The organism is Lysinibacillus sp. K60, from assembly GCF_019731275.1.
GTDB classification, from domain to species: domain Bacteria; phylum Bacillota; class Bacilli; order Bacillales_A; family Planococcaceae; genus Lysinibacillus; species Lysinibacillus capsici.
In genome coordinates this window covers 1-57671 of sequence record NZ_JAASJR010000018.1, presented here as the reverse complement: position 1 = coordinate 57671, position 57671 = coordinate 1, and the positions used below count along the sequence as shown (strand labels likewise).

53 protein-coding genes, 15 tRNA genes, 1 pseudogene and 3 riboswitches (1 of these 72 running past the window's edge) are annotated in these 57671 nt (G+C 37.4%); of the genes and pseudogenes, 16 read left to right on the top strand and 53 right to left on the bottom strand.

All coding sequences use genetic code 11. The features are described from left to right. Positions 1-519, top strand: a pseudogene (locus HCH28_RS23780) (amino acid degradation protein); its annotated part reaches 159 nt to the left of the window's first position; the annotation flags it as partial. 100 nt (positions 520-619) lie between these two features. Further along, positions 620-2116, top strand: coding sequence for an alanine/glycine:cation symporter family protein (locus HCH28_RS23775; RefSeq protein WP_221683387.1), 1497 nt, complete (start codon positions 620-622; stop codon positions 2114-2116). A 96-nt stretch (positions 2117-2212) separates the two neighbouring features. On the opposite strand, the gene HCH28_RS23770 is transcribed toward HCH28_RS23775, so the two are convergent. The 7 genes from HCH28_RS23770 to HCH28_RS23745 all read right to left on the bottom strand — a co-directional run bounded on the left by HCH28_RS23770 (position 2213) and on the right by HCH28_RS23745 (position 6820). Next, positions 2213-3172, bottom strand: a complete 960-nt coding sequence (locus HCH28_RS23770; protein ID WP_255601754.1) for a methyl-accepting chemotaxis protein — start codon at positions 3170-3172, stop codon at positions 2213-2215. 131 nt (positions 3173-3303) lie between these two features. Beyond that, complete coding sequence (locus tag HCH28_RS23765) at positions 3304-4488, bottom strand: NAD(P)/FAD-dependent oxidoreductase (RefSeq protein WP_221683385.1); 1185 nt, start codon at positions 4486-4488, stop codon at positions 3304-3306. Between the two features lie 45 nt (positions 4489-4533). Continuing rightward, complete coding sequence (locus tag HCH28_RS23760) at positions 4534-4962, bottom strand: helical membrane plugin domain-containing protein (RefSeq protein WP_004227758.1); 429 nt, start codon at positions 4960-4962, stop codon at positions 4534-4536. 83 nt (positions 4963-5045) lie between these two features. Next, a complete protein-coding gene (locus tag HCH28_RS25245; RefSeq protein WP_255349861.1) occupies positions 5046-5177 on the bottom strand; it encodes a hypothetical protein in 132 nt (43 codons plus the stop codon). A 106-nt stretch (positions 5178-5283) separates the two neighbouring features. Then, complete coding sequence (locus HCH28_RS25525; RefSeq protein WP_370635401.1) at positions 5284-5439, bottom strand: helix-turn-helix domain-containing protein; 156 nt, start codon at positions 5437-5439, stop codon at positions 5284-5286. A gap of 272 nt (positions 5440-5711) precedes the next feature. Then, positions 5712-6008 (bottom strand): cupin domain-containing protein, encoded by a 297-nt coding sequence (locus tag HCH28_RS23750; protein ID WP_221683383.1) that lies wholly within the window; start codon positions 6006-6008, stop codon positions 5712-5714. A gap of 191 nt (positions 6009-6199) precedes the next feature. Continuing rightward, positions 6200-6820: a TetR/AcrR family transcriptional regulator gene (locus tag HCH28_RS23745; protein WP_221683382.1), complete on the bottom strand. Its 621-nt coding sequence runs from the start codon at positions 6818-6820 to the stop codon at positions 6200-6202. A gap of 124 nt (positions 6821-6944) precedes the next feature. On the opposite strand from HCH28_RS23745, the gene HCH28_RS23740 reads away from it, so the two are divergent. The 3 genes from HCH28_RS23740 to HCH28_RS23730 all read left to right on the top strand — a co-directional run bounded on the left by HCH28_RS23740 (position 6945) and on the right by HCH28_RS23730 (position 11324). After that, complete coding sequence (locus HCH28_RS23740; RefSeq protein ID WP_221683381.1) at positions 6945-9131, top strand: MMPL family transporter; 2187 nt, start codon at positions 6945-6947, stop codon at positions 9129-9131. A gap of 143 nt (positions 9132-9274) precedes the next feature. Further along, positions 9275-10135 carry a PucR family transcriptional regulator gene (locus HCH28_RS23735; protein ID WP_221683380.1) on the top strand — a complete coding sequence of 287 codons (861 nt, stop codon included), beginning with the start codon at positions 9275-9277 and terminating at the stop codon, positions 10133-10135. Between the two features lie 106 nt (positions 10136-10241). Continuing rightward, positions 10242-11324 (top strand): ABC transporter ATP-binding protein, encoded by a 1083-nt coding sequence (locus HCH28_RS23730; protein WP_221683379.1) that lies wholly within the window; start codon positions 10242-10244, stop codon positions 11322-11324. A 119-nt stretch (positions 11325-11443) separates the two neighbouring features. Here the strand turns inward: HCH28_RS23730 and HCH28_RS23725 are convergent, their stop codons facing one another. The 8 genes from HCH28_RS23725 to HCH28_RS23690 form a co-directional block, all read right to left on the bottom strand. After that, positions 11444-12325, bottom strand: a complete 882-nt coding sequence (locus HCH28_RS23725) for a MurR/RpiR family transcriptional regulator (RefSeq protein ID WP_221683378.1) — start codon at positions 12323-12325, stop codon at positions 11444-11446. Positions 12326-12376: 51 nt separating this feature from the next. Beyond that, complete coding sequence (gene murQ, locus HCH28_RS23720) at positions 12377-13282, bottom strand: N-acetylmuramic acid 6-phosphate etherase (protein ID WP_221683377.1); 906 nt, start codon at positions 13280-13282, stop codon at positions 12377-12379. Between the two features lie 20 nt (positions 13283-13302). Then, a complete protein-coding gene (locus HCH28_RS23715) occupies positions 13303-14301 on the bottom strand; it encodes an N-acetylglucosamine kinase (protein ID WP_221683376.1) in 999 nt (332 codons plus the stop codon). After that, positions 14288-15115 (bottom strand): carbohydrate ABC transporter permease, encoded by an 828-nt coding sequence (locus HCH28_RS23710; protein ID WP_004227733.1) that lies wholly within the window; start codon positions 15113-15115, stop codon positions 14288-14290. Before HCH28_RS23710 ends, HCH28_RS23715 begins: the two co-directional genes overlap by 14 nt. Before the next feature lie 12 nt (positions 15116-15127). After that, entirely contained in the window at positions 15128-16075 is a 948-nt protein-coding gene (locus HCH28_RS23705) for a carbohydrate ABC transporter permease (RefSeq protein WP_221683375.1), read from the bottom strand. Positions 16076-16161: 86 nt separating this feature from the next. Continuing rightward, the gene (locus HCH28_RS23700) at positions 16162-17475 is read right to left on the bottom strand and encodes an ABC transporter substrate-binding protein (protein ID WP_221683374.1); all 1314 of its coding nucleotides are present in this window, start codon (positions 17473-17475) and stop codon (positions 16162-16164) included. After that, the gene (locus HCH28_RS23695; RefSeq protein WP_221683373.1) at positions 17472-18491 is read right to left on the bottom strand and encodes a serine hydrolase domain-containing protein; all 1020 of its coding nucleotides are present in this window, start codon (positions 18489-18491) and stop codon (positions 17472-17474) included. The genes HCH28_RS23700 and HCH28_RS23695 overlap by 4 nt, the downstream gene beginning before the upstream one ends. A gap of 162 nt (positions 18492-18653) precedes the next feature. Next, a complete protein-coding gene (locus tag HCH28_RS23690; RefSeq protein ID WP_221683372.1) occupies positions 18654-20168 on the bottom strand; it encodes a DHA2 family efflux MFS transporter permease subunit in 1515 nt (504 codons plus the stop codon). 157 nt (positions 20169-20325) lie between these two features. Between HCH28_RS23690 and HCH28_RS23685 the strand changes: the two genes are divergently transcribed. Then, positions 20326-21237 carry a TetR/AcrR family transcriptional regulator gene (locus tag HCH28_RS23685; protein WP_009373341.1) on the top strand — a complete coding sequence of 304 codons (912 nt, stop codon included), beginning with the start codon at positions 20326-20328 and terminating at the stop codon, positions 21235-21237. Positions 21238-21343: 106 nt separating this feature from the next. Here HCH28_RS23685 and HCH28_RS23680 read toward each other — a convergent pair whose 3' ends face one another. Both HCH28_RS23680 and HCH28_RS23675 read right to left on the bottom strand, forming a co-directional pair. Beyond that, positions 21344-22987: a sensor histidine kinase gene (locus tag HCH28_RS23680; RefSeq protein ID WP_202342935.1), complete on the bottom strand. Its 1644-nt coding sequence runs from the start codon at positions 22985-22987 to the stop codon at positions 21344-21346. Further along, entirely contained in the window at positions 22984-23685 is a 702-nt protein-coding gene (locus tag HCH28_RS23675; RefSeq protein ID WP_221683371.1) for a response regulator transcription factor, read from the bottom strand. The genes HCH28_RS23680 and HCH28_RS23675 overlap by 4 nt, the downstream gene beginning before the upstream one ends. A 103-nt stretch (positions 23686-23788) precedes the next feature. Between HCH28_RS23675 and HCH28_RS23670 the strand changes: the two genes are divergently transcribed. The 3 genes from HCH28_RS23670 (at position 23789) to HCH28_RS23660 (ending at position 26111) form a co-directional block, all read left to right on the top strand. Further along, the gene (locus HCH28_RS23670) at positions 23789-24934 is read left to right on the top strand and encodes a DUF418 domain-containing protein (RefSeq protein ID WP_221683370.1); all 1146 of its coding nucleotides are present in this window, start codon (positions 23789-23791) and stop codon (positions 24932-24934) included. Positions 24935-25141: 207 nt separating this feature from the next. Beyond that, on the top strand, positions 25142-25696 hold the full coding sequence (locus HCH28_RS23665; RefSeq protein WP_221683369.1) for an SLOG family protein: 555 nt from the start codon (positions 25142-25144) through the stop codon (positions 25694-25696). Positions 25697-25796: 100 nt separating this feature from the next. Then, a complete protein-coding gene (locus HCH28_RS23660) occupies positions 25797-26111 on the top strand; it encodes a hypothetical protein (RefSeq protein ID WP_004227712.1) in 315 nt (104 codons plus the stop codon). A gap of 41 nt (positions 26112-26152) precedes the next feature. On the opposite strand, the gene HCH28_RS23655 is transcribed toward HCH28_RS23660, so the two are convergent. The 4 genes from HCH28_RS23655 to HCH28_RS23640 form a co-directional block, all read right to left on the bottom strand. Next, positions 26153-27547: an L-cystine transporter gene (locus HCH28_RS23655; protein WP_221683368.1), complete on the bottom strand. Its 1395-nt coding sequence runs from the start codon at positions 27545-27547 to the stop codon at positions 26153-26155. Positions 27548-27848: 301 nt separating this feature from the next. After that, entirely contained in the window at positions 27849-28286 is a 438-nt protein-coding gene (locus HCH28_RS23650) for a hypothetical protein (protein WP_221683367.1), read from the bottom strand. Positions 28287-28374: 88 nt separating this feature from the next. Continuing rightward, entirely contained in the window at positions 28375-29325 is a 951-nt protein-coding gene (locus tag HCH28_RS23645; RefSeq protein ID WP_221683366.1) for a GGDEF domain-containing protein, read from the bottom strand. Then, on the bottom strand, positions 29303-30184 hold the full coding sequence (locus tag HCH28_RS23640; protein WP_221683365.1) for an EAL domain-containing protein: 882 nt from the start codon (positions 30182-30184) through the stop codon (positions 29303-29305). Before HCH28_RS23640 ends, HCH28_RS23645 begins: the two co-directional genes overlap by 23 nt. Before the next feature lie 296 nt (positions 30185-30480). On the opposite strand from HCH28_RS23640, the gene HCH28_RS23635 reads away from it, so the two are divergent. From HCH28_RS23635 to HCH28_RS23620, 4 genes are all read left to right on the top strand, one after another. Next, positions 30481-30666 carry a hypothetical protein gene (locus tag HCH28_RS23635; RefSeq protein WP_009373346.1) on the top strand — a complete coding sequence of 62 codons (186 nt, stop codon included), beginning with the start codon at positions 30481-30483 and terminating at the stop codon, positions 30664-30666. Next, positions 30656-32074 carry an amidase gene (locus tag HCH28_RS23630; RefSeq protein WP_221683364.1) on the top strand — a complete coding sequence of 473 codons (1419 nt, stop codon included), beginning with the start codon at positions 30656-30658 and terminating at the stop codon, positions 32072-32074. Before HCH28_RS23635 ends, HCH28_RS23630 begins: the two co-directional genes overlap by 11 nt. 161 nt (positions 32075-32235) lie before the next feature. Then, positions 32236-33396: a PucR family transcriptional regulator gene (locus HCH28_RS23625; RefSeq protein ID WP_221683363.1), complete on the top strand. Its 1161-nt coding sequence runs from the start codon at positions 32236-32238 to the stop codon at positions 33394-33396. A 103-nt stretch (positions 33397-33499) separates the two neighbouring features. Further along, positions 33500-34396, top strand: a complete 897-nt coding sequence (locus HCH28_RS23620; protein ID WP_221683362.1) for a DMT family transporter — start codon at positions 33500-33502, stop codon at positions 34394-34396. Between the two features lie 33 nt (positions 34397-34429). Here HCH28_RS23620 and HCH28_RS23615 read toward each other — a convergent pair whose 3' ends face one another. After that, entirely contained in the window at positions 34430-34999 is a 570-nt protein-coding gene (locus HCH28_RS23615; RefSeq protein WP_221683361.1) for a YitT family protein, read from the bottom strand. Positions 35000-35180: 181 nt separating this feature from the next. Between HCH28_RS23615 and HCH28_RS23610 the strand changes: the two genes are divergently transcribed. Then, complete coding sequence (locus tag HCH28_RS23610) at positions 35181-36470, top strand: DUF2252 domain-containing protein (protein ID WP_221683360.1); 1290 nt, start codon at positions 35181-35183, stop codon at positions 36468-36470. Between the two features lie 567 nt (positions 36471-37037). Here the strand turns inward: HCH28_RS23610 and HCH28_RS23605 are convergent. The 8 genes from HCH28_RS23605 to HCH28_RS23570 all read right to left on the bottom strand — a co-directional run bounded on the left by HCH28_RS23605 (position 37038) and on the right by HCH28_RS23570 (position 45695). After that, positions 37038-37559, bottom strand: coding sequence for a DUF2179 domain-containing protein (locus HCH28_RS23605; RefSeq protein WP_004227692.1), 522 nt, complete (start codon positions 37557-37559; stop codon positions 37038-37040). A 308-nt stretch (positions 37560-37867) separates the two neighbouring features. After that, on the bottom strand, positions 37868-39166 hold the full coding sequence (locus HCH28_RS23600) for a nucleobase:cation symporter-2 family protein (RefSeq protein ID WP_221683359.1): 1299 nt from the start codon (positions 39164-39166) through the stop codon (positions 37868-37870). Continuing rightward, positions 39166-39750 carry a xanthine phosphoribosyltransferase gene (locus HCH28_RS23595; protein WP_221683358.1) on the bottom strand — a complete coding sequence of 195 codons (585 nt, stop codon included), beginning with the start codon at positions 39748-39750 and terminating at the stop codon, positions 39166-39168. The genes HCH28_RS23600 and HCH28_RS23595 overlap by 1 nt, the downstream gene beginning before the upstream one ends. A gap of 135 nt (positions 39751-39885) precedes the next feature. Beyond that, positions 39886-39987, bottom strand: a riboswitch (purine riboswitch). Positions 39988-40151: 164 nt separating this feature from the next. Next, entirely contained in the window at positions 40152-41975 is a 1824-nt protein-coding gene (locus HCH28_RS23590; RefSeq protein ID WP_221683357.1) for an APC family permease, read from the bottom strand. A 118-nt stretch (positions 41976-42093) separates the two neighbouring features. Beyond that, a riboswitch (cyclic di-AMP (ydaO/yuaA leader) is annotated at positions 42094-42243 on the bottom strand. A gap of 188 nt (positions 42244-42431) precedes the next feature. Beyond that, positions 42432-42956: a PepSY domain-containing protein gene (locus tag HCH28_RS23585; RefSeq protein WP_221683356.1), complete on the bottom strand. Its 525-nt coding sequence runs from the start codon at positions 42954-42956 to the stop codon at positions 42432-42434. 90 nt (positions 42957-43046) lie between these two features. Further along, the gene (locus HCH28_RS23580) at positions 43047-43718 is read right to left on the bottom strand and encodes a PepSY domain-containing protein (RefSeq protein WP_221683355.1); all 672 of its coding nucleotides are present in this window, start codon (positions 43716-43718) and stop codon (positions 43047-43049) included. Next, a complete protein-coding gene (locus tag HCH28_RS23575) occupies positions 43715-45010 on the bottom strand; it encodes a HAMP domain-containing sensor histidine kinase (RefSeq protein ID WP_221683354.1) in 1296 nt (431 codons plus the stop codon). Before HCH28_RS23575 ends, HCH28_RS23580 begins: the two co-directional genes overlap by 4 nt. Continuing rightward, positions 45000-45695 (bottom strand): response regulator transcription factor, encoded by a 696-nt coding sequence (locus HCH28_RS23570; RefSeq protein WP_009373358.1) that lies wholly within the window; start codon positions 45693-45695, stop codon positions 45000-45002. The genes HCH28_RS23575 and HCH28_RS23570 overlap by 11 nt, the downstream gene beginning before the upstream one ends. Positions 45696-45903: 208 nt before the next feature. On the opposite strand from HCH28_RS23570, the gene HCH28_RS23565 reads away from it, so the two are divergent. Then, the gene (locus HCH28_RS23565) at positions 45904-47169 is read left to right on the top strand and encodes an Nramp family divalent metal transporter (RefSeq protein WP_221683353.1); all 1266 of its coding nucleotides are present in this window, start codon (positions 45904-45906) and stop codon (positions 47167-47169) included. A 45-nt stretch (positions 47170-47214) separates the two neighbouring features. On the opposite strand, the gene HCH28_RS23560 is transcribed toward HCH28_RS23565, so the two are convergent. The 5 genes from HCH28_RS23560 to HCH28_RS23540 form a co-directional block, all read right to left on the bottom strand. Then, complete coding sequence (locus HCH28_RS23560) at positions 47215-47904, bottom strand: ABC transporter permease (RefSeq protein ID WP_221683352.1); 690 nt, start codon at positions 47902-47904, stop codon at positions 47215-47217. Continuing rightward, positions 47897-48820, bottom strand: a complete 924-nt coding sequence (locus HCH28_RS23555; protein WP_221683351.1) for an ABC transporter ATP-binding protein — start codon at positions 48818-48820, stop codon at positions 47897-47899. The genes HCH28_RS23560 and HCH28_RS23555 overlap by 8 nt, the downstream gene beginning before the upstream one ends. 131 nt (positions 48821-48951) lie before the next feature. Next, positions 48952-49887 carry a sensor histidine kinase gene (locus HCH28_RS23550; RefSeq protein WP_221683350.1) on the bottom strand — a complete coding sequence of 312 codons (936 nt, stop codon included), beginning with the start codon at positions 49885-49887 and terminating at the stop codon, positions 48952-48954. A gap of 4 nt (positions 49888-49891) precedes the next feature. Beyond that, complete coding sequence (locus tag HCH28_RS23545; protein ID WP_312130939.1) at positions 49892-50584, bottom strand: response regulator transcription factor; 693 nt, start codon at positions 50582-50584, stop codon at positions 49892-49894. Between the two features lie 153 nt (positions 50585-50737). Beyond that, the gene (locus tag HCH28_RS23540; RefSeq protein WP_221683348.1) at positions 50738-52201 is read right to left on the bottom strand and encodes an amino acid permease; all 1464 of its coding nucleotides are present in this window, start codon (positions 52199-52201) and stop codon (positions 50738-50740) included. Between the two features lie 82 nt (positions 52202-52283). Then, positions 52284-52460, bottom strand: a riboswitch (Lysine riboswitch). 177 nt (positions 52461-52637) lie between these two features. Between HCH28_RS23540 and HCH28_RS23535 the strand changes: the two genes are divergently transcribed. Next, complete coding sequence (locus tag HCH28_RS23535; protein ID WP_221683347.1) at positions 52638-53846, top strand: CynX/NimT family MFS transporter; 1209 nt, start codon at positions 52638-52640, stop codon at positions 53844-53846. Between the two features lie 67 nt (positions 53847-53913). On the opposite strand, the gene HCH28_RS23530 is transcribed toward HCH28_RS23535, so the two are convergent. From HCH28_RS23530 to HCH28_RS23445, 18 genes are all read right to left on the bottom strand, one after another. Continuing rightward, positions 53914-54444 (bottom strand): hypothetical protein, encoded by a 531-nt coding sequence (locus tag HCH28_RS23530; RefSeq protein WP_221683346.1) that lies wholly within the window; start codon positions 54442-54444, stop codon positions 53914-53916. A 49-nt stretch (positions 54445-54493) separates the two neighbouring features. After that, a complete protein-coding gene (locus HCH28_RS23525) occupies positions 54494-55540 on the bottom strand; it encodes a nitric oxide synthase oxygenase (RefSeq protein ID WP_221683345.1) in 1047 nt (348 codons plus the stop codon). Positions 55541-55699: 159 nt separating this feature from the next. Further along, positions 55700-55870 carry a hypothetical protein gene (locus HCH28_RS23520; RefSeq protein ID WP_221683344.1) on the bottom strand — a complete coding sequence of 57 codons (171 nt, stop codon included), beginning with the start codon at positions 55868-55870 and terminating at the stop codon, positions 55700-55702. A 399-nt stretch (positions 55871-56269) separates the two neighbouring features. After that, positions 56270-56341: transfer RNA gene (locus HCH28_RS23515), tRNA-Glu, on the bottom strand. Between the two features lies 1 nt (position 56342). After that, a tRNA-Asn gene (locus tag HCH28_RS23510) sits at positions 56343-56419 on the bottom strand. A 7-nt stretch (positions 56420-56426) separates the two neighbouring features. Beyond that, positions 56427-56500, bottom strand: a tRNA-Ile gene (locus tag HCH28_RS23505). 4 nt (positions 56501-56504) lie between these two features. Next, positions 56505-56578 (bottom strand) — tRNA-Gly (locus HCH28_RS23500). Between the two features lie 5 nt (positions 56579-56583). Next, positions 56584-56659, bottom strand: a tRNA-Phe gene (locus HCH28_RS23495). 6 nt (positions 56660-56665) lie between these two features. Then, a tRNA-Ser gene (locus HCH28_RS23490) sits at positions 56666-56758 on the bottom strand. A 13-nt stretch (positions 56759-56771) separates the two neighbouring features. Next, a tRNA-Ala gene (locus tag HCH28_RS23485) sits at positions 56772-56847 on the bottom strand. Between the two features lie 15 nt (positions 56848-56862). Continuing rightward, positions 56863-56939, bottom strand: a tRNA-Pro gene (locus HCH28_RS23480). Positions 56940-56954: 15 nt separating this feature from the next. After that, positions 56955-57031: transfer RNA gene (locus HCH28_RS23475), tRNA-Arg, on the bottom strand. Between the two features lie 18 nt (positions 57032-57049). Continuing rightward, positions 57050-57122: transfer RNA gene (locus HCH28_RS23470), tRNA-Lys, on the bottom strand. Between the two features lie 13 nt (positions 57123-57135). Further along, positions 57136-57210, bottom strand: a tRNA-Gln gene (locus HCH28_RS23465). A 9-nt stretch (positions 57211-57219) separates the two neighbouring features. Then, positions 57220-57295: transfer RNA gene (locus HCH28_RS23460), tRNA-His, on the bottom strand. Between the two features lie 48 nt (positions 57296-57343). Continuing rightward, a tRNA-Trp gene (locus tag HCH28_RS23455) sits at positions 57344-57417 on the bottom strand. Between the two features lie 4 nt (positions 57418-57421). Then, positions 57422-57505, bottom strand: a tRNA-Tyr gene (locus tag HCH28_RS23450). 7 nt (positions 57506-57512) lie between these two features. Beyond that, positions 57513-57588: transfer RNA gene (locus HCH28_RS23445), tRNA-Thr, on the bottom strand. Positions 57589-57671: the final 83 nt, after the last annotated feature.

Here is a 57671-nt window from a genome sequence, read left to right as displayed (position 1 = left end):
AAGTTAGGAGCTGAGGAAGTACAAGCGATTAAGCTGCAGGTTCAGCAGCATCCTGCATGGGATGATCGTGAAAAATCGATTCGTATTGTGGATCAGCTCATGATTCGCTGTCAGGAATTAGCACCTGCCACAGTCCTGTTATATGCACCACCTTACTATCCAGCCATTAATTCATCCAACCATCCATTAGTGAAACAGTCGATTGAATTAATGAAGCAAACAGCTCAAACATTTGATATTGAGGTGGAGCAGATCCACTACTTTAACGGAATTTGTGATTTAAGCTATGTCAACTATTCAGATGCATCTAATGAGTGGCTAGCATTTGAGCGGAACACACCCGTATGGGGCGATACGTATCATATTCCATTCAAAGAGATGGCGGCATTACAAGGTCCTGTCTTAAATGTCGGCCCATTTGGTAAGGATGCCCATCAAAAAACAGAGCGATTACATGTGGATAGTGCGTTTAAAGAGATGCCTATTATGATTGATACATTGATTAAAAGTTTATTTTAAGTAAAAGAAACTTCATTCAAAATAGCTTTCATATCCTCTCATTTAAATTGTTACCTAATAATCTAAGATGACACAGTACAAAATAGAAAGAGGTTGTTATATGGATTTTGCCGCTTTAACAGGTAAAATAGCAGGGATTATCTGGAGTAATGCATTAGTTTATCTTTGCTTAGGAGCTGGCGTTTACTTTTCGCTTATTATGAAGTTTCCACAGCTACGTCTCTTCAAAGATATGATTAAACAATTATTTAATAGAAAAACTTCGGCAAATGGCGTTTCATCTTTTCAAAGCTTTGCAATGGCATTAGGTGGACGTGTCGGTATTGGGAATATCGCTGGTGTAGCTACAGCAATTTATTTTGGAGGACCAGGGGCTATCTTTTGGATGTGGGTCATAGCCTTTTTAGGAGCTGGTGCTGCCTATATTGAGTCCTCGTTAGCCCAGGTTTGGAAACAAGAAATCGCAGGAGAGTATCGTGGAGGACCCGCATACTATATTGAAAAGGGTTTGAAAAATAAGCCATTTGCTATATTATTTGCTATCGCTACTATTATAGCAACTGGTTTCACTGGTTCAGGTGTTCAAGCCTTTAATATTGCTGATTCTACAAAAAATGCCTTCGGGATTTCACCAATAATTACAGGTATTATTGTTTCCGCAATATTTGGATTTGCTATTTTTGGCGGTATTAAAAGGGTTGGAAAAGTTGCTGAATATGCTGTACCGTTTATGGCAACTGCTTACATACTTCTTGCATTCATTATTTTATTTATCAATATAAAAGATGTACCTGCAATATTTGCTTTAATTTTCAGCTCTGCCTTTAATTTAAATGCTGCATTCGGTGCTGTTTTTGGAAATGCAATTATGTGGGGTGTAAAAAGAGGGGCTTATTCAAATGAAGCAGGTCAAGGTACTGGAGCACAGGCAGCTGGTACCGCAGAAGTATCTCATCCTGCTAAACAAGGACTTGTCCAAGCATTCTCGGTCTATGTTGATACACTACTTGTATGTACAGCTACAGCCATTATGATCATCTCCACAGGCAGTTACAATATTGCCCATCCTAATGGGGGATTTTTGGTTGAGAATCTACCAGGAGTTGAAGCAGGTACGGCATTCGCACAAGAAGCAATTAACTCATTCATTCCTGGTTTAGGAAGTCCTTTTGTGGCTGTCGCTGTATTTTTCTTTGCAATAACTACTATGCTTGCTTTTGGGGTATACACGGAAAGTAATGTTGCTTACTTATTTAGAAACAATAAAAACTTTGCTACTATTGCTATTGTCGTAAAAGTACTACTAGTTATCTCAATCTTTTTTGGAACAATTCGTTCCTCATCAACTGCTTGGAATCTTGCTGATATCGGTGTAGGTACACTTGCATGGTTAAACCTAATTGCTATTATCTTATTAACAAAGCCAGGTTTAGCTACATTAAGAGACTATGAAGAGCAGAAGAAGTTGGGTCTTGACCCAGTCTTTATTCCCGAAAGATGTGGAATTAAAGATGCAGAATTGTGGAATGAAATCACTGAAAAAAACTATCCAGATCAATTAGCCGCATTAAAAGAAAAAGTTGGCGACTTGAAATAATTAAATGAACCCTGTAGTAGTCACTAAGAAGTTGAAAAGTTGCCGCTATGCAGGGTTCTTGCTTTTTAAATTTCCATAGAATTTAAGTTAGATTATCTATCTTTCAGTTGGGAAATGCTTTACTTGATCAACTGCCTCTAATAATTTTTTTGTTACCATTTCTGATTCATCAATATGGCTTGTTAGAACGCGATTTGTTTCATCAAATAAGGCTGTCGTCCTATTAAATTTATGCATAACGTCTTCGTTTGATAGCTTCTGCTCTTTAATTGAAGCTAATAGCTCATTTATTCCCGTTTGAACATTTGTCATAATATGCAGCAATTGATCAATTTTTACTGATGTTTTAGCACTTTTATCAATGCCTTCCGTTACTAGCTGCATATTATTTTTATTATCCTCGTAAGCAAGTCCAATTTGTTCTTCTATTTTCTTTGTTAAATTAGCAATATCTTCTGTGCTTGTTTTCGTATTTTCAGCTAATTTGCGAACTTCCTCGGCAACAACCGAAAAGCCTTTACCATGCTCCCCTGCTCTTGCTGCCTCAATAGATGCATTCAAAGCTAGTAAATTGGTTTGATTTGATATTTCTCCAATAACATTAACAATTTCCGCTATTTGCTTTGAGCGCTCACTTAAATTACTCATGCTTAAAGATGTTTTTTGAGACTGCTCTCCTAACGCATCAATCAAATGCTCTACCTCCTGAACAGCCTGCTTACTTTCAACCGATAATGTCATCATTTGATCCGAGGAAGAGATTAATAAATCGCCTTTATCTAGGGCATTTTCAGAAATTTTATTGGATTGAATTGTGCTATCCTCCACTTTATTAAACTCTCCTACAATATTTGCGACCATTTCTCCTAAAATAGTATGCTGGTCATTTACCTTGTTATGTTGTTCAATAGTTTCAATGATTTCCTTATGTAACTCATTTAAAAAAATTTGAAATTCATGATCTTTCTTATCCAGCTTTGCATTCAGTTCATCAATTTTAGCCTTAAATTGCTCTATATCTACTTTTTTTGATTGAAACATTGTTAACACAGCCATCACCTCAGAAAATAGAATATGAATATGTATTTATTTTACTGGATTTAAAGTAATTAATATACATTTTAAGAAAAAAACAAACACTCACTACTAACAACGACATAGCGTGATAGTAGTGAGTGTTTTGTTTTTTAATAGGCTAAACCAAATAAAGCTTTAATATGTGTTAAGTAACGAATATTAGAAGCTTCTTTCATTAATGTTGCAGGAAGGCCTTTAAGCTCTGTGTTGCTCGCACCAATTGTAGCAACAGCATCTTTACGACCTAAGCTTGCAAGTGTGCCAGAGTTTACAGCTGAGAATGCTTTCATGTCTTGGTTTTTGTATTGTGCAAATACATTATAACCAGCACATTCACCCATTTGCCATGCAACTTGTGCTGTTGGAGCGTATAGTGGACGACCTCCATCAGCTGGTAGGGCAACCGATGCATCACCAATAACAAAGACATCTTCGTGAGATGTAGATTGTAAGAATTCATTAATCGTTGCTTTGCCACGATCAGCAGCTAGACCTGATTCGCCTACGATTGGAAGTGGAGCTACCCCACCTGTCCAAACAAGTGTATTTGCAACAATTGGTTCACGATCTTTTAAAGAAATAACGTTGCCGTCAACACCTGTTACTGGTGTACCTGTAATAAATTCTACGCCACGTTTAGTTAAGCTTTCAGTAGCACGATGGATAAGTGTATCTGGAAGAACTGGCAAGATTTTCGGACCAGCTTCAACAAGTTTAATTTTAAGATCAGCAAAATTAACACCATGCTTTGCAGCGATTTTCGGGAAGTTGTCCACGATTTCACCAACAAGCTCAACACCTGTTAAACCGCCACCACCAATAACGATTGTTGCATCTGCTTCATCTTTAGATTGTGCATATGCTTCAATGCGGTCTTCAATATGTTTGTTGATTTTATTGGCATCATTTACTGATTTAAGAACCATAGAGTTTTCTTCTAATCCTGGGATACCAAAGAATCCTGTTTGGCTACCTAAAGATACTACAAGTGTGTCGTAAGTTAATGTATAACCATTATCTAGATCAACTTTTTTAGTATCAACATTAAATTTGGATACTTTCGCAATGTGTAGGTCAATATCTAAACCTTTAAAGATTTTTTTAAGTGGTAATGCAACAGCACCTTCTGCAATTGTACCACCAGCTAAACGGTGAAGCTCAGTGATAATTTGGTGTGTTGGGAATTGGTTTACTACAGTGATTTTAGCTTCATCAGCTGATAGATACTTACGTGCTGTTAATGCAGTTAAAACGCCAGCGTAACCTGCACCTAAGATGACGATTTCTTTTGACATGATTAATTAATCCTCCGTCCTTACGAATTGAATTTACCTTGAGTCTTATTTGGCTTTGCGTTCTGAGCTTACTTGTAAGAAAGCATTAACAAAACGGAAAACATTTTGAACTTGAGGGTCTTTTAACATTTTCACAAGACCGAATAAACCAATTACTTCATGGCTTTCAGATGCACGGTCTTTCGCTTCAATTGCAGTTGCTGCAAGGTTTTTCGCAGAGCCAACTACAGGACCAGCGATTTCTGTTACTGCTCCAACAGTATCGTTTTTAAGCACTTCGTCTGTTGCAACAGCTTGAGCAAACTCATATGATTTCGTTAATAATGTCATCATTTCAGTTAACTTCGGTAATTGCTCAACTAAAGTTGTAAGTGATTCTTGAACTTCAGGCTTTAATAATTGATCTAGTACATCTAATTGCTCTTTACTCACAGTTACTTGTTCAGCCTGTGTTTGGTTATTCGTTTCTGACATTTTGAACTCTCCTTTGCCATCACTAGTACTATTTTTTATTGCTTACATGTAAAAAAGACCATTAAGGTAAAACTTAACAGTCGTTACAGCGTATATCTTACACAATCACCAGTCACAAGGGCTGGATAGCGATTCGTATGACTTGTTATTACAATGTTTACTTTAAATCGCAAAAAGCGCATCATAATACCATCCTTATCTTGTCTTGGTGACATTACAACCTTCATTATAAGACTGTTTGTACATTATTTCAATGAGCTATATCACAATTTCGACAATCTTTTCAAAATTCATTGATTTCATCAACTATTAACTGTCTTGCTATAATAAATTTTCCAACGCATCATAATTTTTATTGACAATTCTTTTTCCTGTCATCTCTATATACCCTTCTTTTTGGAAAGCAGATAATCGACGGCTTAAGGTTTCTCTAGTAGTATTCATTAAGGAAGTTAAATCTTTTTTGTTAGTGTCAATAGAAATGTATCATTCTTGGCTAACGAAGCAGATTTTAGAATAAAGGAAGCAAGTCTTTCACTCACTTCTTTAGAAACAGCTTTACTCTAATGATTTTTCGTCTCCTCTATACGAGCAGAAAGCTGGGCTTGTGCAACTGTTGTATCAAACGTTTATGAAGCATAAACAGCTTCTACAAGGCATCTCTATCGTTGCACGTCTGTCACCACATAAAATTATAGTTCTTCAAAAATGAGCATATAAAAAGCTCCATATAAAGTAGGAGCTCTTCTTTATTTTAATTTAATTACAATAACACGAACGTCTGTAATTGCTTCTAAGCTGTGCTTTTCAGATGGTTTTAAAGCTAAAATTGTATCTGGTGTCAAAATTTCCTCCACACCTTCAACGATAAAGCGAGCTTCACCAAATTGAACAATAATTAGCACTTCATTGTCCGCATGATGCTCAGGAATTTTTTCACCAGCACGCAATTGAATGTTCAAAATATCTGCACCAGCGATACTCCCTAATTTACCAATATGTTTAGTCTTTTCTTCTAGCATTGCTTGGATTGAAATAATTGTCATTGTCATTCCCCCATTACGGTTGTCCCTAGTTTTAGGCTAAAATAGTTTCTTTTTGAGTTACGATGTTCCACTACTTTCTAGGCCACACCCCTACTATAATGAAGAATCGCTCTAATTGTCTGTGACTTACATCACTAAAAAGAAGTATCCCAAATACAATGAGATAACTCCTTTTAAAAACCTATTTTGTGTTAACGTTTTTCAACAGAAAGCCAGAAGAAATTTGTTACTTCCTTTGCCGTCACATTTACTGAGCCTAGCAAAGTTTTACCATCGCCATCTTTAAAATACCCTACAGTCATTAATGCCATAAAGTTATGAGCGAAAAACTTTGCATTTCCTTTTCGAATTGTGCCCTTTTCCATCTCTTCTTGCATAGACTGCTCTATTGTTTGATACATACCATTTTCGGATGCTTGAACTTGTCTCAGCTGCGTTTCCGAAAGATTGATGGTAGCCTCTTTCATAAAATTTTTCATATCAATATCGATCGTGGCTGATAAATGAACTTCAACGAGCTGTTCGAGTCGTTCTTTAAATGGTTTAGGCTGCTCTAAAATTTGTAGAATAGATAGCTTGATACGATCCATCATAGCAATTAAAGCAGATGTATATAAATCCCCTTTAGTTGGGTAGTAGTAATAGACAGTCGCCTTTGTTACGTTACAAGCCTTTGCTACATCATCCATTGAAATATTTTTGTAGCCCTCTTTAATAAAAAGTCTTGTGGCCGTTTCAAGGACAATATCTTTTGTAGGTTTCGCATTTTCATCATGGCGAGGTCTTCCGAGAACACGCGGTGATTGTTTCAACAAGTTCGCCTCCTTAATTAAGCATTCTTTTTACGCATATTATAACATATTAATATTTATGGATTGATTAATTAACCTTCTAGTATATATAATTAAGTCACTTACATGAAATGGGGGTCTTTTGATGAAAAAACATCCACTTGAGCAATGGGGCTCAATGGTTGCAAGTAAAAAGGGAAGATTATTAGCACTAGCTTTTTGGGTGTTATTAGTAGTTGTATTCTCATTTGCTTGGCCACAAATCAATAGCATAGAAAGTGAGTCAGGCAAAAACTTACCTGACACGGAAATGTCTGAGCAAGCTGCGTCCATTATTGCAGAGCAATTTCCTAATGATGCTGGAACACCTCTATTGTTGGTGTGGCATCGCGAAAATGGCTTAACACCTGATGATTTTTCGGCTATACAAGGTGTATACAAAGAGCTGCAAGCAAAGCCCTTAGCCCATCAAACAATGGTTCCACCATTTGATCAAATGCCACCTCAGGCTTTAATGGCTTCCGCTTCCGAAAATGGTACAACAATTGTTACACCTGTATTTTTTGAAAAAGGTGTCGCAACAGATATGCTACAGGATAGTTTAGATAAGCTGACAAAAATAATGGAAGGATATCAAGTCCAATTAGATGATAAATTATCAAGCGATGCACTCCATGTGCGCTATTCTGGGCCAGTGGGGATTGCCACTGATGCTGTCAGTTTATTTTCACAAGCAGATGTGAAGCTATTGATCGCAACTGTATTACTCGTTTTGGTATTACTTATTATTATTTATCGTTCTCCATTGCTAGCTATTATTCCTTTAATTGTTGTAGGGCTTGCCTATGGTGTGATTAGCCCGACACTTGGTTTTTTTGCTGAACAGGGATGGATAGATAAAGATTCACAGGCAGTTTCCATTATGACTGTTTTACTTTTTGGTGCAGGTACTGACTATTGTTTATTTTTAATTTCAAAATATAGAGAAACACTCTTTGAGGTTGAGGATAAAACGGTCGCAATGAAGCTAGCTGTCAAAGAATCGGGTGGTGCTATTTTAATGAGTGCCCTAACAGTGGTTATTGGTTTAGCGACCCTTAGTCTTGCCCATTATGGCGCATTTCAACGCTTTGCTGTACCATTTAGCTTTGGGGTTCTTGTCATGGGGGTCGCAGCACTTGTTGTCCTACCTGCAATTCTTGTCCTTATTGGGCGAGTAGCGTTCTTCCCCTTCACTCCTCGGACTGAGGAAATGGCCAATAAAAAGGGCAAGAAACAGCATAAGCCTTCACATAAAGTCAGTCATAAAATTGGTCATTTTGTTACCCATAAACCTTGGGTCGTTATCGCTGTAACTGTCATCTTACTTGGAGGATTGGCGGCATTTGTTCCGCGAATTCAATATACATTTGATTTGCTTTCATCCTTCCCAAAAGATATGCCTTCTAGAGAAGGATTTACATTAATAGAAGAGAATTTTTCGCCTGGAGAGTTAGCACCTGTTCAATTAGTAATAGATACAGAAGGTACTGATATTAATATCCAGCAACAACTTGAAGCTATCTCTTATATTGATAGTGTGGCAGATGTACAAATTGGCGAAAAAAATAAAAATATACACTTGTATGAACTCAATTTCAATGCCAACCCTTATGCACAGGAGTCATTAGCTCATATTCCTGAACTACAAAAAGAGGTTATTAAAATACTAGAGGAACAAGGTCTCAACAACGCTGAGAAACATGTTTGGCTTGGTGGAGAAACAGCTAGTCAATATGATACACAACAAATAACTAAGCGAGATGAAACAGTAATCATGCCAACCATGATTGCCTTAATCGCATTATTATTATTTGTCTATTTACGTTCTATTACAGCAACTGTTTATCTATTAGCGACTGTTATTATTTCTTATTTTGGGGCATTAGGCGCTGGATGGTTAATCTTACATCATATCATGGGGGCCGAGGCAATTTCTGGAGCTATCCCATTGTATGCTTTCGTGTTCTTAGTAGCTCTCGGAGAAGATTATAATATCTTTATGATCTCAGAAATTTGGAAAAAGCGTAAAACCACTGACCATTTAACGGCTATAGAAGAAGGTGTTGTCCGAACAGGAAGTGTTATTACATCTGCTGGACTCATCCTAGCAGGTACATTTGCGGTGCTGGCAACATTACCGATTCAAGTGCTTGTTCAATTTGGTGTTGTGACAGCAATTGGTGTATTGCTCGATACATTTATTGTACGACCATTACTTGTACCAGCTATCACAACAGTACTAGGTAAATATGCTTTCTGGCCAGGTAAGCTATTTAAAAAAGATGCCTAAATAGATAACATGGACATTAGCTAGGTATGATTGTCATACATGCTCATGTCCGTGTTTTTTTTATATTAATACTATAAGCATTTCATCATATAATTATAGTAAATTGACCTTATTACATTCTATTTAAATAAGGAGTGGCATGCATGGATCTTCAAAAATTACAGCAACGTTTCCCATTATTAAGCCCCTTCTCAGGTAGAACTGATGGAAATTATGTATTTAATTTCGACAATCAGCTTTACGAAATTCCAATACACACAATGACACAAAATGAATATGAGCTATTGCGAATATTCTCAGAACCCACTGTCTTATCCGATAACTATGATATAGTTTGGCTTGACTATTTAACAGATAAAACAGATATTGCTCCAACTACTCTTCCTATGCATCGTTTGTTATTTTTTCACTTTGATAAAGACTTTACAACACCTACATTATTGCGTTCAGTCTTCGAAGCTTTACTCGGGAATGATATTATACTGCTATCGCTTCAGCCACAATTATTTGTCATAATCGAATGTATCGACTGCCATGAGTTTTTAGATTTGGCTCATTATGTTAACCCCATAATGGCGGACTTAGAGGCTCATTTTAAGATTTTTGTTTCTGATGTTATACACAACATCACCACGACCAAGGAACGATTTAACTGGTATGTTCACCTTCTACCATCCATTTGGACTTATACACCAAAGCATATACTCACACAGCAAGAGCTTTTAGTGCCATATGTAACGCAGCATCTAGCCTATCAAGAGAAAGAGATTTTTATCTCCTCTATCCTAAAAAGAGCCACTTCTCAGCCAGAATTACTCCATACAATCAAGAAATTGATTGAATGCGATGGAAATATTACATTAGCCTCTAAAAAAATGTATATGCACCGTAATACCTTACAAAATCGCCTAGAAAAATTTCAACAAATGACGCAAAAGGATATTCGGCAATTTTCTCATCGACTAGAAGTTTATCTCGCAATTATTTTCTTAGAATCACTTTAAGACCAACTGCACAAATTATGCCTTCAACACTGTGCAAGCTTTCCATATCACTCTATTCTAAAGTCATTTACAATGAAAATATGACTTGAAAAGGGGTGCAGTATGTATGGCGGAATTACGGTTAGAGCATATCTATAAGATTTACGATAAAAATATCCAAGCCGTAACTGATTTTAATTTGCATATCCATGATAAAGAATTCATTGTGTTTGTAGGTCCTTCTGGCTGTGGTAAGACCACAACTTTACGTATGATTGCTGGCTTAGAGGATATCTCAAAGGGAGAACTATACATTGACGATGTTTTCATGAATGATGTGGAATCAAAAGATCGTAGCATCGCAATGGTATTTCAAAGCTATGCTTTATATCCACATATGACAGTCTATGATAATATGGCATTTAGCTTAAAGCTACGAAAGGTCGATAAAAAGGAAATAGATCGTCGTGTTAAAGAAGCTGCTAAGATTTTAGGATTAGAGGATTATTTAAAAAGGAAGCCGAAAGCTCTATCTGGTGGACAACGTCAACGTGTTGCACTGGGAAGAGCACTTGTCAGAGATGCTAAGGTATTTTTAATGGATGAGCCTCTTTCGAATTTGGATGCCAAATTACGTGTACAAATGCGAGCAGAAATACAGAAGCTCCATCAACGAATTCAAACGACAACGATCTATGTCACACATGACCAAACAGAGGCTATGACGATGGCTACCCGTCTAGTAGTGATGAAGGATGGCCTCATACAACAAATCGGGACACCTAAAGATGTATATAATACACCCCTAAACATGTTTGTGGCAGGCTTTATTGGTTCACCATCCATGAACCTCTTCCACTGTCGCCTAACAGATACCGAGATCCTTTTAGGTGAGCAAAGCTTCCCTATTCCCTCCTTATACCTATCATTATTAAAGGAAAAAGATTATTTAGGGAAAGAAATTGTTATGGGTATACGTCCTGAGGATTTACAAATTACTGATATTATTTCTCCTTACACGTTCACTGCAACAATTGATGTTGCAGAATTACTAGGAGCAGAAACTTATCTCTATTGTTCTTTAGCAAATCAAAACTTTATTGCTCGAGTACAGGCTGATAGCAATTTGCATCCAACTGACAAGGTTTTCCTAGTTATGAAGGAAGAAAAGATCCATTTCTTCAATCCTCAAACAGAGGAGCGTCTTTGATAAAAACATGCATTGCTCCCACTTGAAAGAAGGGAGTTTTTATATCTGACTCGTCAAATAACTTTGCTGAATTAAGATAAAAAACGAAGACGGTGCTATAGCTAATAGCATCGTCTTCGTTACTTTATTTTATTTTTTCGTTTAGCCACTTTTTTATGCAATCTTTGTATAACAGAACGTGTTTCATCTAAATAATCCACTGTCTGCTCATAGGCACTCGTTACTACTCCCATAAATAAAATGTCAATGACAAGTAACTGCGCTAGACGTGAGGAAGTGGCACCACTTCTAAAGGTTGCTTCAACATTGGGAGATACATATAAACAAATGTCTGCTAGGCTAGACACTAGTGAACTACCATAGCGCGTTAAACTGATTGTAGTGGCTGGTGTTTGGCTAGCTATTTCAAGGATTTTAGCCACTTCGTGCGTTTCTCCTGAGAAGGAGATACCTACTACCACATCCCCCTTCTGTGTATTGACAACGGCTGTAGCTCCTAAATGCAAATCCACAAATGCCCTACTATTTTTATTGATTCGTAAAAATTTTTGATCTGCATCCATTGCTGCTATACCTGATGCACCCACTCCAAAAAATATAATTTTATCGGCTTGTGATAAGGCCGTTATGGCACGTTCTAATTCAGCAATATCTATTAAATTAGCTGTTTGTGTCAAAATTTCACTACTTTGCATCGTTACCTTCTCTACAATCGATGGCAACGCTTCATTCGCCTCAATATCCCGATCTTCAATTTTAGCATGTTGTAAATCACCAGCAATGCGCAATTTCAGCTCTTGAACACCACTAATATTTAACGATTTACACAGCCGAATAACTGCTGCACTACTTGTTTGACTTGCCTCTCCTAGTTCAACCGCAGTCATTTTTATAGCCTGTGTTGGATGTGCTAATATATAGCTGGCCACCTTTTTTTCGGAGAGTGGAAGCTTTTCGCACATTTCAGCAAGCATAATTAAACCCGCATTTATTTTTTCCATTTTTCCAGCTCCATCTCTAGATAAAAGGAAGTTATCCACGCACCTCCTTCCTCAATATTTCTTTAGTGCCACCGCTCTACGCACATGCCCTTCTGATTGAGCAAGTAATTCCGTTGCCTCTTCAATCGTTGCATTCGTTAGTAGCACCACAATCGCGAGCTTTACTTGATAATTGTTTTGCTCTAGAACACTTTCAGCCTGACTATAAGAAACACCCGTTACCTCACAGACGATTTGTTTGGCTCTCTCACGCAATTTAAAATTACTAGCATGAACGTCCACCATTAAATTTTTATAGACCTTTCCAAGCTTAATCATGGTTGTCGTTGTAATCATATTTAATATTTGTTTATGAGCTGTTGCAGCCTTTAGCCTTGTAGAACCTGTTAAAATTTCTGGTCCTGTAATCACCTCTATAGCAATATCTGCATGCTTACTAATAATAGAATGAGCGTTGCTGACTAAGCTGATTGTTTTTGCCCCTAGTTGTTGAGCATAGTTTAATGCCCCTTTGACAAAAGGCGTTCGACCGCTTGCTGCAATCCCTATTACTACATCTTGGTTTGTTAGCTGCTGTTTCTTTAGTTCAACCTCTCCTAATGAAAGATCATCTTCTGCACCTTCTATGGCAATCATTACTGCATCTACTCCTCCAGCCAATATTGCCTGCACAAGCTTTGGTGACGTACTAAATGTAGGTGGACATTCTACGGCATCTAGCAAACCAATTCGCCCACTTGTCCCTGCACCAACATAAAATAATCTACCGCCATTCTTTAGTGCATGCACAACAGCTGTGATAGCTTGCTCGATTTCAGGTAAAACCTTTGCTATGGCTAATGGTACTTTTTTATCCTCTTCATTCATCAGCTTTACAATTTCAATAGTGGACATTAAGTCTAGGTTTGTCGTATCTGGATGATAGCCTTCAGTCGTCAGTTTTGTCATTCGTTCCATTGAAATCAAATCCCTCCATACTATTTTTCATGGATACTCATCCAAGTTCCTTTTACCTTTCGTTGTAAAGTCTCTGTGATTGGAATTCCTTCACTGAGAAGTCCATTAACGAAAGCTCCTATAACAGGTGGCACCTCTGGCTGTATTAGTCGATTAAGTATTTTAGCAAGCTGTAATTTTTCTCGAAAGCATTGAACAAAATATAAATTTTCGAATAACCCTCCACATAGGACAATAGAGTCACCTTTTAGCTGCGGCTCTTTTTTCAATATTATTTGGATGAATTGAGTTAAATGATGTATAGCGTGTTCAATAATTTTTTGTGCCCTATCATTATTTTGCTCTGCTAAACACAACACTACACGAGCTATAGAGGCTATGAGTACACGTGGCTGTGGATGCTCATAAACATGCGTAATAATTTCACTAGGATCTTTTAACGCTAGCTGCTCCAAAATAGTCGCTGTAAACAGATCCTCATTCACGCCAATAGCATCATAATGTCGCGTAATAAATCGCAATGCCTCTTGCCCAATATAGTACCCACTGCCCTCATCCCCTAATAAATAACCCCATCCTCCAACACGACTAACTTGATGATTTTTTCCAACCGCATATACGATGGAACCCGTTCCTGCTATCACAACAAGCCCTTGCTGTGTAAATGTGCCGCTAGTAAGGGCCGCTACCGCATCATTGGTGATGGTTATCTTACAGGAGCTAGCAGGGAAAAGGAAGCTAATCCATTGCTCCCATCGTTCTTTATCTAATTGGCGATCGCCCCCTGCCACACATAAGAACACCGTAGCAATATCATTATTTGTCGCATCTATCTTTTGTAGTAACGTGGCAAGAAGCTTGATAATATGTAGCCTTACCTCGTCTGGTGAGGTTGATTTTATATTCGTTCCAGCTCCTTCAACAAAAGCTAGCACTTCCCCATTTCTTGTCCCAATCACTGCACGGGTTCTCGTCCCACCACCATCGATCCCAATAATATATTGCCTATTTAATGGCACCAGCCGTCAGTCCCTCCATAAATTGCTTTGAGGCAATAAAGAATAATAGGATCATTGGTAATGAAGCTAATGTTAAACCTGCAAAAAGAGAGCCCCAATCTGCCGAATGCTCCCCAAAAAGTGACATCATTCCAACAGGTATCGTCCGTTTCATTTTTTCTGTAATAAAAATAAGAGGAAAGAAGAAATCATTCCATGAAGCAATAAAATTTATAATCACCACTGTTCCAAGTGCAGGTCTCATTAACGGTAACATTACATGCCAAAGAACCCTTAAGTTCCCCGCCCCATCTATACGGGCTGCTTCCTCCAATTCATAAGGCATCGTTTTAAAAAAGCCAGTTAAGATCAGCATGGATAGTGGAATACCTGTCGCCATGTTCATCAAAATTAAAGACCATAAGGAATTTATCAGCCCTAAATCACGCATTAAAATAAAGAGCGGTACAATCCCCAACTTTATAGGAATCATCATGCCTAATAAAAAAATAAAGAACAATGCCTGATTCCAAGAGAATTTAAAGCGAGCAATATAAAATGCAGCCAATGAACAAACAACCACTATTAGTACAACAGATACAATACTGACAAATAGACTGTTTAGAAAGTACGTGGTAAATGGAATTTTTGCTAATAATGTACGGTAAGTATCTAAGCTAAAGCTAGTCGGTAAACCCAATGGATTTTTATAGATGTCCACGCTCTTTTTAAATGAAGATAAAATCATTAACAAAATTGGATATAAACTAATGGTCGCCACCGTAAACACCACAAGATAATAAAATGGTCGAACCCAAATAGCGCCTTGCTTCACTAGACTCACCCCTTACATTTGAACATCCCTTTTATTGGCAAAGCGTAAAAATAGCGTGGTACAAACTAATATAAATAAGAATAGTACTGTAGCCAACGCCGAACCCAACCCAATAGCTGTTGTGCCAGAAGCGGTAGAGCTACCAAATGCTAAGCGATAGAAAAACACTGCTAACGTATCTGTAGAATAGTAAGGCTCTCCCATGGAGCCCTGCATTGCATATACTAATTCAAATGCTTCAAACGACTGGATAAATGTTAAAATGCCCATGATCATTATTGATGGCACCATTAAAGGTAAGTAAATTGTACGCAATAAAGTAAAGCCCTTAGCGCCATCTAACTTTGCAGCTTCGACTAACTCACTTGGGATCCCTTGAAAGCCAGCAAGAAAAATTAAGACACCAAAACCTAATCCAAACCAACAATTGACTAAAATAATGGCGATTAATGCCGTTTTGGGGTCACCAAGCCAAGCCTTTTGTAAGGTCTCAAGACCTAATTTCTCCAAAATGACATTTAAAGTACCAAAATTAGGATTGAGAATGAGCTTCCATAAGAAACCTACAACAATAACTGATAATAAACGCGGTAGAAAGAAAGCAGCCTTAAAAAACTCTGCTCCTTTAATTTTTTGATAAATAATAAAGGCAAGAAAGAAAGCTAATCCATTCATAACAATCATTTGCACTACAAAATAGAGGACATTATGTTTAAAGGCATTCCAAAACATAGAGCCATAGGGTTCTGTCGTAAAAAGCGTCACAAAATTTTGGAAACCAATAAAATCACCACGAGCCATCCCTTTCCATTCAAAAAAACTATAGGATAATGCCGCTATTATCGGATAAAGTACAAACAACCCATAGATTATCAGTGCAGGGATAGGAAAAAGATGGATAGTCCATCTTACTCTAGATTTCCTTCTTCTTACTGATGAAGCTGTATATTCCCTTATCATGAGTAGCCTCCTTTTACTAATCATGAAACAACAAGACCCCTAAACTCCTTATAACACTTTAGGGGTCTGCTGACTTGATGCTTTCATTATTTTTGAAATGGCGTAAACCAAGTTTTAGCGTTTTCCTGTACTTTTGTGGCAACCTCTTCAGGCGTTACTTGATCTAAATACATACCTTGTAGCTCACTTTCAAGCAAGCTCTTTGTTGTTGGGTCCCCACCAGTAAAATTAGTTACCCACATATATGGCGTTGCTTCATTTGCAGTCGATTGACTAATAGCATTTAACAATGCATCGTCAGAGGTAATACCAGGAATAGCACTGATCATAGAAAACTCTTTTACAAACAACTCCCCAAATTCCTTAGTTGTTAAAAATTCTAAAAATACTTTAGCCGCTTCTTTATTTTTCGAATTAGCATTGATTGCAAATGAGCCATCTACCCAAGTCGTCACTGTTGTATTACTCTCTTTAGATGGAATAGGAAAATAACCTAAATCTAAATCTGGATTCATTTCTAATACAACAGGAATTTCCCAGCTACCTAACGGGAACATAGCCGCGTCTTCTAGCGCAAACAAAGTCCGGATATCATCCATTCCTAAGCCTTCAGAATTGACAGGAAAATACTTTTTCAAGTCATTCATTACTTGAATGGATTCAATAAACTGCGGATCTGTAAAATCCTTTTCTCCTGCGAGCACTGCTTGATAAAAGTCATTACCCTCATAAACAGCAGGACCGACAATACCGTGTAGCAACGATAATAGCCAGCCTTCTTTTGTACCCATTGCAATTGGTGTAATACCCTTTTCTAATAATTGGTCATTTAATGCCATGAATTCATCCCATGTAGTAGGAATGTCAAGATTATTATCTTTAAAGATCTTCTTATTATAGAAAAATTGTGTAGAGCTTAAGTTAATTGGTACACCGTACTGATTCCCTTCGTCATCGCGAGATGCCTTTAATGCTTCTTCAGGAAATACATTCAATCCATTTAAGCCGTTTATTTTCTCAACATAACCTGCCTCCGCAAGCTTCAATCCAGCTGCATAAGGACGTAAGTGAAAAATATCTGGACCCTCTCCAGCCTGTAATGCCGTATTGAGGACTGTATTATATTCAGTATTTTTAGTTGGGTTAAATGAAACATGTATTTCAGGATGTTGTTCATTGAATAAAGCAATCACTTTTTCATACTTGGCAACATCTTCTGTGCGCCAACTCCCTATTGTTAGCGAAACCTCTTCAGTTTTCGGTTTCTCTTTATTATCAGGTGTTGTTGAGGTCGTTATTTTCTCATTCGTGTTACAGCCTACTAAACCCACAACGAGTAATAAAAGAAGCAGCAATAACCATTTACTCTTTTGTCTCATACCAGCAGATCCACCCTTCATATCAGTAATTTTTCATAAATCATCGTATGAAGCTTCTCTCTAATCCTTCCCATGTTTGTATTTCTCCCATAATGCACAGCATTCGTTAGTAAAATGACAAATGCCTTTTTTACAGGGTCCATCCAAATACTCGTGCCTGTAAATCCTGTATGACCAAATGAACCCTTGCTCCACCTCCTACCAAAACAAAATGATGCTTCATCTCCTCCCCATACCTCAAACCCAAGACCCCTCGTTTTAAAAGTTTCCGTATAGGCAAGCTCTAACCATTCATATGGAATCACACTTTGTTGCTTGATCCCCAACCAAATTTCTGCATACTTTGCTAAATCCTCTACACATGAAAATAAGCCTGCGCTACCAGCAATACCATCTAGTAATAAAGCTTTCTCATCATGGACTATTCCCTGCACAAATTGACCTGCCACCATTTCTGTAGATGCTGCAAGCCTTCTTGTATGCACAGGCAGTTGAAAAGATGTATGATGCATGCCCCATGGCTTAAAAACTGCTTGCTCTACAAAACTTTTTAATGAAATGCCAGTAACTTTCTCAATCACCTTTCCTAGAATAATCATACCTAAATCACTATATTGCACTTGTTCATTTGGCTGCCAAACTACATCACTTGCCAGTACCTCCTGAAGGATGTCACGCTTATGATGTCTCTTAACTACAGGTGTTAAATCTGCTGGCAATCCTGAGCAATGCTGCAATAAATGCTGGATTGTAATAAGGGGATATTTAAAATCAGGCAAATAGGTTTGAACTGGATCTGTTATATAAACTTGATTTCGACTCATCAGGAGTAAAACAGCCGGGAGTGTTGCGACAACTTTTGTTAAGGAGGCTAAATCAAACAACGTATTACTTAAAATAGCCTGCTCGCTGCCATCCACAGCTGTATAGGCTCCATAATTGCCTGAAAATAGCCTTCTTTCTTGCTGCTGAACAATTAATACAGCACCTGGAATTTTCTGTTCTTTCACTAAGCCAGTTATATATGCATCTACCAAGGAAGCACCCCACTATGAAATATCTAAATTTTCTGTAAATTAGTATTATCATATAAAATAAAATGATGAAAAATAACACCAATCCTAAAATTTTTTTTCATTCGGGCTCAAAAAAAAAATCCCTAGCTAGTAAATGTTTACTTACTGGCTAGGGATACTTGTTTATTTAGTTGGTTTTTTTAAATCCATTGACGCTGCTGCGCTTTCAATTTTTACGCGTTTTAAGAAGAATGCAAGCACGACTGCAATTACTGTTATACCAGCGGCAATTAAGAATGAGTGTGTAATACCATCTAATAAGGCCGTTTGCATAATTTGATCTTGCATTTGTTGCATTTGCTCTGCTGTAGGTGCTGCACCTGCTTGTGCCGCATTTGCTTTTGCCTCGACAATTAATTCCTCAGCTTTGGCTTTTGTACGATTATTCATGAATGTAACTAAAATTGCACTACCAATTGCTCCTGATACCTGCTGTAATGTGTTGTTAATAGCTGTACCATGTGGATTCATCATTTGTGGTAGTTGGTTTAAACCGTTTGTCATAATAGGCATCATGACCATAGACATACCGAACATACGGATTGTGTACATCGATACGATAAATGTGTAGCTTGAATCAATTTCTAGCTTTGTTAAACCGAATGTTGCGATTGTTGTAATCGTTAATCCAATAATGGCCAACACACGTGGACCAAATTTATCGAAAAGCTTACCAGTGATTGGTGACATAATCCCCATGACAAGTGCCCCTGGAAGCATCATCAAGCCTGCTTCAAATGGTTCGATACCACGAATAGACTGTACATATGCTGGTGTTAAAATCATCCCTGAGAACATTGCCATAGAGACAATAACTGAGATAACTGACCCTAAAGCAAACATTGGGTATTTATATATACGTAATTCCAATAATGGCTCATCCATTTTCAGCTGTTTAACAACGAAAATAATTAAAGCAATGAAACCGATTGTAATCGTGCCATATACCCACGGACTTGACCAACCTTTATCCCCTGCTGTACTAAAGCCGTATAAAATACCACCAAATGCAACTGTTGATAAAAGTACTGAAAGGAAATCTAAGTGAACTTCACGTGTCTCCATCACGTTTCTTAGTTTCCAAACGCCAAATAATAAACTAATTAAAGCAAATGGAATAATCATTTGGAAAAGCATACGCCAATCATGATGTTCCACAATATACCCTGATAATGTAGGACCAATTGCTGGCGCCATAATCATAACTAAACCAAAGATCCCCATTGCTGCTCCACGCTTTTCTTTCGGGAAACTTGTTAGCATAACGTTCATTAAAAGTGGTGACATACTAGAAGCTCCTGCTGCTTGCACCATACGACCTGCTAACAGCACGCCAAAATTAGGAGCGAAACCTGCCATAATTGTACCAATTGTAAAGATAGACATCGCTGTAATAAATAAATGCCTATTTTTAAAGCGTGTCACAAAAAATGCTGAAGCAGGCACTAAAATACCGCTCACAAGCATATACCCTGTTGCTAACCATTGTACTTTTGAATAGGTGATCCCAAAATCTTTCATGATTGTTGGTAATGCTACATTCAACAATGTGTTATTTAGAAAAGCAACAAAAGCACCCACAAATAGAATAGCTATCATGCCATAAGGGGGCTTTTTCATTGTTTGCTCACTATTCATTTATATCCCTCAATTCTTTCTTGTGTTTTACGATAAAACTTATTTTATACTCGTAGTCTACTTTTTTCAACAAATAAGTTTATATTTTTTATAAACGTTGATATATAAGCGTTTCAAGTGTAGAATAAGAGTATAATATTATAAAAAAGGTGAGGTTATGAACAAAAGAAAAAGACAAATTATAACAGCAGCACGTGAACTTTTTATTGAAAAAGGCTTTCTAGATACATCGATTAATGACATCATCAATGCAGCTAAAATCTCTAAAGGTACATTTTATAATCATTTTACTTCGAAAAATGAATGCTTAATCGCCATTTTAGATGAAGGTCGTGAAGAAGCTAGTAATCGTCGCCATGAGCTCATTTATGGCAAAGACCCTACAGATTTAGAGGTATTGACGCAGCAAGTCGCTGTTCTCATGTATGTCAATCGTGAACATAATTTAGTACAGATATTCGAATCCATCTTCCAATCAAGAGATAAAGAACTAAAAAAAATTATTATTAATTACCATTTACAAGAACTAGAATGGCTCGCCAATCGTCTAGTACAAGTCTTTGGAGAAGAGATTAGCCCTATTAGCTATGAATGTGCAGTTCAAACACTTGGAATGATTAACCTCACTCTACGCGCTGTCTTTATTGCCGATTATAAATATATCAATCGAGAAGCTATTGTACGTGTAGCATTGCGCAATATTAGCGTAATTATACCCACTATGCTTGAGTCGAAAGAGATTATCGTAAGTGTTGAAATGATTAATACCATTCAAAATGTCGTGAACTATAAAACCGTTACAAAAGAAATGGTTATTGAACAACTACAAGGATTTACAAAGGGATTATCAAATAATGAAACAATGGAAGGTTTGGAGTATGCACAATTCTTATTAGAAGAATTGCAGAAAGAAAAACCAAAGCTTTTTATCATCGAATCACTTCTAACACCTTTTCGTAAGGCTTTCGTCGGCACTGAACATATCGCAGAAGCCCGTGACATCGCCAATAACTTATGGCGTTACGTAAAAATTGAACAGCCCGCTGAACGCTGTACGAAAAATAAATAAAAAACGAGGTATCAAATGAATACTTTGATACCTCTTTACTCTGTTGAATGAAATTAAGTTCTATGACAGACTTTTGTCTAGTATTAAGAAAACACAGTGATTCACCTTAATGACATTGAAATTTTAGCACAAAGATTGTCCCATTTTGACCTGAACGAACACTAATTGTGCCATTGTGTAAATCAATGAGCTGCTTCGTAATGGCTAGTCCTAGCCCTGTTCCTGTAATATCGTCTGTTGTATTCGTACCTCGATAATAGCGTTCGAATAGATTATCGAGCTCCTCCTGAGGAATACCTGGTCCTTGATCAGCAATGGTAAGCATCACTTCTTTACCAGTATGTTGTGCTTCCACAATTACCTTCGTTCCTTCAGGTGTATATTTTTTCGCGTTAGTAATTAAATTATCCATTATTCGCTTGAGTAAAAGCTCATCTGCTTGTAACAACACATCACCATACACCTTCACACACACCTGTTCGTCTGCAAATTGTGGTAGCCATGTTGCTAGCGGCAGTACCACTTTATCTAGCTGTATGGCTTTATTTTTTAATTGATACGTATACGTCAAATCCTGAATCAGTGCGTCCATATAGGTTGCCTTTTCCTGCATGGTTGTTGCAAAAATACGCATCTCTTCCTTTGTCCACTCATAATCCTCCGATGCCAGCATCGTTGAATAGCCGTAAATTGAGCTTAACGGGGTCTTTAAATCATGCGATAAACCTGTTATCCACTCCTCCCGTAATTGCTCTGCATGCTTGATTTGCCTTTCATTTGAATCAAGTCGCTCCGATAAGTGATTGAGTGACTCTTCTACAGGTTGGAACAGTTTAAATTTTCTTTTCAACTTCCCTGTCTTTTTATGATGGATTTTTTTGTCACTAATCTCTCTGTAATCGAATTGGGTAAGTCGCTCAATGCGCGATATCACATAGACAAGTGGTCGCACGAATTGACGTGAAATACTAATAGATAAGAAAATAACACCCAACAGCAAAATAACATGTCCCCCAAAGAAGATAGAAACAAACAGTACCATTGCCTTATTAAAAGGCTCTTCAAATGGCTTATACGATGGATTAGGCATTCTTACAACAAATGTCCTATCGTTGGCTAATGTTGTACTTTGCTTTAACTCCGCATGCTCGAAAATATCGTATTTTTCCTCTAGTAATTGTGGCTTATTTAGCTTCTCATAACGTTCGCCTATGACCTCAATCCGATTCCATTGCTCGTCATAAATTTCAACACTAGCTTTATTTTCTTTTAGACGTTGCCGTGTTACAGCTGAAATGTCCCCTGTTGCTGTCCAGTTTTCAAGTGCCTCCTCAAAAAGTGGTTGCACAGGAGTAGTCGGAAGAAATAATAAGTAGTAATTCGGCAATTCCCATGTATGCATGCCTGGTTGCTGCAATGCCAATATTTCACTATCTGACTTTCCACATAGGCCACAGGTATCTCCTGTATAATCAACAATCGTCATGGTTGGATCAAATAAATACAGCTGTCCAACATTTTCTTCAGCTCTCTTCACTAAATAATCAGCAATTTTAACTGTCTTTCCTTTCTCTACAACTGCATCATCTTCGATTTCAAAGGAGCTCATCACATGAATGTTGTCACCAACACGGTCATTGATAAAAATGGCAAAAAACACCAAGCTTATAATAAAACCTGAAATGATCAATAGATAGAATATGATGAAATACGAAACAAAACGGAGTGTTAATTTTCCAGCTGGCTTCATGAAGAAATGTCCCCAACAAGCTTATAGCCAATGCCTCTGACAGTAATAATGCATGTCGGCTTTCCAGGATTTTTTTCTATTTTTTCTCGCAGCTTTCTTATATGTACCATCACTGTATTATCATCAAATAAGCAATCACCCCATACACGTTCGTATATTTGCTCTTTTGATAACACTTGCCCTGCATTGTCACATAAATATTTTAATAAATGAAACAACCGACCACTGATTATTTCCTTTACACCATCTACCTCGATTTCTGCTGCATCACTGTCAAATGTAAAACGTCTGCAAGTAAATATGTGATTTTCTGGTACACTTTTTTTCTTCATATAACGGACTAGCTGCACTTTTACTCTTGCTACAAGCTCTAAGGGGTTAAACGGTTTTGTAATATAATCATCTGCACCATTCATAAAACCACGAAGCTTATCTGCATCACTACTTTTTGCGGTTAAATAAAAAATAGGGGCATCACTTTTTTCTCGAATACTATTCGCCATATCCAGCCCACTTCCATCTGGTAGCATGATATCTAATAGATAAAAGTCAAATGTTTTAGTATTCATTTCTTCTTTTGCTTCTTCAATTGTATTACATAAGGTAATATTGTTAATTCCTTCTTTTCTTAAAATGATTTCAATCATTTCAGCAATGGCACGTTCATCCTCTAACACTAAAATTGATGCTTCCTGCATTTCCTCACCTACTTTTAAGATTACTTTAAGGTAGTCATTATTTCACCATAAGCTTCCCTATTTATTATATGTATAAGATAACCAATTAAGGAGATAAAACGCAATGACAACTAATCGTGTTACTTTCATTGATACAATGCGTGGATTTAGTTTATTTGGCATCTTAATGGCAAATTTGCTAATCTTCCAATTCGGGATGTATGGCAAAGATGAATTAAAAAATCTTTCTACCTTAGATAACGGGGCTTTATATTTTGTAAAAGTTGTGATTGAAGGCTCATTTATGCCCATCTTCACTATTTTATTCGGCTTCTCACTTATTAAATTAATTGAATCCATCCGCAGAAAAAAGAATAAAAGCCGCTGGTCTATTTTACGTCGTGCAACAGGATTAATTGCCCTTGGCTTATTACATTCTATTTTATTGTGGGAAGGCGATATTCTATTTTCTTATGGCTGTATGATGTTATTTTTAATCCCATTTATTAATCGTAAACCAAAAACTTTATTTATTTGGGCTGGCATCCTATTTGTATTAACTACGGCGTTAACATACGGCTCTATGGAAACATCTAAAAAAGAACAAAAAGAGATAGAGACATACATCGAGCAAGCGGATGATGTTTACGCTAACGGAAGCTACTTAGAAATTTTTGATTTTAGAGCTAATGCTGAAGTACCAGGAATGGAGGATTCTTCATTTATTTTCATTATATTAATTTTTGCACCTATGTTCTACGCACCACTATTCCTGTTTGGGATGGCGCTCGCTAAAAAGCAAGCCTTCGTGGAGATGAACAAGGAAATGAAATGGTATAAGCTAGGTGCTCTTCTTGTACCCATAGGACTCGTATGTAAAAGTGTAAGTTTTATAGAAAGTAAAAGTGCATTTTCTTCTATCTTATTAATGGGCGGCTCCCAGTTATTAGCGATTGGCTATGTTTGCCTCGCAGCATACATTTATAACACCCGTCCAGTTCAACTACTAGCTCCTGCATTTGAGAGCGTTGGCAAACTATCACTAACCAATTATTTACTACAAACCATCATTTGTACAACTGTTTTTTATGGCTATGGCCTTGGCTTATATGGCAAATTAGGAGTCTTTGGCGGAATCCTTTTTGGAATCATTGTTTATAGCTTGCAATGTGTTTTCAGCCTTGCCTATTTAAAGAAATTTAAACGTGGTCCCTTTGAAACAATCTTACGAATATGGACAAATTGGTCTTGGACTGGGCAAGTAAAGTAACACCCCTCAAACAAGCAAATTAGAAAGGAATATTTTTTATGAATAGTGACACAAAAGAAGACTTTACAGACTCATGGTGGTTTTTAGGCATTTGTGCAGCTGTAGCAGTAATTTTAACACTATTTGCCTTTTCATAGACAACATCGATTTCATTTGCCCCCTTGCTGTATACTAGTATTACAACTATACAGCTTAGGGGGTATTTTGGTGTTACAGCGTATTATGATTACTGGCTATAAACCACATGAGCTTGGTATCTTTAATGATAAACATCCCGGTATTGTCATCATAAAGAAAGCACTGGAAGCTCGCCTACGTACACTGCTTGATGAAGGACTCGAATGGGTTATTATCAGCGGTCAGCAGGGCGTAGAAACTTGGAGTACTGAAGTCATTTTAATGTTAAAAAAAGAATTTCCTCATTTAAAATACGCCGTGATTACACCCTTTTTAGAGCAAGAGAAAAATTGGCAAGATCATAAAAAAGAAAAGTATCAGGCATTAATTGCCCAAGCTGATTTTGTCACAAGCGTGACCAAAAAACCGTATGAAGCTCCTTGGCAATTTATTGAGAAGGACAAATTTATTATCCAAAATACAGATGGACTCTTATTAGTTTATGATGAAGAAAATGAAGGTTCACCGAAATATATCAAACGACTTGCAGAAAAATATATGGAGTCCCATGATTATAATCTTTTAACAGTAACTGCCTATGACTTACAACTAATAGCTGAAGAAATTCAACAGCAAAACTGGTAGAAAAATATTGATATAATTTTCTGACAATTATATACTAGAAGTAATAAAAGCTGATTGTTCTTATGGTTTTTACCTATAATTTGAAAGGAGCTGTCATCATTTGAATAAACATATTGAAATGATTCTTGAAGCTTCTCCCGTAAATGTGTCACATGATACGTATCGTAGAGAATGTCGGTATACACGGGGAATTCATATTGAAGAACAAGAATTTCTTGCTATTTTAAATTCAATGAGTCATGATTCACGCTTATATTTTGATTTCCATAATCCACGTAAAGAAATTAAAAAGGGAACCTATTTGAATGGACACTCCGGTTTAGCCTACAATATTTATGATTACTATAAACAAAATTATAATATTGAGATATCTGAATTAATCAATGGTAAGGATTTTTATGTGAAAATCGTATAAAGCTGAAGCCCCGTTAAAATTTTAACGGGGCTTCTTCGATCTTATAGGTCTGCTACTTGAGCACCTAATTCTTTATTATTATACATTTCTGTATCTAATTCTTTAGTAATACGCGCTGTTGTAACACCAGCAGTCATTGAACCACTTACATTTAACGCTGTACGACCCATATCAATTAAAGGCTCAACAGAGATTAATACACCTGCTAGAGCAATTGGTAAATCAAGTGCTGATAATACAAGGATAGCTGCAAATGTTGCACCACCCCCAACACCTGCTACACCAAACGAGCTAACCGCTACTACTGCGATAACTGTAATAATAAACACAAGGTCAAGTGGATTAATGCCGACTGTTGGTGCAATCATAATGGCTAACATCGCAGGATACACACCTGCACAACCATTTTGCCCGATTGATAATCCGAATGAGCCTGAGAAGTTTGCAATCCCCTCAGATACCCCAAGGCGACCTGTTTGCGTTTTAATATTCATCGGTAAAGTACCGGCACTAGAACGTGATGTAAAGGCGAATAATAATGTTTCTGCCGATTTTTTCAAATACGTAAATGGATTTAAACCACTTAATGTAATGATTAATAAGTGTACGATTAAAACAATAAATAGCGCTACATAAGAAGCAATGACAAACTTACCTAAATTGTAGATCGCTCCAAAATCAGATGTTGCGACAGTACGAGCCATAATCGCTAGAATTCCGTATGGCGTTAAGCGTAATACAATTGTTACAACACCCATTACAAGGGCATAGATGGCATCTAAGCCTTTTTTAATTGTAGCTGCAGTTCCCTCATCCTTACGTGCCACACGTAAATAAGCAAAACCTAGGAATGCTGAGAAAATTACAACCGCAATCGTTGAAGTAGAACGAGCACCAGTTAAATCAAGGAACGGATTTGCTGGGAATAACTCAATAATTTGTGTTGGTAAATCAGGAGCTGCTAAGCCCGTTGTTTTTTCTTCAAGGTATTGGCCACGTGCAGTTTCAGCATCACCTTGTAAAATTTGTGTTGCATCTAAATCAAAGACTGTTGCAGAAAGAATACCTACAGCTGCCGAAACGGCTGTTGTACCGATTAAAATGGCTAAAATAAGTGCTGCCATTTTTCCGAAATTTTTACCAATCTTCATTTTAGTAAATGCAATTAAAATGGAGATAAATACTAATGGCATTGCTACCATTTGCAGCAGTTTCACATACCCAGTACCGATAATATTGTACCAAGATGTTGTTTTGGCTAATACTTCAGAATCGAGACCATAAATAAAATGAAGTCCAAGACCAAGTACAATCCCTAAGCCTAAACCGGCAAAAACACGATTAGAAAACTTCACGTGCTTTTTATTCATAACATATAAAATTCCAACGAACACAAGTAACACTGCTACGTTAAGAATGATTTGTAAATTAGACAATGGAATGCCTCCTAAGATGTTTTATAATAATGTAATCGAATTATATACCCATAATCCCTATAATTCAAGTATGTTTTATTAAGATTAATAAATTCCTATAACAAAATGCTTTCTTGCTAAGGATTATACCCCGAAAAATGGCGTAACAATCATCCTCTGGCAATGGATTAATCATGGAAAAGATCTTAAAAAATGTTTGTAAATGTATAGCTAGTTTAATCAATGCCACTACATTTGGTGACAAATGGTAACTGCCCCTATACTGTTAGTTTTTAACAGTGCAGGGGCAGCCTTTTAAGTATTATTTTCTAATTACAAATCTTGGTTCGTAGTCACTAATGATGTCAAACACACCGTCATTATAGCAGTAGATATGATGTTCTACGGTAGGAATTTCTTTGCTTCCAATCCACGGGAGTTGATCAAACCATTCTATATAATCTGAATTGCTCATTTTATAAAACCATTCTGCTGAAGAATTTTTAGATTGTTCTTGGGTCATGGCCTCAGTGACCATGTCTACTAAATCAGATCGTGGGATTTCTCCAGTATAGCGAAAAGACCAAACATAATCGTGAATAGGAGACATCTTATCATAGATAATATCAACTTCTGTATTGTTTCGATCTATTAATGTTAAGCAGAGCCCTCGATCTGTATAATTCAATGTGGCATTAACGATTTGGGCTCTTTCTAAGCAAGTGACGGGTTGCCAAATGTGCAGTCTTCTTGAATTCATCTAAACCTCCTGTAACCAAAATATATATCAATTTTATTTAAATTTTCATATATTTTACATATCAGTTCCACAAATCTAACATAGTTTGCTAATGAACAAAATAATTTTGTTGTTTATTAATGAGGTAACAACTACCAGCGATTTTTTTACACTGTTTTTTCACATGTGTTACCGCATTGGATAATTGTTCCACAGAGTCAAAATACTGATATTCATTCGTAATAACGGCAATAGATAAAGATGTACATGTTAAAGGCTCCAGTTCTCCAGATCTATTAGCTACCTGAACATATGCTAAATCCTCCAACTCATAAAAACTAAGTATGTTGGCATCAAAGTCATCAATAATTTTTTGACACATCTTTTCTACCTCGTAATAAGGTAGAATGGCTACAAAATCATCTCCACCAATATGTCCTAAAAAATCCTCTACGCCGCAGATATGTCTTTTTAGTATTTCTGTTAAATACCGTAAAATTTTATCGCCTTTATTAAAGCCATATGTGTCATTGTAGGATTTAAAGTGATCTAAATCAAAATAGATTAAACTATATTGCGATAGCTGTAATGCTTCTTCTAATTTTTCATCGATTAATTTATTGCCTGGAAGACTACTTAATGGATTCAGGAAGCTTGCAATGGCTACTTGTGTATCAACAAGCTTTAACAATAACTCTCGAATACTAACCATGCCATAATAAAGATTGTTTTTCGTGACGATGACATCATCATATAAATCCTCAGGAGGTCTAGCCATAGCTAATGTACTAACCTCTGTGATCGGTGTATTACGATCAACGATTAAAGGGTTTTTCTTGATCATCAGCTGATTTTGACGTTCCATTAATAAATGATAGCCATACCGAGTACCGATTTTTTGATAGAAATGTGTGCGTGTAATATGTCCAATTGGTTTTTCATCACGCACAACAACAACGCTACGCAACGATGGATTACTTGTAAAAAGTACATCTACTTCTTTGTTTTTCACAAATTCATCAATACATGGAACTTTCTCAATGACTTCCCCTATCTTCATGGTCACCCACCCTTATTTTCCCCATATATATTTCCTTTGCAGGCTTTCCTATCGCATATCCCTGTGCATAATGAATGCCAATACGATAGAGATAATCAAGCTCCTCTTGTCGTTCAATCCCTTCAGCGATGATTTTAGTATTGGCTTGTTCTGCATATTTCATTAACAATGTGACGAGCTGCTGTTGCTCATTATTTTGGTCTATGAATTGAATTAATGAACGGTCTAGCTTAATAAATTCTGGCTTTAAATAGATGAGCGTTTTTAAACTATTATAGCCCGATCCCACATCATCTACGGCAATGCGATAGCCCTGTGATCGATAATGCGATAATACACGTTCAAACTCCATAAAATCTATTACCGCACTCCGCTCAGTCAGTTCAAAAACCACTTGCTGAGGCTTAATACCAAGCTCCTTCAATAATTGTAACGTTTCGCCACTGTGATATTTTTTATCTAATAAAACATTCGGATGTATATTAAGGAACACTAAAAAGTTTTTATTCACCAAGTCTTTGTGTAAACGTTCCTTGAAACGTTGCAAGGAAAGATTTCTACAAAAACATTCAAATAAAAAAACACAATCTGTTTGTCCTACAAACTCATAAAACTGATCCACACTGTTAAATAATGTTGAGGGTAATGGTCGATTTAATGCTTCAAATCCTATTGTTTGCTTTGACTGTAAATCTACAATAGGTTGAAAGTATGTATGTAAATCGTTATGCTGAATAATTTGTTTCAATGCCTTTAAACGTTTCATATATAACGAACTGCTTTGATGCTGCCCATATAAATATTTAAAAAAAGAAAATATATTACTTGTTTTTATACTTTGTCCCACTGCAGACTCCATTCTTGCACCTCTTCAATTTGGTTATTATGGTTCATTGTACGCTTTGATTGTAAATAGACTGTGAATCGAATGTAAAAAGAGCCAGTTATAGCAATAGGTTTTAACAAAACTCTTTCCTAGTTAATATTTCTTAATATTAAGACAATTACAAATAATTTATTTGATATAAAATAATATTAGTGTATGATTGTAATAATAGGTTTATATTACCTATTATATTTTTTTGTGTTTTTACTGTATCGGTCTTAATAGGGAAACCTATTTAGATAAAAATTATTCAAGGGAGGATCCTGTTAATGAGCTTGTCTATTCAACAGTTATTGGAGAACAAAGGAATTACACCGAAACCTGAACACCTTGAACTATTAAAAACACGCTGGGAAGGTATGCAGTCACTTCGCAGCAATTTAGAAGGTATTGCGATTGATGATGCGGACATCGCTGTACGTAGTATTCCTGGAGGTGATCACATTGACAACTGATTTACATTTAAAATCTGTTGAAGAATTGGCACCTTTACTTGCATCAAAGACGCTATCTCCCGTGGAATTAACGAAGGCTATTTTAGATTTTGCTGAGGAAAGTCAGCCTAAAATCAATTCCTATATGGCTTTTTATCGGGAAGAAGCTTTAGCAAGGGCAAAAGAAGTTGAACAGGAGATTCTCCAAGGCCATTATAAGGGTATGTATCATGGAATACCTATGGCCTTAAAGGACAACTTGTATTTTAAAGATAAAATAACAACGATGTCCTCAAAAATTCATAAGGACTTCGTTTCTGATTATGATGCGACAGTAGTTGAAAAGCTTCGTGACGCTGGTGTTATTTTCACTGGAAAATTAAACATGCATGAATATGCTTGGGGAATTACCAATAACAACCCTCATTACGGCCCTGTCCGTAACCCATGGGATTTAGATAAAATTCCTGGTGGTTCAAGTGGAGGCTCTGGTGCGGCTGTTGCAGCTGGAGCAAGTGTTGCTTCACTAGGGACAGATACAGCAGGCTCTATTCGAATTCCATCCTCTGCTTGCGGCATTGTAGGTTTAAAACCTACACACGGTCGTGTAAGTAAATACGGCTGCTACCCGCTAGCATGGAGCTTAGACCATATTGGCCCGATGACAAAGACCGTTAAGGATGCAGCGGGCTTGCTCGAAGTTATCGCTGGTTTTGATCATCGAGACCCTACCTGCATTGATATTCCAATAGACAACTATGAGAAGCAGCTTACTGGCAATATCAAGGATCTAGTGATTGGTATCAATGAAGAGTACTTCTTTAATAATGTTGATATTGATGTAGAGAAGGCTGTTAGAGCAAGTATTCAAAGCTTAGTGGATCAAGGCGCTAAAGTGGAAGTGGTGCGTATTCCTTCCCTACAATATGCAGAATGGGCAGAGCTTGTGACGTCTCTTTCAGAGGCAGCAGCTATACACCATTCAGATTTACAAAAGAGACCACAAGACTTTGGTGACGATATTCGTCTGCTATTTGAGCTTGGTGAATTGCCTTCTGCAGTCGATTACTTGCAGGCTCAGCAGGTACGTCGTCAAATAAAGCAGGAGTTTACAGAGATTTTTAATAAGGTAGATGTGCTCATTTCCCCTACCCTACCTGTTGTAGCTAGTACTATTGGGGATGATTTTGCAGAGTTAAACGGTCAAAAAGTAGATTTAATTGATAATATTATCCGCTTTACAGGCCCTAGTAACTTAACAGGCTTACCTGCCCTCTCAGTTCCTTGTGGCTTTAAAGGAAACTTACCAATAGGTCTACAAATTATTGGACCAGCCTTTAAAGAAGGACGCATTTTAAATGTAGGCTATGCTGTTGAGCAAGAAAATCCACAGAGAACTAGAAAACCAAATATTTTTGTTAATATCTAGACGTTAAGCACTGGAAATCTGCTCAATTCACGGTATACCGCTGAATGAGCAGATTTTTTTGCGGGAGAAACCTGCTAGCATTTATAAAAATGGTTTTTTATGTACAAGTAATTTTATAATAGAAGCAAGAAGCTTACTACAGGAAAGGCAATGATCCACACATGAATGTAGAGAAATTTTTACAACTACCTATTACAAAAGACTTCACTGTTATTGCTGGTCACAACGGCTTACATAAAGCTGTTCAAAATGTAGAAATATTAGACTTTGAATTTTCACCTGACATCCACCATGTCAGAGATACCATCTTTACCCCCAACAGTGTTGTGTTAAGTAGTTTATTATTTGCTAAACAAAAGCCTGAGTATTTATTCAATGCTGTTAAAAATCTAATTGAGCTTGGGGCGAGTGCTTTAGCTTATAAGCCTGTTATTTTTAAGGAATTACCGAAAGAAGTTTTGTCGTATGCAGAGCAGCATAATTTCCCTATATTACGCTTTGGTGGAGATGAGTTTTTTGAGAAAATCATTTTAGAAACAATGGCTTACGCTAAGACACAGGATTATTCCTATTTTATCGAAACGATTTTACGAAGGCTAATGGAGGAAGATGTGACACAGGAGCAAATTAAATCCATTTTACAACAGCTCAATAAGCCCTTTGAAAAATATGTATTTATAGCAAATTTACGAGCTGATGACAAAATCCACCAGAGCTGGATGCGGCCCTTTAACTCGTTGGAGCCGCTATTAAAATCGGGTATGATTTGTTCTTATAAAAAAAGTCTATTTGTCATCATGACACATCCATCTCAGCAATTCCAATTTGAAAGGGTTTTACATGAATGGCTAGCATTATACGCCATACCCACTGATACCATCACTTTCGGCTATAGCAGTTGTAATGATACCCAGACTGGATTCCCAATGGCATTACGCGAAGCTTTTTTTGCCAATATTTTTGCTGAAATCGATACGCTCCCTAGCTGTCATTATAAGAATCTCGCGTCCGATTGTTTATTAATCGAGTTATACCGTAAAGATACAACATTCGCTATGGACTTTGTTACCTCCTTTTTAGCACCTCTACTTGATGATAAGGCTGATCCAGACTTAATGGAAACCGCCATAACCTACATCATTAAAAAAGGAAATATTAAGGAAGTTGCTGTAGCACAATTCTGTCATCCAAATACAATTCGCTATCGTATGGCTAAAATACGTCAGCTAGTAGCACCCATAGATAATGATTATGTTTTTTATGAACGCCTAGCTGCAGCCGTTAAATTGTACTTATTACATAGCAAAATGAACAATGACTAATCGCTTTGGAATAAGTACAAAAAAACGCCTGAATATTTAGAAATAAAATCAAATTCTATTCTTCTCTCTTATGCTATTCTATTGAAGTTAGGAGGAAGAAAACATGAAAACTTACATAGCTGATGGCATGTTACTAGTTACTGCAATCGTGTGGGGCAGTGGATTTGTTGTAACGGCCATTGCTCTAGAATATTTAACAGCTTATCAAGTAATGGCTGGCAGATTTTTAGTAGCTTCAATCATATTAACCGTTTTATTTGGCGCCCGATTAAAAAAGGCTTCGAAATCAGTAATTTGGAAGGGAGCTTTATTAGGTACGATTTTGTATATAGCGTTTGCCCTTCAAACAGTCGGACTGCAGTATACAACACCTTCTAAAAATGCCTTTTTAACCGCAGTAAATGTCATTATTGTTCCTTTAATAGCATATGCCGTTTATAAACGTCGTATCGATGGCTACGAAATCATTGGTTCGATAATGGCGATTGTGGGCATTGGCTTTTTATCATTACAAGGCTCCTTGACAATGAATATAGGTGATGCCCTATCATTAGCTTGTGCTGTTGCTTTTGCCTTTGATATCTTTTGTACTAACCTTTTTGTTCAAAAGGAAGATGCCATTGCTCTAACTATTATTCAGTTTCTCACAGCTTCCTTTATAGGTGTTCTAGTTGTCATTAGCCAAGGTGAAATTCCTACGTCACTTGAAAAAGAGGCAATTTACTCTCTTGTTTATTTAGGGATTTTTTCTACGACCATAGCTTATCTTTTCCAGAATGTGGCCAATCAATATACAACTGCCACAAAAGCTGCGATTATACTATCAACTGAATCTTTTTTCGGCATGGTTTTATCCGTTATCTTCTTGCATGAAATGCTAACAAGCCGTATGGTCGTTGGTGCCGTACTTATTTTACTAGCTATACTAATTGCCGAAGTGAAACCCGCACATCCAAAAAAGAAGCTAATGAAAGCACTCGATAATCAGACCCCCAAATAGTTTCAGTTTATACTGGAACTTTTTTTATGTTTATTAAACTCGACTAGTAATAATGCTTGTCGTAATCCCCACAACTAGCACTGTAATTATAGATAATAGAAAGGTCGAGGTGGATAGGAGGAATCCGCCTATAACAATCACGATGGAATCAATAAAAAATATCAATACCCCAACATTGATACCCGTTTTATCACAGATAAATTGTGCTATCAAGTCAGTCCCCCCTGTGCTTGTCTGAAAACGCAGCATTAGACCAATACCAAAGCCTACAAGTATTCCTCCAAGAATGGCACTATAGAGCGCATCAATTTGTACAAGATTGCGGACAGGCTTTAAAAAATCGATAATGAAGGAAGACGTTATTAAGCCATGTATACTATTGTAAAAATAGGTTTTATATTTAAACCACGCAATAATAAAAATCGGAATACTAATGATAATAATCATTAAACCAATTTGGAGCTTATATAAATAATGTAATATTAGCGCTAACCCTACTACTCCCCCATCTAAAATTTCATAGGGCGTTAAAAATAAGTTTATTCCTAACGACAATGAAATACTTCCTATTATAATGACAAGACTTTTTGTAAAGAAATACATACAACCCCCCTCCGTGTCTATGCATGTCTTATAGTATGAAAATAGGTTATTGAACATGTTATGAAATAACCTTAGATGATTAGCCATTTTTATCGAGTACATTTGCTAAATTTCTTCGAAACTTATTCAATTTATTTCCGTATATACAGATAAATTTTAAAATAACAAAGGGGATTATGATATGGAGCATGCTTTATTGGAACAAGTAAAACATACTAGAACTTTTTTAAGACAAGAACAATTGGAGACAATCTTTGAAGAGTTTGATGTTCAACGAATGCGTTTAACTGAGGTACAGCGCTTGGAGAAATACCGTAAAATGCTTGAAAGTCCATTTCGCTTTTTCCGCGGAAGTGCCTATCTCTTTTATTTTGATATGACAAAATCCGCTTCAATCTTCCATACTCCTGATAGAAAACCGACTTGGATTCAAGGTGACATGCATATGGATAACTTCGGTGCTTTTCAAAATGAAGCAGGCTCCATTGTTTTTGATGTCAATGATTTCGATGAGGGCTATGTTGGCTCTTATTTATACGATATTGTTAGAATGAGTGTTAGTATTGCGCTCTATTTAGAGGAACAAGGCTTACATAAGGTAACCCAAGAAACGGCTATTCAACATTTTCTTAACAGTTATATTGATCAGCTAAAACGATTTGAGCGTAAACAAGATGATCCTCTAACACTCATTTTTACAAAAGATAATACAAAGGGACCCGCAAAGAGGTTATTGAAAAAGCTTGAGAAACGCCAAAGGTCTTACTTCTTACAAGATATTACGTATCACAATGAAGATGGCGAACGTGCTTTCTTATGGAATGAAGAAATTCAACCAGTCACTGCTGAGGAATACAGTGCCATTTCAAACGCACTTTCTACTTATAAAATTAGGGACATAGCTTATAAGTATGGCTCTGGGACAGCTTCTATCGGTTTAAAACGTTACTATATTTTAGTGGAAGACGAAAAGGGTGCATCAGGAGTTGAAAATTTAGTGTTAGAAATGAAAGAAGTACGCACAGCCATCCCTGCCTACTTTCTTCCCTATCAGGATCTATTTTGGGATCACTATGAACACCAGGGAGCCCGTGTAGTCGGAACTCAAAAAGCCATGCACCATTTAGAGGACCCCCATTTAGCCTTTATCACGATGAATGGACAGGAATTTTATATTCGTGAACGTTCTCCTTATAAAAAGAAGATTAAGCCTAAAAACTATAAGGATATAGAGGATTACTTTACTACAACATCACTTATGGGGAAAATTGCTGCTAAAATACATGCCCGAGCTGATATCGATTATTCTCCTGTTTTTACCTATCACAGCGAGGAGGAGATTCTAAAAGCTATCGGCAAAGAACGGAATGTATTTATAGAACATACAATTTTACAAGCAATGAGCTACAAAGAAATCGTCTATACAGATTTTGACTTATTCAAAAATTGGGTTGAAACAAAATTTATGTAATATGTAAAAAAGATGGTGTCAACGGCAGAAAAAGCAACTTTGCAGGGTGAGGGGTTGATTTCCGTTCCGCCAGCGTCCTTTCCAGGGGGCGTCCGATGAGCCGCTTCACTCACTAGCGTTCGCTCCAGGGTCTCATCTGTGACGCTAATCCCCTAGGAGTGACGCTGGCTCCACTCCAATCAACCATGTGCAAAAGTGTCTTTTTCTTATCTTTCATACTAGCCGTAACGATCAAAATAGCCAATGATTTGTATAATTAGGTAGGCTCTTATTTTCAATGTGTAGTGACAACACCTCTTCATAAAGAGTAGTGAACACCTTCACTTTATTTGAAAACCTTTGCTAAAAAGTCAGTGGGTTGAAGTGGAAGGCTACTTGACTCCCGTGGGATAGCGAGATAGGCGAAGCCCTGCACGGAGCGGTAGCGGAGGAAGCGATTCGGCGCTCGCCCACAGGAAAGCAAGTAGCCTGCAACGGAAATCCATTTCTACCTTTCAATTGCCTGTTTTGTTTTTCAACACTAAAAAAGGACCTTCGCTTTTAGCGAGGGTCCTTTCATAGTGAATATTATTTTTGCTTAGCCTTCATACGAGCAAGTAAAAAGCCGCCTTTAAATGACTTAGGCTCATACGAGATAATAAACGCATTCGGTTCAAATTGCTCTACTATTTGAAAGAGCTCTCCTTCACGATTCCTCTTCGTTAAGATCTCATATTTATAGCGGTTACTATCTCGCCCTTCTCCTATATAAATCGTGACTGCAAACCCTTCGTTGCGAAGAAATTTCACAAGCTCTTCATTCTTATTTTGCGTATTAATGGTTGTATAAACATAGCCTATCGCTAGCTTTCGTTCTATTTTTGCTCCTAAAAATATACCTAATCCAAACCCAACTGCATAGACAACCATAGATAACATACTTTGCTTCCCACTGAAAACGAGTGAAAGGCCAAATACATACACCAACATCTCCAGCATCCCAAATATCGCAGCAAGGAACGTGATATTCTTTACTAAAAATATTGTTCGTAATGTTAAAAAAGGTACATATACTAATTGTAGGATTAAAATTAAAACAATACTTTGCATTTGTACTAGACCTTTCTGAGAGTAGTTTTATATAAGTATATGTTGAAAGAGAGAGTTACATGCGATTTCAACAACTCTATTTTAAATTCCCTTTTAGTTCTAATGTTAAACATTCCATATGACTGTCTAGAGTTATGTTAAAGGAACAAATTTCAACTAAAGTTATTATCAATAGTTTAAAACATACAGTCCATAACGACAAAAAAGTGGCACCTCCTCAGATCTAAATCAATAGATAAAAGTAGGTGACACTATTCTTTTCATCAAAATATGTAGAATATTTTGATGAATGTTATTTAATTATCTTTTTATACTTCCCCATGCATCGGATCTTTTTTATGCTTTGGCCCAATCATGTTGAATAAAATATTAAGGATAATCGCTGTTACAGAACCACAAACGATACCATTAGATGTTAAGATTGAAACGCTTGTTGGTAATGCATCAAAAATGCCAGGAACGACTGATACACCGACCCCTAAACTTACTGCAATCGCAGCAATCATCGCGTTTTCTGCTGACTCGTTCATAACGGGTACAAGCATACCCATACCTTGCGTAATCACCATTCCGAACATCGCTAACATTGCCGCACCTAGTACAGACGTTGGAATAATTGTTGTTAATGCTGCGATTTTTGGTAGGAAGCCTAATGCTACAAGAAGACCACCTGTGATGTAAATGACTTTACGGTCCTTAACGCCTGACATACGCGTTAGCCCCACGTTTTGTGAGAATGTTGTGTATGGGAAGGCATTGAAAATACCACCGATTACTGACGCAAGACCTTCTGAACGATAGCCGCGAGCTAAATCTTTTGAATCTAATTTTTTATTACAAATATCGCTTAATGCAAAATAGACACCAGATGATTCTACTAGGGATACCATTGCTACAAGTGTCATTGTAATAATTGCCGTTACATCAAATGTTGGCATGCCAAAGTAGAAAGGTTGCACCATGTGAAGTGCATCGGCTTCAGAAACCGGGCTAAAGTCAACTTTCCCCATGAATGCACCTAAAATTGTTCCTGCTACTAATCCAATCAGAATAGAAATGGCACGAACAAAGCCTGTAGAAAAGCGATAAACGACTAAAATGATAACCAATGTAATGAAGGCTAAGGCTACATTAGAAGCAGAAGCAAAATCCTCAGCACCTTGTCCACCTGCCATATTGTTTAATGCTACTGGTAATAAGGAAATACCGATAATTGAAACAACTGACCCTGTTACGACTGGTGGGAAGAATTTCACAAGCTTACCGAAGAAGCCCGCAATTATCATTACAATTACACCAGAGGCAATAATAGAACCATAAATGTCCGTAATACCCTGCTCTGGGTTTGTACCAATTGCAATAATTGGACTTACCGCTGTGAATGTACAGCCAAGTACTACAGGTAAGCCGATACCAATGAATTTACCTGAATAAACTTGTAAAAGTGTAGCGATCCCGCACATCATAATATCAATCGCTACTAAATACGTCATTTGTGTTGAATCGAAGCCAATTGCCCCACCGATAATCAATGGCACTAAAATGGCTCCAGCATACATTGCAAGTAAATGTTGAATCGCTAGCGCAGTCGATTTAAAGGTATTCATTACGCGCGAGCCTCCGTAGCAAATGTTACTTTGCCATCTTCAAGAGAATCTACAATTGCCAATGACTCAACGCGAACACCTTGCTCACGCAATAATTTTCCGCCATCTTGGAAGCCCTTTTCAATAACAATTCCAACTCCCACAACATTTGCACCCGCTTGTGCAGCAATATCAAGTAAGCCTTTGACAGCCTCACCATTGGCTAAGAAATCATCTACAATTAAAATATTGTCATCTTCGCTTAAGAAATTACGTGAGACTGAGATCTCATTTGTTTCATTTTTTGTGAATGAATGTACCTTTGATGAATAAAGGTTATCTGAAAGCGTTAATGATTTACGTTTTCGAGCAAACACGACAGGCGCGCCAATTTCTAAGCCTAACATCACGGATGGGGCAATACCTGAAGATTCTATTGTTAAAATCTTTGTAATCACTTGATCAGAGAAACGATTTGCGAATTCATGACCAATTTCCTTCATTAGAATTGGATCAATTTGATGGTTTAAAAATGTATCAACCTTTAATACGGATGAAGATAATACTTTACCCTCTTGCATAATTTTGTCTTGTAATAACTTCATTTCTTTCATATCCTTCTTTCGTAAAAAATTATAAAAAAACGCTGAATACTTTGATTCCATTCTGCTACGAGTGGAGCAAAGCATTCAGCGCAAAAACGTCGAAATGAATAGAAAACATCATTAAAATAGAAGTTCTCTAAAAGCATTGCTACCCATAGTCGATTCATTTACGGTAAATCGGTAGAAACTTGCGAGCCCTATTCTCGCTATTATATGAGTGAATTTGTATGAAACTATCAGAATAACCAATTTATCACTTTATTCGGCAAGAGCTACTATCTCTCACCAAAAAAAGTTTGATTTTTCGGAATTTAATGGTATTCTGTAACTTTTTAATTGTAAACGTTCGTGTTTTCAATCAACGTACTGATTATAACAGACTATTTTCTAGCTTGCTAGCATTATTTTGATAAATGGAACGGTACTGTCATAATGACGACATTTCTGTGAAATAACAGTGATGTACGAATGAGAAGACTCGATTGGTTGTGTAGCATATGATGCCACCCTTTTTTCGGTAAGAATTGAGGGATAACAACCGTTACTTTATGACCTGTCTTCGTACATTGATGTTCTACTTTATCAATAAATTTAATTAATGGCTGTGTAATGCTGCGATATGGTGAATAGTAGGTAACTAATCGTACATCAGGTTGCCAGGCATTCCACTTCTCTTCAAAAGCTTTTGCATCTGCTTGGTCGAAAGCTACATAAAAGGCTATCACTTTATCAACCTTAAGTGATTTGGCATAATGTAGGGAGTTTTCAACCACCTTTGTTATACCAGCTACTGGCACAATGAAAACATTCCCCTCAATAGTAGCCAGTTCCTCATGATTTAACCTTAACTGTTCTCCAACAGCTTGATAATGTTGCTTAATGCGATGGAATACAAAAATAATAATTGGTAAAAAGATAAACACCGGCCAAACTTGAGGCATTTTTGTCACAAAAAACATCATTGCCACGATGAAAGAGATAGCGGCCCCAATTGTGTTGATCGTAAATCTTGCTACCCAGCCTTTAGGTTTTTCGCGCCACCATTTTCTCATCATCCCCGTTTGCGCTAATGTAAAGGGAATAAATACGCCTACTGCATAGAGCGGAATTAAATGCTCTGTGGCCCCGTCAAAAAGTATAATTAAAACAATGGCAGCAATACCTAGCATTAAAATACCATTTGAATAGCCAAGACGGTCCCCTCGGATTTGAAAGATTCTTGGGATAAAACCATCCTTCGATAAATTCACAGCAAGCAAGGGAAATGCTGAATACCCTGTGTTTGCGGCAAGTACTAAAATCATTGCAGTTGTCCCCTGAACAATATAATAAAGAAAATTCCGACCAACACTAGCTTCTGCTAGTTGGGAAACGACTGTTGCTTCTGCTGTTGGTGCAACGCCATAAAAATAAGCTAGACTAACAATCCCGATGAATAAAACGGCTAAAATGGCGCCCATTGCTAAAAGCGTTTTAGCAGCATTATTTGGAGCAGGATTTCTAAAATTAGGTATGGCGTTAGAAATAGCCTCTACTCCTGTTAACGCTGAGCTTCCTGATGCAAATGCCTTTAATAAAATAAATAGGCTAATCCCTGCCACTGGTGTACCAATCTTTGGATGTAACTCTGCAGGCACCGGTCCAGTTGCCACATTATAGAGCCCAATCCCGATTAGCAACAGCATAACGCCTACAAATAGATAAACTGGGTAAGCCAAGATAGAGGCTGACTCTGTTACACCTCGCAAGTTTAAAATCGTTAAGAAAATCACAAATATAATAGCAATGGGTACATTATAAGCATGAAGACTTGGAAATGCAGATGTAATGGCATCTGTCCCGGCCGACACACTTACTGCTACCGTTAAAATATAATCAACAAGCAAAGAACCCCCTGCAACAAGACCTGCATTCACGCCTAAATTTTCTCGTGATACGACATAGGCGCCTCCCCCATGTGGATAGGCGAAGATAACTTGACGATAGGATAAAATCAGTGCCACGAGTAGAATAACTACTCCAGTGGCAATAGGTAAAGAATACCAAAACGCCATTGTACCTACCGTCATCAGGACAATTAAAATTTGTTCTGGTCCATAGGCTACTGATGACAATGCATCTGATGATAATATGGCCAGTGCCTTTGTTTTACTTAGCTTTTGTTCCCCTAACGCATCGGATCTTAATGGTTTGCCGATTACATAACGTTTGAATGAGGATTTCATTGATAAACACCTTCTAGTTTCATAGAATGTGTTTCGCCTTTCTAAATTACATCAAAAAACGCCTACAAGTCATCACTAAATAAGACTTGTAGACGCTCATCCGTCTGCCAAGCTCCACTTTTCTGCTCTTAACGCTTACGAGGTTAGCTGTCGGATTCGGGCCTGAGTAGCCCTACTCCTCCATAAGGAAGAGATTCACCCCAAGAATGGCTATGCCATCCATCAAAATTGGTTCCCCCGCGTTTAGTTGCTTCAGCGATTTAGAAATTTGAAACTTTTATAATGATGTCATAGTACGCCTGCTAATTGAAAAAGTAAAGAAGAAAATTTTTTCTTTTTTGAACATATAAATAACCACTTCTTAAAGTAAATTTCCTGAATACCTAGTAAATACCCACAATAAAAACAATAAAACTGCCTTAAAGGTATGTTCTCCCTTTAAGACAGCTCATTAAATTAGTCATCAAAGCCTTGTTCAAAATCTATAATGTTTCCAGAGACTGCATCCACATCTACTTCATATTCATATTGACCGTCTTTTAATTCAATTTCATATACACCATCATCAAGCTTAATTTTTGTCACTTTACCCTTTGCTTTTGTTTGGGCTGTCTTGATAGCCTGCTCTTTTGTAATTATTTTTGTTGTAGCAGTTGTAGCAGAAATATGATCATCCCAATCATCGTCATCTAGACGTTCCTTTTTCTGCTTGAGTAATTTCCCACTATAAGCATCAAATTTTAAATCATATTCTTCTGTATCTGTATACACCTCTACTTCATAAATAGAGCTAAACTGATTTTGGTCAAATTCGATATTTGCAACTGTACCATCCACTACCGCTAGCGCTTTCTTCTCAATTTCCTGCATGGATAAGACCTTTTTTTCTTGGGCATTTCCTGATAATAAAGTCGTCGAGCCAATCGCTGCACCCACTCCAAGAGTAATTACTAGTGCTGGAATCATTATCATTTTTTTCATGTTCATCTCTCCTTTGTTTTATCTAAACTTAGCTTACCAAGTGAAGATGATAGAACTATAAGAGGAACATTAGAATCTCATGAGAATGATTTAATGATCGTCATCCCATGTTACAGACAGTACTTTTCCTGAAACAGCATGAATTTGAAATGTAGCTTCGTCCTCCTGCGTTTCAATCTCAACTAAATAGTAACCACCCTCTGAGGTTTCTTCAAAATCAACTGAATCCACCTCACCCTTTAATTGCTTAAGAGCTATTTGAATAGCCTGTTGCTCAGTAATAATAGGCTCTTCGATAGGTTGTTCTTGTGGCTCAACCTTTTTCTCTGCCAGTAGTTCGCCTGTATAACCATCAAGGGTTAAATCCTTTTGAATTTTCTCATTTTCAACACGTACAGTATAAACGGAGTCTGTAAGCATAACGCTTTCTACATCTCCATATTCCTTTTTAACCATTTGTCTGATCTGCTTTTCTGTTAATAGTAATTTACTTTGTCCTTCTTTCATGATTAGAGCAGTTACCTGTTGTGTCGTAACATCAAGTATAGCTGCATACTTGACATCCTCACGCGTAAAAAGCATCTCAAAGGTATTTCCTTGTTTTTCAACTTGTGTAACATGACCATTGTAGATAGTCTCAATATGGCGAATAGCCTCCGCTTCACTAATAGGTTGAACGTAAAAATAACGATGTTGAACAAACCAAATTACTCCACTACAAAGAAGGATAATAACAACAATTACTAACATCCACTTTTTCATTGCTGTCCCTCCTTTGGTATACATAAAGTAAAGCTTGAGCCTTCCCCTAGCTTACTTTTCACATCGATCGTTATACCTAATTGTTGTGCCAGTTCATGTGCTATTGCTAGCCCTAGCCCTGAACCACCTGTTTTACGATTACGATCCTCTGTTACACGATAAAAACGCTCAAATAAATGAGGAATATGCTCGATTGGAATACCAATACCAAAATCTTGGATGGTAATACGTACATGATTGGTTGTTTCAGTGGCTTGAATACGTACTTCATCCTCACTATATTTCCTAGCATTATCCAGCAAAATAAAAAGTAGTTGCTTCAATATTTTTTCATCACTATAAATAAACTTTGGAATCTGCTCATCAATTCTAAATGTTCGATGATAAGCCTGTTCCATTTGTAAAGCTACTTTATTTAAGAACGGGGCAAGCTCTAGTTGTTCGAAATGAACGTCCAATTGTTCTTTGTTTTTAGCTAGTTCTAGCAATTGCAATACCATTTCATGCATACGAGATGATTCATTGGCAATAGCTTGCAAGGATTCCTGAGCAACCTCCCGATTATCAAACCCCCTCCTTAGGAGTAGTTTTGCATAGCTTTCAATGACAGTTATAGGAGTTTTTAATTCATGGGAGGCATTTGATACAAATTCTTGTTGCTTCTGATAATGTTGTTCAAGCTTCTCCATCATCATATTAAAAGTGCGGTTAATGTTTGTTAATTCGTCCCCACCTTTTTCTGTGGTATCTATTTTTTCATATTTCCCAGTAGATGCACTTTTGCGCATGGTCTCATTTAAACGTTCTAACGGTAATAAAATAAGTCGCCCAAGTACCAAGCTCGCTAGGAAAATAGGAATCGATGCCACAACAGATACAACAACTAAGATGACCTTTAACAAATCTAATGTCCGTTCTACTTCTTCCATAGATTGCTGCAATGTTATGTCCACCACCGTTCCGTCGATCCAAATGGCAGGCATTGTGTAGGTAATAGAAGGGACCTCTTGCATTTCAAGTGTAGCCTGAACCTTCGTTTTCAAAAGTTCACCATCATAAATATAAACGGCACCATCTGTTGGCATATAGGCTCTTAATACTTGCTGTAGGTTGGTTTGTGCATTTAACTGACTCAGTGTAGAGCTTAACTCATTTGCCCGTGACTGAAGCTGATTATATTCCGTATCATAGGCAAATTTCTCATATAACAAATAAATTCCACTATTTGTTGCCACTACTATAACTAGCATAAGCAATGTTGTTAGTAGATGGATTTTTGTTTTAAGTCTCATAACTATGTTCCTTTAGCACATATCCAACACCTCGAATTGTCTGGATAAGAGGTGTTGGATTAGCAGCCTCAAGCTTTTGTCGTACATAACGTATATAAACATCCACAACATTTGTATCCCCATAATAATCATAGCCCCACACAGCCTCTAATATTTGCTCCCTTGTCAGTACTTGTTTAGGATGCTTTAGTAAATAGAACAACAAATCATACTCACGAGGTGTCAGCTGAATTTCCTTATCAAAATATACAACTTCCCTTGTTTGCTCGTTTATCGATAAATGGCCAAATGAAAGTGCAACTTGCTTTGGGCTTACCTTCTGCGAAAACCGTAATGCATTGCGAATTCGTGCCAGTAGCTCCTCAATTTCAAAAGGCTTTGTCACATAATCATTGGCTCCTAAATCCAAGCCCTTTACCTTATCCTCTACCTCGCTTTTGGCAGTTAGCATGATAACAGGTGTTTGAGATTCTGTTGCACGAATACGCTTTAGCACATCAATACCGCTCATCTCAGGTAGCATGATATCAAGTAAAATTAAATCCCATTGCTGCTCACGGTATTGTAGTAAGCCTTCTGTTCCGGTATGGGCCATTGCTGCCTCATATCCTTCAAATTGAAGCTCCAGTTGTAGCACTCTCGCAATATTTTCTTCATCTTCTATAATTAAAATTCGATGTGTCATGTCGAATCCGTCCTTCGCCTTTTCTTTTCATCGTATACGATACAAGTGGTGAAAGTCTAATTAGAAAATGATGAGAATGGCACATACTTATAGAAGGATAAAGCAAACCACTTCACTTTTTTTATTCCTAGCGTTAGAATACTAATATCTTATTTTCCTATAGGAAACTTTATTTCATTGATGATACTTTTTGAAACGAGGGAACAATATGGTTTACAAACGAGTCACAAAATCGTCAGCAGAGGCGGTTTTAGATGGAGATATAAGAGGTTGGCGAAGATTTTTACCATTTTTAGGACCTGCTTTCATTGCAGCAGTCGCCTATATCGATCCTGGTAATTTTGCTACAAATATTACAGCAGGCTCTCAATACGGCTACCTGCTACTTTGGGTTATAGCCTTTTCTAATTTAATGGCTGTGTTAATTCAGTCTCTGTCTGCCAAGCTTGGGATTGCGACAGGAAAAAATTTACCTGAAGTCGCACGCGAGCATTTTTCTAAAAAAACTTCTATCTTTTTGTGGATACAGGCAGAATTGGTCATCATTGCCACTGACCTCGCGGAATTTATCGGAGCAGCATTAGGGCTTTATTTACTTTTCAATATCCCAATGCTTCCCGCCGCATTAATTACAGCAGTGGGTTCATTTGCTATTTTAGAGCTGCAAAGAAGAGGATTTAGAGCCTTTGAAGCAGGTATTTCTGGCATGGTTTTAATTGTTGTATTGGCATTTGCCTTTCAAACATTTTTAGCGCAGCCAGCATGGGGCGATGTAGCGATCGGCATGTTCACGCCACACTTTGAAGGTGTAGATTCACTATTATTAGCAACAGGTATTTTAGGTGCAACCGTTATGCCTCATGCTATTTACTTACATTCCTCTTTAACACAAAGTCGTATTATTGGTCGGAATGAGGCAGAAAAAAAACGTATTTTCCGTTTTGAATTTATCGATATTATCATCGCTATGATTATTGCTGGTGCCATCAATATGAGTATGCTCATAATTGCCGCAGCAGTATTCCATACCCAAGGCGTTGTAGTTGAAGATTTAGATGTTGCCTATAATGGCTTAAAAGATGCGCTCGGCCCACTGGCTGCCATTTCCTTTGGTCTTGGTTTACTTATTGCAGGGCTTGCTAGTTCCTCTGTAGGGACTTTAGCCGGTGACGTAGTGATGCAGGGCTTCATTCAAAGAAAAATACCTCTTTATTTACGTAGAGCGATTACCATGGTGCCACCACTTGCAATCATTGCCTCTGGTGTGAATGCTACCTATGCTTTGGTTCTTAGTCAGGTTGTTTTATCATTTGGTATTTCCTTTGCACTTGTCCCTCTTGTTATGTTTACAAGTAAACGAGACATCATGGGAAGCCTAGTTAATCACCGTATTACAACTGTTTTAGGTTGGTTTGTCGTAGTCATTGTTGTTACGTTAAACATTTACTTACTGTGGGAAACAATTTTTGGATAACAAAAAGCCAGGTACTCTAGGAATGAGCACCTGGTATCTTTTTGATTAAACATCCACCTTTTCGATATTTCTAATGGCTAAATAAGCAATACCCAGTCCCACGATTGCTAAAGTAATTGGAATAATAATTATATCGTTTAAAGTAAAGTTACCTGAATTTGACGAAGTGACAGACACAATTATAATAGATGAAATGATAGTTGTCGGTATAGAGTATTTTCTCATCCCAAAATACAATGGGATTAAAGCTATGCCTGAGGCAGCTATCGCATTCATCAATACAGAAGGTATATGCTGAATAATTAAAGAACTTGATAGTACATCTGGAATTAATTCATATCGATCGCTTACGACACAAAAAATGGCTGTAATAAGAGCATTGGAGATAATGATCATACTGAAAGTAAATAGCATGACAATAGCAAGCTTTGCGACCATTAATTTCTTTCTACTTATCGGATACATAAAGGCTAATGTAATGGTTTTAAATTTATATTCTCCGATGATTAACTTAGCTATTAACGTAGAAGCAAAAATAATAAAAACTGCTCTTACAAATGAATCAATGACACTTAAAGCAACCTTGTAATTTTCAAGCCCTGGATCTCCTTCTACTTTAGAAATAAATAAAATCATAAACAGAAACCCGAGAATGACTAAATTAGCAATGATAGCTCCTCTAACATATGATCCTAAATGGAACTTTTTCATTTCTAAACGCATTAAATTAAGCATGAACAACGCCTCCATTGATTAGCTTTAAGAAATAATCCTCTAATGAACTTGTTTTTTTACTAATCTCTTCAATCTCAACGTCATGTTCAATTAATGCTCTTGATAGGCTTTGTTGGGATACAGTTGAGTCGTATATACGTATAGAGTTATCATCCATCAGCTTAAAATTAGTAATGTTTAATTCGTTTTCAATAATAAACGCTGCCTTTTTCCCATCACTTACGATCACTTCGGTATAATTGACCTGATCACGATTAATAGTATCCATTGCTACCTCAGTGATGAGCCTTCCATTCTTAATAACACCTATTGTATCGACCAATTGTTCTATTTCAGCCAAAATATGACTTGAGATAATAATGGTTATGCCGTACTCCTTACAAAGCATCTTGAAAAGCTCTCTTAACTCCTTTATTCCTACTGGGTCCAATCCATTAATTGGTTCGTCTAATATAAGTAACTCTGGCTTTGTAATAATGGCCCTTGCAATGCCTAATCTCTGCTTCATCCCTAGAGAAAAATCTTTAACCTGCTTATTCTCTGTATTCGTTAACTTTACTAAGTTAAGAACATGTGCAATTTCTTTCTTATCATAATAACCCATGTATTCACAATGTAATTCTAGGGTCTCACTAGCCGTTAATTTTTCATAAAAAATAGGATATTCAATAATTGTCCCCATTCTTTTTAGTATTTCATAGGATTTGTCGGTCAATTTCTCCCCTAATATTTCTACATCTCCACTTGTAGGCTTCGTTAGATTAGTTAGCATCTTCATAACAGTGGTTTTACCTGCACCATTGGGACCTAAAAATCCATAAATCTCTCCCTTCTTAACGTTCATATTGACAGCAGAAACAACTTCCTTTCCATCGTACACTTTCGTAAGCTGATTTGTTTTTACAATGTATGTCATGTAATTCGCTCCCTCAATTGTGACTAGCTTCATTATAAAAAATGAAACTCTCTATTTTATTACTGCATTCTTACAAATTTCTTAAGTAAAAAAGCCTGCAAAGCATTAAAGCTCTACAAGCACAACTGGATTCAATACATCATTCGTTTTAGCGAAATGGTAAAAGTAGTTTTTTCATTAGGAATACTCGATAACCGGATGGAGCCATTCATTATTTCTACTAGCCGCTTTGTAATCGTTAGTCCCAAACCACTGCCTTGAAAAGATTTATTTCGAGAATCCTCAAGTGTATACATCCTTTCAAATACGCTATCGATATGATATTCATCAATACCCTTGCCACAATCCCACACATCAATACCAATATTGGCTTCTTCATGTCTTACGGTAATTCCAATTACATTGCCATCTGCTCCATATGCAATAGCATTAGACAGTAGATTGTTTAGAACCCTATTTAATGCTTCTTCATTACCAAGGGCATACATGGGGCTTGCAGGAATATCAATATTAATATCTAATCCCATTGAAGTAACCAGATCGTAAAAAGACAAAATATTTTTACGGCATATTTCACTGACATTGATTTTAGTGATTGGGTAATCTGTATCTCCAGCCTCTAATTTCGCCAAGTCAAAAAATGTATGGATAATTTTTAACACTTCTAATGTTTTAGCATGTACACCTGTAAGTAATCGTTGGCGTTCTTCGTCACTCATCGCATTTTGAAGTTGAAGCATTTCAATATAGCCAAGTACAACGGTTAAAGGTGTTTTAAGATCATGCGAAATATTGGCCAACATCTTTTTCATGGAATTTTCCATTTTTCGATGTGTAGCCTGGATTTTTTGATGTTGATCTAGCAACGTATTCAGTTTAATAAGTAACTGTTGAATTTCTGAATTTGTAGTTGTTACTAGAATCTTTTCATACGTCTGTTCATTCACAATTACGTGTAGTTTACTATGAATGTATTGGATAGCGCGTTCTTGTTCCCTCTTGACTTTCCATTGAAAAATTAGGACCCCGATTAGCAATACAATTATTATTAATAGAAATATCATCATATTTTTATCCCTCAAACTTATAGCCGATTCCCCATAGAGTTTTAATATACTGAGGATTTGATGGATCATCTTCTATTTTTTCACGTAGTCTTCTAATATGTACATTTATAATATTTTCATCTCCGTAATAGGCATCTTTCCATATCATCTGATAAATTTGCTCTTTGGTAAAAACCCTGTGACGATTTGTCACAAACAATTTTAAAATGGAAAATTCCTTTGATGTCAGCTTTATCTCTTGTCCGCTCTTTGTTATTGAGAAATTAACGATATCTATCTTTAAATTATCAATTTCGAGGACCTCTTGCTTTTGTTCAGCTTGACTAGAGTATTTCGTAGCTCTTCTGATAACAGCCTTTACACGTGCTGAAAACTCCAGCATAGAAAAAGGTTTAGCAATATAATCATCTGCCCCCAATCCTAAGCCCAATGCTTTATCAACATCACTGTCTTTTGCAGACATAATAATGATAGGAAGTGCTGCCTGCTCTCTAATAATCTTTAATACTTCCAAACCATTTAATTTAGGAATCATAATATCTAAGATGACCAAATCAAAGGTATTTTGCAAACAATTATGTAATGCCTCTTCGCCATTAGTCGCTGTTGTGACATTGAAACCTTCCATCGTTAAGTAATTATCAACCATTTCACGAATGGCTTCATCGTCTTCTACCAGTAAGATATGTTTTTGCACTATCATGCACCTCTCCTATCAAAACCCAATTTCCATATGTATATTACATTACCATATTTATGATGTTTGATTAGAGAGATTTTGTTTATGAGTGTTGAAAAAAGAACTGCCCCATAAACCATCGCTCTTAGGTTTACAGAACAGCTCTATTATTTAATCTTCAACTTTTAAATCACAATCTTTAAGTGGAAGCATTTTTGTTTTGTGCTTTATTTTATAGCCCAACCATAATGCTAAAAATAATGGAATCCCAATATACGAAACAAGGATACCGTACCAATCAATCTTATCGCCTGTAAAGGCTGTGTAATTTTGTCCAATGACTACAATCATACAAACTGTAAAAGCAAATAGTGGTCCAAACGGATATAATTTGGCTTTATAAGGTAATAATCTTGGATCTAAGCCCTGTGCATCAAACGCTCGGCGGAAACGATAATGACTAAACGCAATACCTAGCCATGCAATAAAGCCAGACATTCCAGAAGCATTTAATAGCCAGATATAAACCACTCCATCGCCAAAGAAGGATGCCAAAAATGCTAAACAGCCTACAGCTAATGTTGCCATAAGTGCATAAATCGGAATACCTCTACGACTTAGCTTTGCAAAAAATTTAGGTGCATGTCCATCCACTGCTAATTGCCATAGCATACGAGAAGATGCATATAGTCCTGAATTTCCTGCTGACAGCATAGCCGTTAAAATAATGGCATTCATTAAAGAAGCAGCAAAGGCAATACCTAGACGGTCAAACACTAGTGTAAAGGGTGATACTGCGATATCTTCTGATAACAAACGTTCGTCTGTAAATGGAATCAACATCCCGATTGCACCAATCGCTAAAATATAAAACAAAAGAATACGCCAAAATACAGATTTAACAGCCTTCGGAATATTTTTACCAGGATTATCTGTTTCACCAGCTGTAATTCCTAGTAATTCTGTCCCTTGGAATGAAAATCCTGCAGCTAGGAAAATACCAAATGTAGCAAGGAAGCCACCATGGAATGGCCCATCACTAACAAAGAAATTAGTAAAACCTACAGGAGCCTGCCCACCTAAAATACCAAAAATCATTAGTAAGCTAATGATAATAAAAACAATAACCGTTGCTACTTTAATCATGGCAAACCAATATTCACTTTCACCATAACTTTTTACGGATAGTAAATTAAACGTCAATACAACAGCAATAAATAATACTGTCCAAAGTGCTGATGAGCTATCTGGGAACCAATATTTCATAATTAATGACACAGCAGCAATTTCGGCAGCAATGGTGATTGCCCAGTTATACCAGTAGTTCCAGCCTAATGCAAAGCCCAAAGCGGGATCTACAAATTTGGTTGCATACGTACTAAATGAACCTGATGATGGCATATAGGCAGCCATTTCCCCTAAGCTTGTCATTAAAAAATACACCATAATACCGATTAAAGCATAGGCAAGCAATGCTCCCCCAGGCCCTGCCTGAGCAATAGCACCTCCACTGGCTAAAAATAGCCCCGTACCAATTGTACCGCCTAAAGAAATCATTGTAATATGACGGCTTTTTAATTCTTTTTTCAGCTTCGGCGCTTTATGTCCGAGCTGATTTACTTTTATTTCACTCACGATATAGCTTCCTTCCTATTTATGAGGCAAAAAAATGCCATCACATATACACTGTGATGGCTACGTTAATCCTCAGTTTTTCCTACATGATAGCTCAACACGTTGTACAAACGTGACAGTTCTGTTCCTTTCGGAGACAGCCCCAGCATGAGGTTTTCAAGTCCCCTCACACTTCGGCAATATTTCCTTTCAGCTAATCTCATCAATGCTTGTCATTTCAATTAGCATACTTATAAATATCGCGACCTCTACCTCAATACAAACATGAGGCATATAATTATTAAATTTATGATGTTTATTATACTAACATAAGACCATAGACATTTCAATACCGCAAGAAATGTTCCGTATTTTATGAATCTTCTACTATTTTTAATAGTGTGATAAAGTGTTATAGTAGTTCAATTAGAATGGTTATTATTAGGGGGGATTTATTTTGACTACAAATGATCATACCACTAGTTATCCAAGTAAAAAAATTAGCTGGAAAGGAACAACCTTACTTTTAGTCTTTGGCGTTATCTTTATAGCCTCTACATTACGAATGCCACTAACTGTTGTTGGTCCAATTATATCCTTTATCCGTGAAGATCTTGGAATATCTAATGTAGTGGCTGGCTTTCTAACAACAATTCCATTGCTGGCTTTTGCTATTATATCTCCATTTGCACCAGTTGTAGCACGCAAACTAGGGCTTGAGCTAACATTATTTTTATCAACTTTTCTCTTGGCCTTAGGAATTGTCCTACGTTCACTTGGTACGACAGAATTACTTCTATTGGGTACTGTGTTAATTGGCGTAGCCATTTCTTTTGGAAATGTACTAATTCCAGGATTATTAAAATTGAAATTTCCATATCATGTGGGTTTATTAATGGCCTTTTTCACCATGTCCATGAATTTTACTGCTGGCCTTGGAGCTGGTATTAGCTATCCGATAGCTAATTCATCGTTAGGCTGGCAAGGTGCGCTTTCCATTGCACTCATACTCGTTCTAATTACAATCCTAATTTGGATACCTCAACTAAAGTCAAATTACCCAGAACCAGTTACTACATCTAAAAAGACCAGTACACCTTTATGGAAATCACCTGTTACTTGGGCTGTCACAGGGGCAATGGGTTTACAGTCTTTATTATTCTATACAACAGCAGCGTGGATACCTGAGATCTATATTGCTCAAGGTTTAGCGCCTGATAAAGCTGGCTGGATGTTTTCAATCATGCAATTCTCACAAGTACCAATGGCTTTGGCAGTGCCTATTATTGCAGGTAAAATGACTTCTCAACGCCCACTTGTATTGATGTTTACATCCTTCTATTTAGTAGGCTTTGTTGGAGTTGTCATGGAATGGACAAGTCTTGGGGTCCTGTGGATGGTTCTTCTAGGGTTAGCAGGTGGTTCTTCATTCGCCCTAGCAATGATGTTCTTCACTCTCCGTACTCGTACTGCATTTGAAGCAGCAGATTTATCAGGCTTTGCACAATCTTTGGGTTATTTATTTGCCGCAATTGGTCCTATTCTTTTTGGCTACTTGCATGATTTATTTGGTGGTTGGAATATTGCGGGATGGCTCTTTGTCGTTGTGGCAATTTTACTCTTCTTTTGCTCAATGAGAGCTTCTAAGAATGAATATGTGCATTAAAATTAAATAAAGCAGGTGGTTCAGCTTCCTCCATCTGCTTTATTTCTATATAGTGTTTACACATTACTTAATTGTCGAGTTGCTGGATTAATGTTAGCAATTCAGCAAGGCATTCTGATGCTTCATTATTACGAGCTGTTATAGTAGAAAAAATAGGAACAGCCTCTTGTAAAAGCAAATAACTATAATAGTAATAGCCTACAAAAGCTTGCTTTCCATAGCCCTTTGGCGTTTCTTCCTCCCACTCCTGCTCATCATTGTCCTCATTTTCTATCCATAAATAGTTGACGTCTAATAGCTCCTGCATATTTTTAACAGTATTGACTGGGTCGAGATAATCTTTCGTAATAGCATGTGCCACAGCTAAATATAATTGTATTTCTTGTAAGGAGACAACCTCTAATTTTTTACTAGTAAGCTTTTTTAACAGGACAAGCAAAACCCATGGTGTCACCTGCCACAGTGTACCTTGATGTTCGATTAATTCAGCTAGTTGTGTGTATTGCTCCTGTTCTATCAGCTTAGGAATGGCTGTACCTCTACCATAAGGTGTCGTCAATTGTCTCCACGGGATATTGGGAATTTGCTGATCTAACATAGTAAGCCCTCTCTCATCAAAAGTGTTGAAAGTAAACAATTCCTTTACACTAATAGCATGGTTTTTGATAAAAATAATTTGGTGTATGATATATATTTACATAGGGTTTATGGAATATGTGAGTTGTGGCAGGGGAAATTGGTGGGATTAACCATGTCCAGTTGCCAGTAACTTCTCTTCCTGTTGATTTTTCAGCCTCCTCAAACAATCTAAACTGCTGAGCTGCTGTATGATGATCAACAATGCTCACACCCTCTTCTTTAAATGAGTGAAGAACAGCAATATTAAGTTCTACTAAAGCACGATCACGCCAAAGAGACGCTTGTTTGGTTGTATCAAGATTAAAAATCTCTGCAATTGCAGGTAACATATTATAACGATCATGATCTGCTAAATTTCGTGCACCAATCTCTGTTCCCATATACCAGCCGTTAAATGGAGCTGCTTGAAAATCAATTCCAGCCATTTGAAAACGCATACTCGAAATAATAGGTACAGCATACCACTTCATTCCTAATTTCTCCACATCGATTGACTCTGGATGGCGGATTGAAACCTCTACTACATTTTCTTCAGGAATTACAAACATTTGAGGAGCACGATCATCCACCTGTATAACGATTGGTAGTACATCAAAATCAGTTCCTTTACCTTTCCATCCTAACGACTCACACACTTTTGTAAATTTAATGGACTGCGAATCTCCAATAATGCCTGCCTCTGTTTCATAGCCTGCATAACGAATTAGTTGATGATTCCAAATCCGTACTCTATCTGAAGCAAACACTGTTATAGTTGGACGGATTTTCCCATGATTTGTCGCATAATCAATATGTTCTAGTAATTTTTGAAAAATAGCCTTTTCATCTAAAACATCACGTGCATCTACTACATGCAGTGACTGCCAAAACAGACGTCCAATACACTTATTGCTATTTCGCCATGCCACCCGTGCGCCAAAAACTAGCTCCTCTGTTGTTGGGTGATATTCACCTGCATCCTTAACTGCCTGTAATCTATTCTTTAACCAAAATTCTGATTGATTTTGTTCTGTCTGATATAGACTTAAAAATTGCTGTATCTCCTGTATATTCATATCGATTCCTCCACTTATCCTCATATTAGAGGAACAAAACCACAAGCACCATGAAAATAGTAATTGAAAAAACATACATATTTTATATATGAAATAGTTTGTTCAAATTTACTCTATAGACTCTCTTTCTTAAGAGAATGTAAGGGAGAGGGATCCTAACTATTGTAAAAAGTCTACATTAATCATATAACCTTCATAGTGTTGTAGCAAAGCAATCAATAGAATTTTTTGTGAAAGATAAAAGTCTTTCCATTTTAGGCTACTTACATGCTGCTGACGCTTGGCTTTCGCGCTGCGGTTAGTCTCTTTCTGGCTAACCCCGGCAATCAAGTAGTCTTCCTCATTTATCCCACAAATAAATTGAAGGTGTTCACTTATGGCTGGCTGTTGTAACTGATTCCCTACTCCACATTGAAAATAAGAGCTTATCTCCTCTAAGCATACAGATAATGGGCTTTTTGATCGCTATGCTACTATGAAAAAAGTAAAGTAAAGACACTTTGCAGAAAAGTTGATTGTAGTGGAGCCAGCGTCACAGATGAGACCCTGGAGCAAACGTAAATGAGTGAAGTGGCTCATCGGACGCCCTCTGGAAAGGAAGCTGGCGGAACGGAAATCAACCTCTTACCTTGCTAATAGGTGTCTTTTTCTGCTAGTGATCTTTTCTCAACAACATGAAAAAGGAGAATAGAAAAAAGCATGTAACACACATCTGTGCTACATGCTTGATGACCCGTACGGGATTCGAACCCGTGTTACCGCCGTGAAAGGGCGGTGTCTTAACCACTTGACCAACGGGCCGTGGCTCCGAAGGCAGGACTCGAACCTGCGACAACCTGATTAACAGTCAGGTGCTACTACCAACTGAGCTACTTCGGAATAATGATGGGCCTAAATGGACTCGAACCATCGACCTCACGCTTATCAGGCGTGCGCTCTAACCAGCTGAGCTATAGGCCCATTTTGGAGCGGGTGATGAGAATCGAACTCACGACATCAGCTTGGAAGGCTGAGGTTTTACCATTAAACTACACCCGCAATAATGGTGGGTCAGGACGGAATCGAACCGCCGACACTTAGAGCTTCAATCTAATGCTCTACCAACTGAGCTACTGACCCGAAAAATGGAGGAGGTAGAGGGATTCGAACCCCCGCGCGGTGTTACCCGCCTGTCGGTTTTCAAGACCGATCCCTTCAGCCAGACTTGGGTATACCTCCAAAAATATTACAATGGTGGAGCCTAGCGGGATCGAACCGCTGACCTCCTGCGTGCAAGGCAGGCGCTCTCCCAGCTGAGCTAAGGCCCCATTTATCATGAAAGATGGTCGGAATGACAGGATTCGAACCTACGACCCCTTGGTCCCAAACCAAGTGCTCTACCAAGCTGAGCTACATTCCGTAAACATGATTTTATTGGCGCGCCCGACAGGAGTCGAACCCATAACCTTCTGATCCGTAGTCAGACGCTCTATCCAATTGAGCTACGGGCGCATGCTAATTAAAAAATGATGAGCCATGAAGGACTCGAACCTTCGACCCTCTGATTAAAAGTCAGATGCTCTACCAACTGAGCTAATGGCTCATGAAATTAAAAATGGCTGGGGTACTAGGATTCGAACCTAGGCATGACGGAATCAAAATCCGTTGCCTTACCGCTTGGCTATACCCCAATTTTAAAATGGGGCGACTGATGGGAATCGAACCCACGAATGTCGGAACCACAATCCGATGCGTTAACCACTTCGCCACAATCGCCACTATATAAATTATATTAGCTGTATTATGAACGAGTACCTCAATACCTGGCAGGGGCAGTAGGAATCGAACCCACACCAAAGGTTTTGGAGACCTCTATTCTACCGTTGAACTATGCCCCTAAAATGGTGGAGGGGGACGGATTCGAACCGCCGAACCCTAAGGAGCGGATTTACAGTCCGCCGCGTTTAGCCACTTCGCTACCCCTCCAAGGGAATGGTGCCGGCGATAGGAGTCGAACCCACGACCTACTGATTACAAGTCAGTTGCTCTACCAACTGAGCTACACCGGCAATAATAATGGCGGTCCCGACCGGGATCGAACCGGCGATCTCCTGCGTGACAGGCAGGCATGTTAACCGCTACACCACGGGAC

Bases quoted from the DNA above. Each gene is read 5' to 3' on its own strand.
- HCH28_RS25245 (WP_255349861.1), bottom strand. From the start codon at position 5,177: ATGTCACCAAGACAAGATAAGGATGGTATTATGATGCGCTTTTTGCGA.
- HCH28_RS23590 (WP_221683357.1), bottom strand. From the start codon at position 41,975: ATGAAATCCTCATTCAAACGTTATGTAATCGGCAAACCATTAAGATCC.
- HCH28_RS23550 (WP_221683350.1), bottom strand. From the start codon at position 49,887: ATGATGATATTTCTATTAATAATAATTGTATTGCTAATCGGGGTCCTA.
- HCH28_RS23610 (WP_221683360.1), top strand. From the start codon at position 35,181: ATGGAGCATGCTTTATTGGAACAAGTAAAACATACTAGAACTTTTTTA.
- HCH28_RS23645 (WP_221683366.1), bottom strand. From the start codon at position 29,325: ATGAAGATAGGGGAAGTCATTGAGAAAGTTCCATGTATTGATGAATTT.
- HCH28_RS23760 (WP_004227758.1), bottom strand. From the start codon at position 4,962: ATGTCAGAAACGAATAACCAAACACAGGCTGAACAAGTAACTGTGAGT.
- HCH28_RS23705 (WP_221683375.1), bottom strand. From the start codon at position 16,075: ATGATAAGGGAATATACAGCTTCATCAGTAAGAAGAAGGAAATCTAGA.
- HCH28_RS23615 (WP_221683361.1), bottom strand. From the start codon at position 34,999: ATGTATTTCTTTACAAAAAGTCTTGTCATTATAATAGGAAGTATTTCA.
- HCH28_RS23690 (WP_221683372.1), bottom strand. From the start codon at position 20,168: ATGAATAGTGAGCAAACAATGAAAAAGCCCCCTTATGGCATGATAGCT.
- HCH28_RS23700 (WP_221683374.1), bottom strand. From the start codon at position 17,475: ATGAAGGGTGGATCTGCTGGTATGAGACAAAAGAGTAAATGGTTATTG.
- HCH28_RS23560 (WP_221683352.1), bottom strand. From the start codon at position 47,904: ATGCTTAATTTAATGCGTTTAGAAATGAAAAAGTTCCATTTAGGATCA.
- HCH28_RS23650 (WP_221683367.1), bottom strand. From the start codon at position 28,286: ATGAATTCAAGAAGACTGCACATTTGGCAACCCGTCACTTGCTTAGAA.
- HCH28_RS23620 (WP_221683362.1), top strand. From the start codon at position 33,500: ATGAAAACTTACATAGCTGATGGCATGTTACTAGTTACTGCAATCGTG.
- HCH28_RS23670 (WP_221683370.1), top strand. From the start codon at position 23,789: ATGACAACTAATCGTGTTACTTTCATTGATACAATGCGTGGATTTAGT.
- HCH28_RS23725 (WP_221683378.1), bottom strand. From the start codon at position 12,325: ATGGAAAAAATAAATGCGGGTTTAATTATGCTTGCTGAAATGTGCGAA.
- HCH28_RS23775 (WP_221683387.1), top strand. From the start codon at position 620: ATGGATTTTGCCGCTTTAACAGGTAAAATAGCAGGGATTATCTGGAGT.
- HCH28_RS23605 (WP_004227692.1), bottom strand. From the start codon at position 37,559: ATGCAAAGTATTGTTTTAATTTTAATCCTACAATTAGTATATGTACCT.
- HCH28_RS23750 (WP_221683383.1), bottom strand. From the start codon at position 6,008: ATGACAATTATTTCAATCCAAGCAATGCTAGAAGAAAAGACTAAACAT.
- HCH28_RS23595 (WP_221683358.1), bottom strand. From the start codon at position 39,750: ATGAAGTTATTACAAGACAAAATTATGCAAGAGGGTAAAGTATTATCT.
- HCH28_RS23735 (WP_221683380.1), top strand. From the start codon at position 9,275: ATGGATCTTCAAAAATTACAGCAACGTTTCCCATTATTAAGCCCCTTC.
- murQ (WP_221683377.1), bottom strand. From the start codon at position 13,282: ATGGAACGAATGACAAAACTGACGACTGAAGGCTATCATCCAGATACG.
- HCH28_RS23555 (WP_221683351.1), bottom strand. From the start codon at position 48,820: ATGACATACATTGTAAAAACAAATCAGCTTACGAAAGTGTACGATGGA.
- HCH28_RS23585 (WP_221683356.1), bottom strand. From the start codon at position 42,956: ATGAAAAAAATGATAATGATTCCAGCACTAGTAATTACTCTTGGAGTG.
- HCH28_RS23675 (WP_221683371.1), bottom strand. From the start codon at position 23,685: ATGCAGGAAGCATCAATTTTAGTGTTAGAGGATGAACGTGCCATTGCT.
- HCH28_RS23770 (WP_255601754.1), bottom strand. From the start codon at position 3,172: ATGGCTGTGTTAACAATGTTTCAATCAAAAAAAGTAGATATAGAGCAA.
- HCH28_RS23680 (WP_202342935.1), bottom strand. From the start codon at position 22,987: ATGAAGCCAGCTGGAAAATTAACACTCCGTTTTGTTTCGTATTTCATC.
- HCH28_RS23565 (WP_221683353.1), top strand. From the start codon at position 45,904: ATGGTTTACAAACGAGTCACAAAATCGTCAGCAGAGGCGGTTTTAGAT.
- HCH28_RS23640 (WP_221683365.1), bottom strand. From the start codon at position 30,184: ATGGAGTCTGCAGTGGGACAAAGTATAAAAACAAGTAATATATTTTCT.
- HCH28_RS23580 (WP_221683355.1), bottom strand. From the start codon at position 43,718: ATGAAAAAGTGGATGTTAGTAATTGTTGTTATTATCCTTCTTTGTAGT.
- HCH28_RS23600 (WP_221683359.1), bottom strand. From the start codon at position 39,166: ATGAATACCTTTAAATCGACTGCGCTAGCGATTCAACATTTACTTGCA.
- HCH28_RS23730 (WP_221683379.1), top strand. From the start codon at position 10,242: ATGGCGGAATTACGGTTAGAGCATATCTATAAGATTTACGATAAAAAT.
- HCH28_RS23625 (WP_221683363.1), top strand. From the start codon at position 32,236: ATGAATGTAGAGAAATTTTTACAACTACCTATTACAAAAGACTTCACT.
- HCH28_RS23740 (WP_221683381.1), top strand. From the start codon at position 6,945: ATGAAAAAACATCCACTTGAGCAATGGGGCTCAATGGTTGCAAGTAAA.
- HCH28_RS23635 (WP_009373346.1), top strand. From the start codon at position 30,481: ATGAGCTTGTCTATTCAACAGTTATTGGAGAACAAAGGAATTACACCG.
- HCH28_RS23575 (WP_221683354.1), bottom strand. From the start codon at position 45,010: ATGAGACTTAAAACAAAAATCCATCTACTAACAACATTGCTTATGCTA.
- HCH28_RS23765 (WP_221683385.1), bottom strand. From the start codon at position 4,488: ATGTCAAAAGAAATCGTCATCTTAGGTGCAGGTTACGCTGGCGTTTTA.
- HCH28_RS23685 (WP_009373341.1), top strand. From the start codon at position 20,326: ATGAACAAAAGAAAAAGACAAATTATAACAGCAGCACGTGAACTTTTT.
- HCH28_RS23570 (WP_009373358.1), bottom strand. From the start codon at position 45,695: ATGACACATCGAATTTTAATTATAGAAGATGAAGAAAATATTGCGAGA.
- HCH28_RS23530 (WP_221683346.1), bottom strand. From the start codon at position 54,444: ATGTTAGATCAGCAAATTCCCAATATCCCGTGGAGACAATTGACGACA.
- HCH28_RS23525 (WP_221683345.1), bottom strand. From the start codon at position 55,540: ATGAATATACAGGAGATACAGCAATTTTTAAGTCTATATCAGACAGAA.